Source organism: Oligoflexus sp. (assembly GCF_035638955.1).
Classification (GTDB): Bacteria; Bdellovibrionota_B; Oligoflexia; order Oligoflexales; family Oligoflexaceae; genus Oligoflexus.
Window position 1 is genome coordinate 1 of sequence record NZ_DASQYZ010000497.1, and the last position, 57,671, is coordinate 57,671.

Annotated in this window: 39 protein-coding genes (1 of these 39 running past the window's edge); 15 read left to right on the top strand and 24 right to left on the bottom strand. The window is 52.9% G+C overall.

Features of this window, described 5'->3' with window-relative positions:
* Positions 1 to 608: 608 nt before the first annotated feature.
* The 9 genes from VE954_RS40270 to VE954_RS40310 all read right to left on the bottom strand — a co-directional run bounded on the left by VE954_RS40270 (position 609) and on the right by VE954_RS40310 (position 11,913).
* On the bottom strand, positions 609 to 2,987 hold the full coding sequence (locus VE954_RS40270; protein WP_324963865.1) for a hypothetical protein: 2,379 nt from the start codon (positions 2,985 to 2,987) through the stop codon (positions 609 to 611).
* A 35-nt stretch (positions 2,988 to 3,022) separates the two neighbouring features.
* On the bottom strand, positions 3,023 to 3,454 hold the full coding sequence (locus tag VE954_RS40275) for a hypothetical protein (RefSeq protein WP_324963867.1): 432 nt from the start codon (positions 3,452 to 3,454) through the stop codon (positions 3,023 to 3,025).
* Complete coding sequence (locus VE954_RS40280; RefSeq protein ID WP_324963869.1) at positions 3,447 to 4,025, bottom strand: hypothetical protein; 579 nt, start codon at positions 4,023 to 4,025, stop codon at positions 3,447 to 3,449. The genes VE954_RS40275 and VE954_RS40280 overlap by 8 nt, the downstream gene beginning before the upstream one ends.
* A gap of 299 nt (positions 4,026 to 4,324) precedes the next feature.
* On the bottom strand, positions 4,325 to 5,584 hold the full coding sequence (locus VE954_RS40285; RefSeq protein ID WP_324963872.1) for a hypothetical protein: 1,260 nt from the start codon (positions 5,582 to 5,584) through the stop codon (positions 4,325 to 4,327).
* A gap of 14 nt (positions 5,585 to 5,598) precedes the next feature.
* On the bottom strand, positions 5,599 to 6,135 hold the full coding sequence (locus tag VE954_RS40290) for a cytochrome c (protein WP_324963874.1): 537 nt from the start codon (positions 6,133 to 6,135) through the stop codon (positions 5,599 to 5,601).
* Between the two features lie 13 nt (positions 6,136 to 6,148).
* A complete protein-coding gene (locus tag VE954_RS40295) occupies positions 6,149 to 6,670 on the bottom strand; it encodes a DUF3341 domain-containing protein (RefSeq protein WP_324963876.1) in 522 nt (173 codons plus the stop codon).
* Between the two features lie 15 nt (positions 6,671 to 6,685).
* Positions 6,686 to 8,023, bottom strand: a complete 1,338-nt coding sequence (gene nrfD, locus VE954_RS40300) for an NrfD/PsrC family molybdoenzyme membrane anchor subunit (RefSeq protein ID WP_324963878.1) — start codon at positions 8,021 to 8,023, stop codon at positions 6,686 to 6,688.
* Positions 8,024 to 8,054: 31 nt separating this feature from the next.
* Positions 8,055 to 11,303 carry a 4Fe-4S dicluster domain-containing protein gene (locus tag VE954_RS40305; protein WP_324963880.1) on the bottom strand — a complete coding sequence of 1,083 codons (3,249 nt, stop codon included), beginning with the start codon at positions 11,301 to 11,303 and terminating at the stop codon, positions 8,055 to 8,057.
* A 61-nt stretch (positions 11,304 to 11,364) separates the two neighbouring features.
* Entirely contained in the window at positions 11,365 to 11,913 is a 549-nt protein-coding gene (locus tag VE954_RS40310; protein WP_324963945.1) for a cytochrome c3 family protein, read from the bottom strand.
* A gap of 451 nt (positions 11,914 to 12,364) precedes the next feature.
* Here VE954_RS40310 and uvrB point away from each other — a divergent pair, with 451 nt between their 5' ends.
* Both uvrB and uvrC read left to right on the top strand, forming a co-directional pair.
* The gene (uvrB, locus tag VE954_RS40315; RefSeq protein WP_324963882.1) at positions 12,365 to 14,395 is read left to right on the top strand and encodes an excinuclease ABC subunit UvrB; all 2,031 of its coding nucleotides are present in this window, start codon (positions 12,365 to 12,367) and stop codon (positions 14,393 to 14,395) included.
* On the top strand, positions 14,392 to 16,263 hold the full coding sequence (gene uvrC, locus VE954_RS40320; protein WP_324963884.1) for an excinuclease ABC subunit UvrC: 1,872 nt from the start codon (positions 14,392 to 14,394) through the stop codon (positions 16,261 to 16,263). Before uvrB ends, uvrC begins: the two co-directional genes overlap by 4 nt.
* Here the strand turns inward: uvrC and VE954_RS40325 are convergent.
* From VE954_RS40325 to VE954_RS40340, 4 genes are all read right to left on the bottom strand, one after another.
* Positions 16,246 to 19,062, bottom strand: coding sequence for a 7TM diverse intracellular signaling domain-containing protein (locus VE954_RS40325; RefSeq protein ID WP_324963886.1), 2,817 nt, complete (start codon positions 19,060 to 19,062; stop codon positions 16,246 to 16,248). The two genes, uvrC and VE954_RS40325, sit on opposite strands and share 18 nt — an antisense overlap.
* Before the next feature lie 149 nt (positions 19,063 to 19,211).
* Positions 19,212 to 21,125 (bottom strand): hypothetical protein, encoded by a 1,914-nt coding sequence (locus tag VE954_RS40330; RefSeq protein ID WP_324963888.1) that lies wholly within the window; start codon positions 21,123 to 21,125, stop codon positions 19,212 to 19,214.
* A gap of 126 nt (positions 21,126 to 21,251) precedes the next feature.
* The gene (locus tag VE954_RS40335; RefSeq protein ID WP_324963890.1) at positions 21,252 to 22,736 is read right to left on the bottom strand and encodes an aminotransferase class III-fold pyridoxal phosphate-dependent enzyme; all 1,485 of its coding nucleotides are present in this window, start codon (positions 22,734 to 22,736) and stop codon (positions 21,252 to 21,254) included.
* Positions 22,737 to 22,847: 111 nt separating this feature from the next.
* Positions 22,848 to 24,065: a coproporphyrinogen-III oxidase family protein gene (locus tag VE954_RS40340; RefSeq protein ID WP_324963892.1), complete on the bottom strand. Its 1,218-nt coding sequence runs from the start codon at positions 24,063 to 24,065 to the stop codon at positions 22,848 to 22,850.
* Positions 24,066 to 24,266: 201 nt separating this feature from the next.
* Here VE954_RS40340 and VE954_RS40345 point away from each other — a divergent pair, with 201 nt between their 5' ends.
* Complete coding sequence (locus VE954_RS40345; protein WP_324963894.1) at positions 24,267 to 24,794, top strand: DUF962 domain-containing protein; 528 nt, start codon at positions 24,267 to 24,269, stop codon at positions 24,792 to 24,794.
* On the opposite strand, the gene VE954_RS40350 is transcribed toward VE954_RS40345, so the two are convergent.
* Positions 24,791 to 25,504 carry a DNA/RNA non-specific endonuclease gene (locus VE954_RS40350; protein ID WP_349263871.1) on the bottom strand — a complete coding sequence of 238 codons (714 nt, stop codon included), beginning with the start codon at positions 25,502 to 25,504 and terminating at the stop codon, positions 24,791 to 24,793. The genes VE954_RS40345 and VE954_RS40350 overlap by 4 nt on opposite strands.
* Positions 25,505 to 25,816: 312 nt before the next feature.
* On the opposite strand from VE954_RS40350, the gene VE954_RS40355 reads away from it, so the two are divergent.
* Together VE954_RS40355 and VE954_RS40360 are read left to right on the top strand one after the other, a co-directional pair.
* Positions 25,817 to 26,533 carry a hypothetical protein gene (locus tag VE954_RS40355; RefSeq protein WP_324963898.1) on the top strand — a complete coding sequence of 239 codons (717 nt, stop codon included), beginning with the start codon at positions 25,817 to 25,819 and terminating at the stop codon, positions 26,531 to 26,533.
* 1 nt (position 26,534) lies between these two features.
* Positions 26,535 to 26,861 (top strand): hypothetical protein, encoded by a 327-nt coding sequence (locus tag VE954_RS40360; protein WP_324963900.1) that lies wholly within the window; start codon positions 26,535 to 26,537, stop codon positions 26,859 to 26,861.
* Here VE954_RS40360 and VE954_RS40365 read toward each other — a convergent pair whose 3' ends face one another.
* The 6 genes from VE954_RS40365 to purD form a co-directional block, all read right to left on the bottom strand.
* A complete protein-coding gene (locus VE954_RS40365) occupies positions 26,862 to 28,937 on the bottom strand; it encodes a hypothetical protein (protein WP_324963902.1) in 2,076 nt (691 codons plus the stop codon).
* Positions 28,938 to 28,952: 15 nt separating this feature from the next.
* The gene (locus VE954_RS40370) at positions 28,953 to 30,320 is read right to left on the bottom strand and encodes an MATE family efflux transporter (RefSeq protein ID WP_324963904.1); all 1,368 of its coding nucleotides are present in this window, start codon (positions 30,318 to 30,320) and stop codon (positions 28,953 to 28,955) included.
* A 167-nt stretch (positions 30,321 to 30,487) separates the two neighbouring features.
* Positions 30,488 to 31,303 (bottom strand): hypothetical protein, encoded by an 816-nt coding sequence (locus VE954_RS40375; protein WP_324963906.1) that lies wholly within the window; start codon positions 31,301 to 31,303, stop codon positions 30,488 to 30,490.
* Between the two features lie 140 nt (positions 31,304 to 31,443).
* Entirely contained in the window at positions 31,444 to 32,094 is a 651-nt protein-coding gene (locus VE954_RS40380; protein WP_324963908.1) for a Maf family protein, read from the bottom strand.
* Positions 32,087 to 32,566 carry an AIR carboxylase family protein gene (locus VE954_RS40385; protein ID WP_324963910.1) on the bottom strand — a complete coding sequence of 160 codons (480 nt, stop codon included), beginning with the start codon at positions 32,564 to 32,566 and terminating at the stop codon, positions 32,087 to 32,089. Before VE954_RS40385 ends, VE954_RS40380 begins: the two co-directional genes overlap by 8 nt.
* Positions 32,567 to 32,570: 4 nt before the next feature.
* Entirely contained in the window at positions 32,571 to 33,875 is a 1,305-nt protein-coding gene (purD, locus tag VE954_RS40390) for a phosphoribosylamine--glycine ligase (protein WP_324963912.1), read from the bottom strand.
* Between the two features lie 146 nt (positions 33,876 to 34,021).
* On the opposite strand from purD, the gene VE954_RS40395 reads away from it, so the two are divergent.
* The 4 genes from VE954_RS40395 to VE954_RS40410 all read left to right on the top strand — a co-directional run bounded on the left by VE954_RS40395 (position 34,022) and on the right by VE954_RS40410 (position 43,295).
* Positions 34,022 to 34,969: a hypothetical protein gene (locus VE954_RS40395; RefSeq protein ID WP_324963913.1), complete on the top strand. Its 948-nt coding sequence runs from the start codon at positions 34,022 to 34,024 to the stop codon at positions 34,967 to 34,969.
* A gap of 9 nt (positions 34,970 to 34,978) precedes the next feature.
* Positions 34,979 to 35,962 carry an ATP-binding protein gene (locus VE954_RS40400; protein ID WP_324963915.1) on the top strand — a complete coding sequence of 328 codons (984 nt, stop codon included), beginning with the start codon at positions 34,979 to 34,981 and terminating at the stop codon, positions 35,960 to 35,962.
* A gap of 72 nt (positions 35,963 to 36,034) precedes the next feature.
* Positions 36,035 to 40,348, top strand: a complete 4,314-nt coding sequence (locus VE954_RS40405) for a translocation/assembly module TamB domain-containing protein (protein ID WP_324963917.1) — start codon at positions 36,035 to 36,037, stop codon at positions 40,346 to 40,348.
* 10 nt (positions 40,349 to 40,358) lie between these two features.
* Entirely contained in the window at positions 40,359 to 43,295 is a 2,937-nt protein-coding gene (locus VE954_RS40410; protein WP_324963918.1) for a BamA/OMP85 family outer membrane protein, read from the top strand.
* Positions 43,296 to 43,605: 310 nt separating this feature from the next.
* Here VE954_RS40410 and VE954_RS40415 read toward each other — a convergent pair whose 3' ends face one another.
* A complete protein-coding gene (locus VE954_RS40415; RefSeq protein WP_324963921.1) occupies positions 43,606 to 44,631 on the bottom strand; it encodes a hypothetical protein in 1,026 nt (341 codons plus the stop codon).
* Positions 44,632 to 44,723: 92 nt separating this feature from the next.
* Between VE954_RS40415 and VE954_RS40420 the strand changes: the two genes are divergently transcribed.
* The 6 genes from VE954_RS40420 (at position 44,724) to VE954_RS40445 (ending at position 52,753) form a co-directional block, all read left to right on the top strand.
* Positions 44,724 to 47,225 carry a hypothetical protein gene (locus VE954_RS40420; RefSeq protein WP_324963923.1) on the top strand — a complete coding sequence of 834 codons (2,502 nt, stop codon included), beginning with the start codon at positions 44,724 to 44,726 and terminating at the stop codon, positions 47,223 to 47,225.
* A gap of 36 nt (positions 47,226 to 47,261) precedes the next feature.
* Entirely contained in the window at positions 47,262 to 48,242 is a 981-nt protein-coding gene (locus VE954_RS40425; RefSeq protein WP_324963925.1) for a diguanylate cyclase, read from the top strand.
* A 162-nt stretch (positions 48,243 to 48,404) separates the two neighbouring features.
* Positions 48,405 to 49,133, top strand: a complete 729-nt coding sequence (fabG, locus tag VE954_RS40430; protein ID WP_324963926.1) for a 3-oxoacyl-[acyl-carrier-protein] reductase — start codon at positions 48,405 to 48,407, stop codon at positions 49,131 to 49,133.
* Positions 49,134 to 49,150: 17 nt separating this feature from the next.
* Entirely contained in the window at positions 49,151 to 50,164 is a 1,014-nt protein-coding gene (locus VE954_RS40435; protein ID WP_324963928.1) for a ketoacyl-ACP synthase III, read from the top strand.
* 19 nt (positions 50,165 to 50,183) lie between these two features.
* Positions 50,184 to 50,981, top strand: coding sequence for a M48 family metallopeptidase (locus VE954_RS40440; RefSeq protein WP_324963930.1), 798 nt, complete (start codon positions 50,184 to 50,186; stop codon positions 50,979 to 50,981).
* 281 nt (positions 50,982 to 51,262) lie between these two features.
* A complete protein-coding gene (locus VE954_RS40445) occupies positions 51,263 to 52,753 on the top strand; it encodes an ATP-binding protein (protein WP_324963932.1) in 1,491 nt (496 codons plus the stop codon).
* 71 nt (positions 52,754 to 52,824) lie between these two features.
* Here the strand turns inward: VE954_RS40445 and VE954_RS40450 are convergent, their stop codons facing one another.
* The 3 genes in view from VE954_RS40450 to VE954_RS40460 are tightly spaced (at most 32 nt apart) and all read right to left on the bottom strand, a layout consistent with a single transcriptional unit that may run on beyond the window.
* Complete coding sequence (locus VE954_RS40450) at positions 52,825 to 55,302, bottom strand: endonuclease/exonuclease/phosphatase family protein (protein WP_324963934.1); 2,478 nt, start codon at positions 55,300 to 55,302, stop codon at positions 52,825 to 52,827.
* 13 nt (positions 55,303 to 55,315) lie between these two features.
* Entirely contained in the window at positions 55,316 to 57,418 is a 2,103-nt protein-coding gene (locus VE954_RS40455; RefSeq protein WP_324963936.1) for a choice-of-anchor J domain-containing protein, read from the bottom strand.
* 32 nt (positions 57,419 to 57,450) lie between these two features.
* Positions 57,451 to 57,671, bottom strand: the 3' end of a protein-coding gene (locus VE954_RS40460) for a hypothetical protein (protein ID WP_324963938.1). 1,123 nt of this gene lie beyond the right edge of the window; the window shows 221 of its 1,344 coding nt (coding positions 1,124-1,344); its start codon lies beyond the right edge, outside the window; the stop codon is at positions 57,451 to 57,453.

Below are 57,671 nucleotides of genomic sequence, written 5' to 3' on the forward strand. Positions count from 1 at the left end.
TTGATTGCCGAACGGGTCGCAACTTCAAAGGCTCCGGCCATGGACCTGCCCCTCCACACTGGTTTCCACTCATTATCTCATGAATATTACGGCAAAAATTTCCTCACGAAAAAGTCATAAATCGTTTGGCTCGAATTTAAAAAAATTTTGCCGAAAACCCTGAAGATCTTTGGTGGCAATCCATGAAAGGCAGGGAGGGCTGGGATATGCGATGGTTATACAATTTCAGCGTGATGTTCTGTTGCTATTTCTGGCTGCACGGGACATTCATAGGCTGACGGCAGGGCGGCGCCAGGCTTAGGCATCCCAATTTAGGATGTGTATCCTGGGGATCTGCACGGGGAGCCTCCAGCGAGCCGTGGGGCATCTTCCAGAACTTCGGCTCGTACCGACCCACCAATCCCTTCCATGGCCGATCGCATGGCATCCATGCCTACGCCGCGGCCTGAGATATGCGATAACTCCACGGCCGTGGAAAACCCGCGCCCACGGCCATCGTCCCCGATGGCAAGGACAAGGTGGGCTGCAGACAGGAGAGACTTGTGCTTTCTTTTGCTTGCCGTCATTCCTCGATCGGCGGCGTCAGCCCCAACCTTCGAGTCGGGATATTAGAACGCCTCCCCTGTTATGGCATGAAGCGAACTTTTGCGCAGCTGGCGATCCATCCAGTCAGGGTCAATGCGAACGCTGCTTTGCTTTTTGCTTCTGATATGGCCCGTACTGAAACCAGCGACGAACTCATCAGGGGTGGCAAATAGCGAACGGGCATCCTGGTAATCCATCAGAAAGGTTTGTCCCCATTTGTCCCGAAACTCTTCCTCCTGATTGTCCCAGTGACCACCCAGGATACCGATATTGAAGAGAAGCTTGTGGTAGGCGTCTGAATTTAGTTTGAGGATATGACCGGTGCGGATGTTCATCACGCTATTATACCGTTGCGATGCGTCCTCCAAATCTTCAACGGCTAGCCAATCCTCCCATAAAAAGGACGAAGCACGGTAACGGGATGGAATGGACATAGGCGGTGGCATCTCCAAACCCCGATAGATATCATATTGAGTGAGCACGCCGCGGCAGCTTGAGTAAAGATAGGGTTCGTGACCAAGAACCTGAACGTGTTTAAGCGCATACTCTAATATTGCTTTAAGGTGCCCGGGATTGCTGGCAGCAAAGCTTTCATTCAAAACCGTGGAAAATTCAGCAAAAGATAGGCCACGGTAATTGTGCAGTATTTGGCCCGAAGCATTGACCGCAGCGAACTCCAGAGCTTCGTCGTTCAATGTTGCGAACAGCACAAGAGGGAGTGTACTGATGGGCAGGGGCAGACCGGGAAAGGACTTGTTGGTTATAGACCAGCTTCCGCCCCTTTTGATGAGCATGACAGTTTTCGGCATGGCTGCCGTGGTCAATAAACCCCAAGTGTCAACCTGCGGCGTGGAAATCGTCACAATCCCGGCCAAGGGATAAGACTGGACGGTCACATCACCTTCCAGATCTACAGGTCCAATCGCTTGCAAGACATCGCTATCCGGTGTCCAGACATAAATATCCTTTGTCGCGGACACCAGGATCACTGTTCCATCATTGAGGGCTTCAGACTGCAGCAGCGCAAAATCAAATTCCCGCTTCATTTGTCGTTGATTCACATGGTCAACCCACTGCAGATGACGCTCATCATCCTGATGTATGGCATAGCGCCTGTCGGGGGAACTTCGGCATCCTTTGTCGCTGCATGACAATCCGATTTCCAGCAAATTGTCACCTGCGGTCAAAAAGGTTTTGAAATGAAGAGCGTTTTCATAAAGGAGCAGGATTTTGCTGAAATCCCTGGCCGACGCCTTGAGAAAACGGGTTTGCCATTGACTTGGATGCGGGATTGTCGATTCCGTGGATATGAGCGCCGAAGGCACGAACCAGGGAGCCTGCTGCTTCAGGACGACTTGCGAAATGGATTGAAGGGACAAAACGTAGAATCTATCGTTTTGATAGGGATGTTTTTGAAGGACCGCCGTTCCCAGATTCTTGTCCAGCCATAGAGATGTCTGGGTCGCCAGTTCCCGGTCCATGTCCCAGGCTTCCAGCATGTCTTTCCGGCTGGAAATAAGGAATTCCTTGTCGTTGACTCTGGCCAATAGAAATGAAGTTATGCTGTCTTCATCGACTCCAAGTTGCAAATCCTGCACCACAGGTCCGGACTCAGGCCACTCAATTCTATGGAGACGGCTGCATTTCTTTCCACTGAGCGATGGGTTTTGGTAATCCAGGAATATCGTGTGACCATTGGCTGTGACGTCCATTCGGGTGATCCAGCATTGACTGGGGTTCGAGAAGACTGAAACGGCACCATCGGGATAGCTGACCTTCAAGATGAATTCGTTTACGGACAACAGAAATTCATTGGAATTTGGAACGCGAAAGAGCTCCAGGTTTCTATAGGGCTTATCGCCAAGGACATTGGGCAAGGGAATGGTTTTCTGCTTGTCAAGGTCAGCACTGTCAAGTGTCATGAGATCCTTGGCACCCACGAGGATGATGCGCTGCAATTGCCATTCGATGACAATATCTTCGTAATCGTGCTCGAACTTATAGGACTTCACTTCCTGGCCATGCTCCAGGACGTCCAAGGCGGTGCCTGCATTATCGGACCGAATGCCCAGCAAACGTTTCTCATCCAAATAAGCAAACTGCTTGTATGCCTTGGGTATCCGGTGAATGCGCATGCCTTCTGCAACATACGATTCAACACTGGTCGCGGATATCGCCCAGTCATCAGTATAGGGTGAAAGGGCTGCAGATGTATCCAGCAACGGTCTTTGAAATTTCATTTCCCACAGCAAATTGCTTCTGGTCGCGAACCAATGGAAATTGCCGAGGAGCTGCCAGAAAATTTCGCGAAGCTCAGCTTTCAGTGTGAGTTGTTTGGCCGAACTGAGGAGTTTTTGAAAGGCTTTAAAGGCTTCAAACTCTTCCGCCCCCTGAACGAGCAACTGGACTTGCTTGCTTGTGCTGAGGATTTCAGCAATTACGGCCTCATGGAAGACAAAAATGGTTTGAGAATCGTAGGCGAGCGATTGCCCGATCGATCCTTGCCAAAGGCATAGAGATCCCAGGCTCCTTGGTCAGGGACATTAAAGCTGGATCCCATTTTAATGAATTCGCTCTCCAAACAGCCATCGCCAGCCACAGTTTCGTCTCGGCGCTGTTTCAGGCAAGTGAAAATATCGACAGAATTCCTGTCATCGACAACGAAATTTAAATTGGCACCAGGACCAACTTTCAGAGTGTCGGACGTTTGATCGACAAGCGTGAAATTTGCGATATCGAGCCGTATAGTCGGATGACTTTGGTCCACAGACAGGGCACATGTTTCAAGGGGTGTTTCTGCCTTGACGGGTGACGCAACATCAAAGGCGTCATAACTCCTGATAGAGATGTTATAAAGGCCATCAGGCAAATCGATAGGAACCCTGGGAACGACCTGGATAGTTTCGAAATCCTTTTCCTTGATGATCCCGTTGGGCCTGATCGTAAACAGTGATCCGTGCCATGGAATAAGATACCTGTTGAGACTCCTGATATTTCACGCTGGGAATGAACTCATCAATCACAGGAATTTCCGCTGATGGGCACCTCGCAATTGCGTGCTGCTGACGATTTAAACTGCTGTCGGGTTTGAGAGAAAAATGGCTGAGACCCGGCGGCAGGCTGGTCAAGTCCAATGCGAAACCTTGCCGCTTGGTCGCTGAATCGCGCACCATAAGCCTGAAACCCCGATCGTCGGCTTGAACCACGATGCAGGATTTAGCGGTGACTCGAACGGGTTTGATTTCGGTATTTCTAATGAGGAAGGCTTCGAAGGGTATGTCATCTTCAATCTGAATCAAAGCGTAGTGTTCTTGATCCGAATTGTCGCCGCAGGTCAATATCTCGGAATCGTAGCGGTTCGTAACCTTGGAGCAGGAAACCATCACAGTCATCAGCCACAAGACCGCTAAACAGAGAATTGTTTTCAACGAGTTAGTCAAAAAATGCCTCCACAGGTAGTTGTGCCTCGGCGGGATGCATCCCTCTTTTTCAAAAGAACGAGGGAGAGTTGGAAACCCAGCAGCTTGGTAGCTATTAGCCAAATGCTTTTCGTTCTCCAGCGGTTACAGAACCGTTGTGACGTAAGCTGAAACGTTTATAGAATGCCATTGGCTTTTTCCCAAGTGCTTATTTTGTAGCTCGGATGATTTCCTCAACACCGTCCGCAATGCAGGGCACGCAATAAAAAAAGCCGGCTTGAGTGCCGGCTTTTTTAGCTTTTAGTTTACGTCTCGGACGCTCAATGCCCGCCGTGCACAGCCTCTTCCAGCAAAGGATCAGCCACAGGCAACATCGGAAAGCGTCTAGCAAACCAGAGGAATGTGGTCACAAACAGACCCGCCATACCTATGAACATGCCGATTTCCACGAGCGGACCGAAGTTTTTCAGATAATCCTCGGCCTTGACAACTTCAGGCTGAACGATCAGCTGATACGTCATCCACTGAGCAAAGAGGATGATGGAAGCGATAGTGATGGTCCAGGGCTTGGTCCACTTCGCCCATTTTGGAATCATACTGTACAAAGGCAACACAAAGCCAAGCAAAGGAATCGCGAACACAAAACCCAACCAGGGGCCGTGCAAACGATGGATGTAGTACTCGGTTTCTTCAGGAACGTTACCGTACCAGTAAGTCAGGATATGAGCATAGGTCAAATACGCGAAGAAGATCGTGAAACCGTGCATCAGCTTGCCGACATCATGGAACTGCTGTCTTTGAATGAAGTCGCCGATGAAGGTCGTTTTGAGCGAGAACATGGTGATCAGCAGCGAGGCCATCAGGGTCTGCATCATCACAGCAAACTGCCAGCCGCCCCACAGGGTTGAATACCAGGTCGGTGCCAAAGACATAATGACGTCAAAGCAAAGGAAGGTAAAACCTACGCCGTAGCAAACCAGAATCGGTGCGCTCCAGTATTTGGTCTTCACGCGGACTTCTTCACCCAGATCTTCCGCTTCTTCATGACGGCCTTCCATCCAGGCCTTGTCACGATTGATGCCCAACCGAAGTTGCCACATCACGAGGTAGGTGAGGAGAGCGATGATAAAGAAGACGCGTGCGTACATCAGCTCCGGCTTCAGCCAGCTGCGTTTGCCCCAGAAGTGATCCAGCATGTGGGGATCGGCAATCCAGCGGTAAACTTTGCCAGCACCGCCGATGTCAAACATCACCGCAATGATGTAGACGGCAAAGAGAACAGCCGCGACCGGAACGAAAGCGCCGAACGCTTCCTGAATCCGGCGGATAGGACGGGCCCAGGTGGCACCGATCACATCCTGCATGGCCGAGAAAGCCATGGCACCAAAGCCAAGACAGAAAAAGAAGTAAAGGTTAAACAGCAATGAACCCCAGACCCGAGGTCCCTGATGCGTAAAAAAGCCGAAAGCGGCGGCGATCAAGCCGATACCGATACCAATCAGCGCCGCAAGGCGAAGAGTGGGTGAGCCCTTCAGAAAAAGTGACTCTTTGTCCTTGTATAATTCCTTGGCGATACTCATCGGGGTTCCTCTTCCTATTTCGGCTGCGGCGATTGCAGGGTTCTCAGATAGGTAATCAGCTGCCAGCGCTCATGCGGGGAAATCGCGTGGGCGTAAGACGGCATCATGTTGCCACCGTTGGAGATCTGCAGGAAAAAGTACCCGTCTTTTCTCGCGACCAGTTCAGGACGGGTGATATCGGGAATAGGCACCGGATAAGCATCGCCCAAAAGCGATTTACCCTTGCCATCCAGACCGTGACACACCGCGCAGTAGGTGTCGAACATCAGCTTACCGTTAGTCCTCACATCCTGGCTGACCTGAGGTCCCTCACCAAAGGGATTGCGCAGTTCCTGTTCCGCCTGAGCGGGACTTTCCGGATAAAGAATCGCATTGATGGTGACGCTGCCATCGGGTGGATTCAGGTAGGATTCCTGAGTCTTCACCGTGGGGTTGTCCGCCATGTCGGGCATGTACTGGAGTTTGGTCGTGTTTCGACCATGGGGGTTGCAGGCACTGACGCCGGTGAGGGTCAGAGCTGTCAACGCGAGCTTGGTCGCCAGATGCTTCATGGTTTGCCTTTCCTCACTTCGACTCAATGATACGAATTTCTTCAGCGCCGAATTCTCTTAGAACCCGGGCTTGCTCGCTATCGAGTGACGCGTTCGGCACGAAAATACCGAAGCGATCATCCGTAAAGCGAGGATCCAGAATACGCTGCTTGGGGTTCGGCAAACGCCCCATGACCAGCATGCCAAGAATGGTCATCAAACCGCCGAAGAGAATCGTCAGCTCGAAACCGATCACAACATACGCAGGTATTGAATAGAGACCAGCGAGTTTACCGCCGACCACCAGAGGCCAGTCATAGTCGAGCCACAGAGCCAGACCAAAACCGGTCACGGTTCCTGTCAGCGCACCCGAAAGAGTGAACCAACGCACGGGGCTTGGACCTGCATCCAAAGCCTCTTCGATCTCATGATATGAGGTGGGGCTGAACACCTCATGTCCTGCGCAATCCGAGCGAAGTTGAACAGCCTTCATCGCATCGACGACGTTATCCAGATATTGATAGACTGCTAAGATTCCACCTGGTCTTTTACTCATGGGTAGCCACCTTAATCAATGATGCTTTTTGCTTAACGGTTTGGGCATGATCAGTTTCAACTCTGACATCGACACGATTGGGAAGAATCGGCAGAAGATCAGGAACCAGAACATGAACCAACCAAAGCTACCAATGGACAGACAGATATCTCCGAGCGAGGGCTGGAAATGACCCCAGGAACCAGGCAGAAAATCTTCAGCCAAAGATGAAACGATAATGTTATAGCGTTCGAACCACATACCGACGTTGACCAGGATCGCCACAAACATGGACACAGCAATGTTGTTGCGCATGCGCTTGGACCACCAGATCATGGGGAAGATACAGTTACAGAACACCATGACCCAGAAATAGAAAGCGTAAGGACCGATCGCACGTTTCTCGAAAATGCCCCACTCGTAAACGTTGCCCGAGTACCAGGCGACGAAGAATTCAATGCCGTAGGCATAGAATACGATAGTCGAAGTCAAAAGGGTCAGTTTGATACAAGCTTCCAGATGCTCGGGCCGAATGAACTCTTCCATGCGGAACATCTTACGAACGGGAACCAAAAGGGTATACACCATCGCGCAACCGGAGAGGATCGCACCTGCAACGAAGTAGGGTGGGAAGATGGTCGTGTGCCAGCCGGGTTGGATGGACATTGCAAAGTCCCACGAAACGATGGAGTGAACCGAGAGGACGAGGGGCGTGGCGAGAGCCGCCAGGAAACCATAACCGGCTTCATAGTGATGCCACTGTTTGGCCGTTCCGCGCCAGCCGAAGCACATGATGCCGTAAATAAAGCGACGAACGCCTTTCACACGGTCACGAATCGAAGCCAAATCGGGAACCAGACCCATGTACCAGAAGAGCAGTGAGATGGTCAAATAGGTCGAGATCGCGAACAAGTCCCAAGCCAAGGGTGAACGCAGGTTCGACCAGACGTTGTTGGTGTTCGGCAAAGGTGGGATCCAGTACATGGCAACCCACAGACGACCGACGTGAATCAGCGGGAAAAGACCCGCGGTAATTACGGCGAAGACAGTCATGGCCTCGGCACTTCGGTTCACTGTGTTACGCCACTTGGCACGGAACAGGAACAAAATAGCTGAGATCAAGGTTCCGGCGTGACCGATACCGACCCAGAAAACGAAGTCGGTGATCAACACACCCCAATAAACAGGGCTGGTCTTTCCGGTAATACCCATACCGTAGGTAATTTCCAGACCCCAGGTGATCGCACCGATCAAAAGAAAGATGATCGCACCAGCCCACGCCAAATAATAGGTCGGGTGGGGCTTTCCCAGATTGGCAAGAATGCCGTCATTGACGTCTGAGATCGTCCTGTTCCACTTTACTGCCTCGCTCATCCAATTGCTCTCCGCTTAGATGTCGTTTCTTTTAAGGATGTCCATGCCCTGGTTCACCGGCTCCGCCGCCATGGTCATGACCATCGCCGGCTGCAAAGCCTTCTGTTCCGTCGTGTTTCACTTTTGCCAGGTAGTTGAGGTTCGGCAGAGTTTTCAAGCCGTACTCTTTCAACTCGGGTTTTCCGCCGAGCAGAAGGAAGGCACGGTTGTCTTTGCGAGCTCGCGTCACTCGGGCATTAGGATCCAGGAGGTTGCCGAAGACGATCGCATCGGTAGGACACGAAGTCTGGCAAGCTGGACGAATTTCACCGTCAAACACCATGCGGTTCTGCTGCTTGGCATTGTGCTTCGCATCGCGGATGCGCTGCACACAGAACGTACATTTTTCCATGATACCGCGGGTCCGCACCGTCACATCCGGGTTCAGAGCACGGGGGTTGCGATCCATGGGGCTCTCGCCCATGATGTTCCACTTGTAGGTGTACCAGTTGAATCGACGAACTTTGTAAGGACAAGCGTTCGCGCAGTAACGAGTCCCGACGCAGCGGTTATAAGTTTGAGCGTTCAAACCTTCCGGCTCATGCGTGGTGGCATACACAGGACACACAGCCTCGCAAGGCGCGTGATTACAGTGCTGACACGTCACAGGCTGGAAGCTCACAGTTGGATTGTCGACAGCGCCGCTGAAGTAGCGGTCAATGCGCATCCAGTGCATACGGCGGCCCATGCGGACCTGCTCACGACCGACTTGAGGCACGTTGTTTTCAAGGTCACAGGCCACGGTACAGTTGCCGCAACCGGTACAACGCTCCAGGTCAATCGCCATACCCCAGCGGTAGGTGCTGCTGGCTTTCCATTCCGGGAAGAGCCAGCTGGTGCCACGCAGATCGCCATCGCGGGGTGTAAGCGATGGATAAAGATCGGGAACAGCGTCCAGGTCTTTTTCCTTACGAACATTCGCTACAGCCTGGGCCAGTGGAATGATCGGCATAATGTCGTGACGGTTGGCAATATCGTTGTGCTTCTGCTGCGAGCAGAGCTGATAGAAACGACCGGTCTTGCCGATTTCCACCGTTTGACCTGCGGTGACGATATCACCGGTCAATTCATCGGTTTCAAAGGCCAGGGCCACCAAAGGATCGACGCCTACGCGTTCACTGGCCCGGCTGGTCGCCAGTTTGTGACCATTACCGCGCGGCACAGCGATGGTATCGTAGTGCAGACCAGGCATCGGATACACGGCGGCTTCGAATGACCCACCTGGGCCTTTCACGGTCACGACATCATTATATTTGACACCGATTTCGCGAGCCTTGTGCGGGTTGATCGCGACCCAGGTATCCCAGGCCACGGTCGTCATGGAGTCACCGGCTTCCTGCAGAATAGGCCGGTCGGCACCATAACCATCACCCAACTTGCCGTCCAGATACGCGACCAGTTTAAAGCCCTGGTTCACCGGAACAGGTTTAATGGAGGCACTCACATCCTTCAGCGCCGGCATTTCGCGTTTGCTGAGTTGAGTGACAAAGAAACCTTTGCGTTGGATGGCTTTAAAGAATGTATCGAAATCTTTATTGATTCCCGATTCTTTATAAATGCGGGTCCACTTGTCACGCAGATACGAACGATAGTCCGCATAGGCGCCGACGGGCTTGCCGAATTTGCTCGCGGTCCAGAGCAGAACATCTTCCGCCTGACGACTGTTCGCTACCGGACGCACCGCAGGCTGCTGAATCGACCAGAAGCCGGCGACCAGCTCCTCATCACCCCAGGCTTCCAAAGGATTATGGGTATTGAGCACATATTCTGCGTACTGACAGGTTTCGGTCGGCATCGGCTGCATGGAAACGATGGATTTCACGCTTTTCAGAGCGGCATCAATCCCGGTCGAACCAGGCAGGGTGAACGCAGGGTTCACATCGACGACAAAGAGAAGGTCATAAGTCGGCGCGTCTTTGATAAAACGGGCCACATCACCAGGACGACCTGGGTTTTTGAACCAACCTTGATCAAAATAAAGCAGACGATCAGCATAAGCCCCAAGGAGAACGTTAGCCATGATCGCAGCCAACTGCACCTGGGTACCATTTTTACTGAAGGCACCCGATTCACCGGCGATCAGCACAGCTTTTTTGCTCAAAGCTTCGCCGGCCAGTTTGTTAAGATGGGCGTCCAGGTTCAGACGAGTCCGGGCTTCATCGATCACAGCTTTGTGAGCTGTGATGACCGCACGAATGCTGCCTTTCTCGCCTGCCGAGCCTTTGGCATCCGGACGGGCCAACAAAGCTTCGACGAGGGCCAGCGTAACCGCGAGCTCATCACCCGCTCCAATCACATGACGCTCGTCCGATTTGCCACCGGTTACCGTCATGCGGGATTCAAACTGAACAAAACGTCCTTTGGAACCGGAACGGAATGTGTGACCGATCGACCAGCTTTTGCTTTCGAAGATCGGTGCGACACCGCCGCTGGCTTCCAGGAAGTTGGTTCCAACGCCGATCAGAAGCTTCGAACGGCGCAGGTCCGAACGAGGCATGCCGTCCAAACCAAAGGCCAGACGGTGCGCTTCCGAAACGCTGTTATAAAGAGCGTTGGTCTCGTAGACATAAACGTTGTCTTCGGATTGACCGACGGTTCTCAGGAAGTCTTTATAGAATTGAAGACTATGCCCGGTGCCGCCCTTAACAAGGAGACCGACTTTTTTCGAGGCTTTAACTTTGGCCGCCAGGGATTCGTAAACTTCTTCCCAAGTCACAGCGGTCATCGTATCACCGATACGAACCCGGGGAGCATTGGGACGGTCGGGGTGAAACAAAGCCTGGAGTTCAGAAAGAGCGAGGGCTGATGTCGCGCCTTGGCTCAGCGGATGCTCAGGATTGCCTTCGATAAAGACGGGACGGCCTTCGCGGGTCTTGACCACAACGCCGACGCGATCGATGGTCGTCGCGTAGTAGTTCGCGATACCGGGGATGAAATCCTTGGGCTGCTCAACGTAGGGAACTGCTTTTTCAACAGGACGGTACACGCAACCAGCAGTCGCCAGCATCGCTCCTGCGCTGAAGAGGCGCATAAAATCGCGGCGGTCGACGGGCAATTTACGGCCCTCGTCCTCAGCGGCACGATCTTGAGTTTCGCCGAGCTCGGGAATGACCTCTTCGATGTTCATATAGAACGGTCCCGGCACAAACTCTTTGGCGGGTTTTTCGAATGGCAGATCTTCCGTCGCAAAGACTTCTGGCTTGTCTTCCAGTCCACGGAGATCCCTATCGATACTCCTCATCTAACAACTCCCTTTCGAAACGAGGACGCGGGCCTCGGTAAAAGTCTTTATTTGTTCTTTTTTAGTAATGGCAGGTCGAACATGCGATAGGGGCTTGGTTTTTCTGGTGACATTCCACACACCAGCCCATTTGCATCGACTTGGCCTGCTGCACAGTCACCATGCTCTTCACATCACCGTGGCATTCAGCACAGTCGATGCCTTTCTGCACGTGGGGGCGGTGGCTGAATCGCACAAAGTCAGGCATATCGTGAACCTTGGTCCAGACCACAGGCTCTTTCGCGTCCCACTTCGCCTTCAGATACTTGATAGCATCCTTATCGGTGCGAACATATTGGTGGCAGCCCATGCAGGTATTCAAAGAGGGGATTCCAGCTGTTGCCGAGCGGCGTGCCGCGGAGTGGCAGTACTGACAAGGGATCTGACGGGTCCCAGCATGCAGATTGTGCGGAAACTCAATCGGCTGGTCCGGATGATAGCCGACATTGTCAACCGTATCACCGGGCGTCCAGTAGTTGGTCCAGAACTTGTTGCCGCGCCCGCATGCACTGGGAATCAGCAATGCAAGCAACAGACAAAGCCTTGCTAAGGGTGAGAAAGTCTTAATCACGGTAGCCAACGACAGCCTCCTTAACGGGATAGATCAATATCGACGGATGCAAACTCAAACGATGATGAAGATAGCTTCAGTCACAAACTGCTGAGTCTCCTGCTACGAAAAACCAGCAGCGAATGCCACGTCTCGCGCGCAAGTGGCGATCGTCATATGACCGCCTTAGTTATCATAAATTCCATGTAGCGCCAATCCTTTTATGGACGCAAGTAGGTTAGCACTGCTCGGAAATTCGCTGAAATTGGCGACCGAAGAACCCGTTCCAAACCTGCCACAAACCGGCCGTCGCGACGTGCTAGTCTAAAAGAAGACCTGATTTTAAATCAGATCCGTGTTTGCTACCAACAAGAAACAGTTTTATTTGCGGAGAAGTTTTGCGAGAATCGGCCCAATGCCAAAACCGCACGCAACCCTGCGTGAGACAGGTCTGGCAAGAGAAGGGATGTGCATGGACTTCCATTTGACCGAGGGCCTCGTCCCCAAGGGCGATCAGCCGACCGCCATCGCTTCCATTACGGAAGACCTCCGCCAAGGTCATAAGCATAATGTCCTGCTCGGTGTTACCGGGTCAGGCAAGACCTTTACGATGGCCAATATTATCAAAAAGCTTGGGTTGCCCACGCTGGTGATGGCTCCCAACAAAACTCTGGCCGCTCAGCTCTTTACTGAGTTCCGCGAGCTCTTTCCCAACAACGCCGTTGGCTTTTTCATCAGCTACTATGACTACTATCAACCCGAAGCCTATATCCCCGGGAGCGATACTTATATAGCTAAGGATGCTCTGATCAACGATGACATTGACAAAATGCGCCACGCCGCGACCCAATCGTTGTTTGAACGCAAGGATGTCATTATTGTGGCGAGTGTCAGCTGTATCTATGGTCTCGGGTCGCCGACCAGTTACGCCAATCTCGTGGTGAACGTCAAGAAAGGCGACGAGCTGGCTCGCAATACCTTTCTGCGAAGCCTCATCGATATTCAGTACTCACGCAATGACACGGCTCTGCAGCGGGGGACCTTTCGCGTGCGAGGCGATGTGGTCGACATCCTTCCGTCCCATCAAAAGGACCAGGGGATTCGCGTCGAGTTCTTCGGCGATGAGGTCGAGGCCATTTCCATCTTCGATGTCCTAACGGGAAAAAAACTTAGATCGCATGACTCTCTCTCGATCTATCCTAATTCGCATTACGTCACCGAACGGGATGATATGCGGACCATCGTTCGGGAAATCCTTCACGATCTGGGTATCCGCCTGCGGGAACTGAAAGAGGAAAATAAGCTCGTCGAATACCAGAGGCTCGAACAGCGGACCATGCATGATGTGGAGCTGCTCGAGGAACTGGGATTCTGCCCGGGCATTGAAAACTACTCCCGATATCTGACAGGAGCCGCACCAGGCGCCCCGCCACCGACCTTGCTCGATTACTTTCCGAAAGAGTTTCTGACCATCATCGACGAAAGTCATATCACCGTGCCCCAGGTCGGAGCCATGTATCGGGGTGATCGTGCGCGCAAGGAAAACCTCGTCAATTACGGCTTCCGTTTGCCGTCGGCCATGGATAACCGGCCGCTCAAGTTCGACGAATTTCTGGAACGGACCGATAAGATCATCCATGTCTCGGCCACGCCGGGTAAGTTTGAGCTCGAGCAAACCGGAGGCCGCCACGCGGAACAGATCATCCGTCCCACTGGACTGATCGATCCGCAGATTGAAATCCGTCCGATCACCAATCAAGTGGATGATCTGCTCTCAGAAATTAAGAAAGTCACGGCAGCCGGGGCCCGGATTCTCATCACGACCCTCACCAAGCGCATGGCCGAAGACTTAACGTCCTATTACCGTGATCTTGGTATTAAGGTGAAGTACCTGCATTCCGACATCGACAGTCTGGAACGCAGTGAAATCCTGCGGGATCTGCGCAAGGGAACCATCGATGTGCTGATCGGCATCAACCTGCTGCGCGAGGGCCTTGACCTCCCCGAGGTCCAGCTCGTGGCCATCATGGATGCGGATAAAGAGGGCTTTCTGCGCTCACGCTCTTCGCTCATTCAGACTGTGGGCCGGGCGGCGCGGAATGCCCAAGGACGGGTGATCTTTTTCGCCGATCACATCACCCAGGCCATGCGTGAATGCATCGATGAAACCGATCGCCGCCGTCGGATCCAGGTGCAGTACAACCTGGATCATGGCATCACGCCGACGACCATCCAGAAGGAAATGCAGCAGAGTCTGCGTGAAATCTATGGTCTCAGCAGCGATGACCACAAAAGACCGAAGGATTCAGCCGACAAGTTGCTCAGCGAGCACAATGTGAAGTCGGTGCGCGAGTTGGAAAAATTGATTCAACGCAAACAAAAAGAGATGCAAAAAGCAGCCGCGGAATTGGAATTCGAAAAGGCTGCGGAAATCCGCGACACCGTTGCGGCACTGAAAGATACGCTTCTCGTTTACATGGATGAAACGGGTTCGAATCAATGACTCTTCTGGCTGACAAGCTCAAGCAGTTGCCCCAGGATTCTGGCGTTTACCTGATGAAGGACCAAAAAGGGACCATCATCTACGTAGGTAAAGCCAAAAATCTGCGGAACCGTGTTTCGAGTTACTTTCAAAGCGGCGGGCAGCATACCCACAAAACCCGGGCTCTGGTTCATGAGATCACGGATTTTGATATGATGCTGACCAAGACCGAGATCGAGGCGCTCCTCCTGGAGCGGACTCTGATCCGGCATCATGCGCCGCGTTACAATATTCTTTTGCGCGATGACAAGGAGTACCCTTACCTGCGCGTGCAGTTTTCTGATCCCTGGCCACGTCTGGAAAAGGTCCGCCGCCGCAGGGAGGATGGCGCGCATTATGTCGGTCCCTTCGGGAGTTCATCGCGGCTTTCGATGCTGCTCAAGCAGGTCTATCGCATCTTTCCTTTGATCCGGTGTTCGCCTCATGAATTCAAGGCCGCAACGAGACCCTGCAATTACTACCATATGAAGATGTGCCTTGGGCCCTGTACGAAGCCTGTGGAACGCGATCTTTATATCAGTATTATGCGTGGCGCAGTTTCTCTGCTCGAAGGCAATGTGCGCAGCTTGAAAAAGCACCTGGAAGAAAAAATGAAGGAGGCAGCTGCCGCCGAAAAATATGAGCAGGCCGCTCAGTTTCGCGATCAGATCGAGGCCATTGAAAAGATCACCCAGACGCAGGTCGCCATCCTCGACCAGACCGTGGATGCCGATATCGTCGGCGTCATGGAAGCTCCCGGTTTTCTATCGTTCCAGGTCAGCACGGTTCGCCATCGGGCGCTGCTGGGCGGAGATTCTTTTATCACCAAGGATTCTGCCAGCACGCTGCAGGAGTCCCTGGAATCCTTTATTCTGCAGTACTATGGCAACCGCCAGGTGCCGCCTTTAATTCTGGTCCGCGATGTGGAAGGCTTCAGCGAGGAGCTGGCCCAGGTGATCGGCCAGAATCAGGAAACGCCTGTGGTCATTCGTAAGGTCCGAGGCAAGGAGGAGCGTGACATCCTGGAGCTGACGGAAAAAAACGCCCGGCATCAGTGGGAGCAGAACAGTCGGCTCAACGATCAAAGCCAGGTGGCGTTGGAAGCTTTGCAGGAAACGCTGGAACTCAAAAATCTACCGAGGCGTATCGAGTGCATCGATATTTCCAACCTTCAGGGCACAGCGATCGTGGCCTCGGATGTTTGTTTTATTGATGGCAAAGCCGCCAAGAATTTTTATCGACGCTATGAAATCAAAACTGTAACCGGGGCGCCGGATGACTTCGCCAGTATTCGCGAGGTGGTCGAGCGCCGCCTCGAACGCGGGATTCGGGACGATGATCTGCCCGATCTTTTGATCATCGACGGGGGGCGACCGCAGGTTCGTGCCGCCATGGACGTCCTGGTACGCTACCCACAATTGGGTCTGCCCTTGGTCGGCCTGGCCAAGGCCCGGATCGATAAAGGTCTGCGGGATGATTCAGCGGCTGTGCGTTATTCCAAGGAACGACTGGTTCTGCCGGATCGCGAGGATCCTATCGAACTTGATGAGGGCACACCTGTCTTTCGTCTCGTGACGCGCGTCCGTGACGAGGCGCACCGGTTTGCCATCACCTACCATCGCAAGAAACGGCAGAAGATTTCCCATGCCTCAGTCCTGGATGATATTGCCGGTGTGGGCCCCACGCTGAAACTGCGTCTTTTGCAGGAATTTGGCAGCCTGGAAGCGTTGAAATCCAGCAGCCTTGAGCGTCTGCAGCATGTGAAAGGCGTCAGTGAAAAGGTGGCCATGAATATTTACACGGCCCTGAACGGGGAAGACTCCGAAGCAGAATCAAGCAGCGGAACCTGATTTTGCCGGCTGTGGGGCTGGATTCAATTCAGCCCAATGCTCATGCGGCAGAAACATCCGAAAGGCAAAGGCCACTGGTTTCAGATCGTGCGGGTGCTCTTTCAGCTGAATAAAGATCCGGCCTCCCACATCGGCCAGGACCTTGCGCACCGCATCCATGCCCACACCACGTCCTGATATGTCCGACACGTTCGCGGCCGTGGAAAACCCCGGGATAAAAATAAAGTCGGCGATTTCCTCGACCGTCGGTTTGCGATCATCCGGGAAAAGCCGCATGGTTTTGGCTTTTTCATGGATCCGATCCAAACGCAGGCCGGCGCCGTCGTCGCTTAAGTCAATTTCCAGAAACCCATCCGGATGTTCGCGCAGATCGATGAAGATGGTCCCTGAAGCTCCCTTGCCTTGGCTCCGGCGCACATCTGCTGTTTCCAGGCCGTGATCGACGGCATTGCGCAAAAGGTGAACAAAGGTCTTGCGCAGGACCTCGGCACCGTCAACCGTAAAACCCACCTTGGCCCCACGAATGACAACCTGCGGTGGCTCCTTGCCCAGATCACGAGCCAGAGACGGGAGCTTCGAGGTCATGTCCCCAAAAAACTGCCGCGCATCGGAATAATAGATATTAAAGAGGGTATCCTTGACCCGGGTCACAAAAGGCATCAGATCCGCGTCCAGATCCATGCGCTTGAGCTTTTGCAATTCCAGGATATGATCGCGCACCAGTTTCAAATCGATGCGGGCCATGTTCTCTTCCGGTTCCCGCTTCAACTTGTAGCGGTTGATGGCAAAGTACTCATCCACCGGTGCCTCGACGTCAGACAGCAAAGCCAAAGCCCGCTGTCGATCCCAGACCATGATTCCCTTCTGCACATCCGCGTAATACTGTTCGCACTCGTGCGCCGCGTGCGTGATTTCCGAGAAGTGATAGGTCCGGGCCGCGCCTTTGATCGTATGCATGTTCACAAAGAGCAGACGCAGTGTTTCCTCGTTGTGTCCGCTGGTCTGTCCAGCCAGGCGCCGACTTTCGTCGAGAAATTCACGCGATGACTTATAAAACAGCATAAAACGTTCGGTCGAGATTTCCAGAAGGCGGGTGATGATATCGATTTCGCGCTGCGTCTTTTGGTTCTTGGCTTCAAGGACTTTGAGGGCTGTGACATCCTTGATGGCCAAAAGAATTTTTTCCACCAGGTCCGTCTTCTCATTCACCACCGGCTGCCAATCCAGCTCAAGAATCCGGCCGCCTTCAAAACGCAAGCTCTTGGGCAGGTTGCCGGCGTTGGTTTCGAAGTTCATCGCATCCTCACCCACACTTGTTTCAAGGATGGTCATGGTCATGTCCTTGGCCTCGCGGCTCAGGTCACTCCGGTCCAAAAAGATCTTGCGAATATTCTGCCTCTCAGGGGTTTTATCATTCAAGATCTGCGTGACAAAACGGGAATAATCATCGTTAATCGTCCCATCCGCATTCATCGTCATCAGACCCTGCTGCACACTCAAAAGGATGGTCTTGGCATCACGGGTCTGGCGTTCGACTTCCACGCGCAGGTCGCGACTCAATCGTTCGGCAGTTCGGAAAGCATGCGCGAAATTTTTACCAACCACCTGCGATTGGGTCAGGATAAAGGCCAGCATTCCATACTGCCCGAGAAAGGGCGCATCATACGCATTGGAAACAGCCACCAGGATGTCATTGAGCATGGCCAGAATCATGAGGCCAAGGCCAAGGGCTGACAGTCCCGCACCGCGCTGACCTTTCCAGGCCGCACGAATGGTTTGCACCATAAGCAGGGGAGGGATCAGCAAAAAGATGCCATTCACAGCCAGCATCAGGACCTGCGGGACACTGGGAAATGAGACCACCAGGAGCAGGAGACAGCCTCCAACAAAAACCTGATTGCTGCGGACCATCCAGCGCGTCACGTACTGAGGAAAGCTGTGATGCAGAAACAGCATGATGCAGAGCAGCCCGAGCGGCAGATCCATCAGGATATTGACCATACCAAACAGAGCAAGAGCGACATTCGGGGTTGTGAAAGCCTCGCCCCACAGTCCTTCGGTGGAAATGTAGCGAAGGCCCATGACCAGGGCGAAAGCTGCGATATGGAGACTGCCACGGTCATCCGTTCGCTGCAGAAAAAGAGCAAGATTGGCCATCAGCAGCATGAAGAATGCGCCCAGGACAAAGAAGGCTTCCCAGCGCGCGTGGGTAATTTCTCCGCGAACCATGGGAGCATATCGACCCAGGGTCGGCACGGATCGATACGTGGCATCAATCGTATATTCACTGACATGGATCAGCAGCCAGCCCTCTCGAACTTCCGGCAGAGAGCCCACTTTTTTGCGACTTTGCGGAATACTGGTCTCGCGGTCGGTTCCCACTTTCCCCACATTCATAATGGGCTGCACGCGCCAGCCGCTGGCGATGGGAACGGCGAAAAAGCTGCGATAGTTATTAAAGAACTGATCGATGAGAAGACCCAGGCGCCCTGCAGGCAGTTGGCTTAAACGAATGGCGAGCGTCCCATGTCCCTGGTTGCGATAACCAGCTTCTTCCCAACTGGGTCCAGGCATTTTCAGCAGAATAAACGGCAAGGAGTCGATGGTCGCCATATCTTCAGCGGTCAGGAAGCGATCCGTATAAAACCGCCATTCACCCTGTAACTTCAGCCGGGGTTGCAACAAAGGATCCCAATCCGCGGCGTCCAATATTCCTTTTTCGAGGGTAGCTGCAGGCACGGGCGCCGCCCAGGCCAACGAAAAATGCAAAAGGAGCAGCACGATAAGCCGATGAATCATGGCCAAACCTCGGGTCGCTTGCGGTGATGAACCAGTGATATTTGATGATAGCGCCTGGATATGGGTTTGCCCAAGCCCTGAATCCCCACCAGAGGGGCAATCCATGGAATTCACGGCCGTCTTGTGCAGGATTGTGGATAGCACCAGGCTCATAGGAATTGGAAGACTTCGATGATTTCGAGGCCACGGTTTTCAACGGTCATATAAACAAAACCGCCGTTCACATGCAGGTAGAGAGTTCCGTTATTGGCCGAATACGAGCGGGCAAGAGTAGGTGCTGTCTTGTTGCTGACATCAATCGCATACATTTTACTAAATGTATAGTCGGTGACGAAGGCATGGTTATCCACAACGCTCACACCCAGAACCACACCATTGCCCGTCGTGGCGATAGTGGACCGACTGATGGGGTTGCCCGGTGTGCTCACGTCAAAAATTTCCAAACCAGCTGACCCGACTGTTATGTAAGCGTGATTATCCCGGACATCAATATCCTCCATCGAGGGACGCGAGATGGTGCGCACGAGAGAAGGTGAAACCGGAGTGGTCACGTCGTAAATCTTAAGGCCTTTGAACGTTCCTGTATCGCGATGCGTGAGGTAAACAAAGTTGCCTATTTTGTAGATGCCGGCCCCGTGGCCGCTACTAGGCGTAAAACTGCTTTGAGTGATGTCATCAGGGTTACTGATGTTAATGATAGCGAGGCCGCCACCGCGGGCATTATCTTCGACGGCAACATAGGCGAAGTTGCCTTCGACATAAACCACAGAGGCGTTGGTTAAGGGAAACGAGTCCTTCATCACAGGCGCTGCGGGATTGGTGACATCAACAACGATAAGGCCTTTATCCCAGTTGGCCACATACGCATAATTGCCGACGATTTTAACATCTGAGCACCAGCCCGATGTAGAAGTATTTCCCATACTAATAAAGCCCGTCTGAGTAGGATTAGCCGGACTGCTGACATTCACAATGGAAAGGCCCGCCACCCCTCGACACACGTAGCTGTAATTGCCAGATGTCCGAACTCCAAGAACTTCCGAGTAGGCGAGAAGACCATTACGGGTGAAGCTGCTCTTCAAAACCTTATTGGCAATAGGCGTGGCGGTCACCGCAACGCCAGCTGCATAACGACCTGTGGTCGATGCCGCAAACACTTTGTAATAACGAGTCGTATTCCCAGGAAGACTGGTATCGACCAAAGTTGTGGCATTGCTGACAGCCTTGACCGTCGCACCACCCAGCAGCGATCCCACGCTGTAAAACATCCCATTCAACGGTGTGGCCGTGATGGGTGACGAAGACGCGAGCACAAGATAGGACTGGGCACCGCCGCCATCGGCCCAACTCAAACTCACAGAGTTCACAGCAGGCGTGGCCGCCAACGAAACGACATCCGCAGGTGCTGGACCCAGGGCTGCCGCTCCAACCGCAACATTCAAGGTTAAGCTAAAAATACTGCTATTGTTCGCGAGATCTTCACAAATCAAAGTCGCGGGATAAGTGCCAGAAGCTTCAATGGTAAAGGTACTCAGGAGAGTGCCCGGCTGCACAATCTTGAGTCGATCATCATTGGTGGTCCAACGGCATTGGGTTTCCGTACGATCCTGAATCGCAAGCGCGGGCTGACCTCCCGAGGTCAAATTTTGCTCCAAGGCTCCATCAAGTGCGGGTCCTTGACGATCCACGACCAGCAGCTGACTTTTGCTGCCAACCGGCAAGCCTTGCGATGATTTCAGGCACAGATACCAGACGCCCTCTTCCAGATCGATGAGATGGACAGAGAGACCGGTAACAGACAGGGTCTTTTTGGGAAGAAGGCAGGCCTCATCTTCAGCCAGATCCAGGGTGTATTCGGTGATCCCAGGAATTTCATCCCAGCTCACCAGAATATCATGCGAATGAGTATAGGTTTGTTCCAGCTGCAGAGTCGACGATTGGTCACTGTTGCTGAAAGGTTCCAGACAAGTCTCACCACTGCATTCATCGGGCGCACTGGGGCCACTGCGGTTTTCACTGCAGGCCGCGAGACCAATGAACAATCCTAGTAGTATGGATCGCAAGGCAACTTCCCCCTGGGCATGAATTCTTATCGGTTGGGTGGGAAGTGTTCTGATGAAGGGTCGAAAAAAGGAATGCGGTCAGGAGCTTAAAGGCCTCTCTTACTCTTGGTAAGAAAGGCCTTATTCTTAGCTGTAGATGGGGCCGCGCTTGAGCGCTTCACGGATCTTGGCAATCACCAGATCAATCTCGGCCGATGTGATCAGAAAATGCGGAGTGAAACGGAGGGCGTTCTTGCCGCCGTGAATCACACCAATACCCTGCTCACGCAGCCAGGTTTCGACACCTTTTTTCCCGACCACTTTATAGCCTTCGGGATTCAGGTGCAGAGCACAAAGAAGGCCGGTGCCCGTGGCATCAGTCACGACATTGGGAAACTCTTCACGCAGCTGACGGAAGCGATCCAAAAATTCCTTGCCGCGCTCGCGGATATTTTTTCGCAGCTCGGGTGTGACGGAGTCCAGAACCGCACAGGCTACATCCAGGGCGCGTGGGTTGGTGGTCATCGTATTGCCATAGATGCCGCGCTGATAAAGTTCGGCCGCATGGCTGTTCAAGGCGAGAATCGACAGGGGGTACTGCCCGGCATTCACGGCTTTCGAATACGTTTCCATGTCCGGCGCTTCGCAGTTTTCAAAGCCAGGATAATCACAGATGCTGAGCGAGCCTTGCGCGCGCAAGCCAGCCTGGATGGAATCGACCATAAAGAGCGAACCGTGTTCCTTGGTCAGGCGTCGCGCCTCGTCATAAAACGCGCGCGTAATGCCCACACCGGGGTTGCCTTCGCCCATCACGGGTTCAATCAGCGTCATTTCAATGAAGATGCCTTTTTTCTCGGCTTCCGCAAAAGCTTCGCGCAGCTGGTCGATGTTATTGGGCTCCACCGTCATCAGCTTTTGCTCGCGGAAGGTCGCGAGCTTTTGATAATTCTTGGCCGAGGAATCCGAGGCCTGGGCCGGGCGTTCGGTACGACCGTGGAAACTGCCCTTCATCGACAGCATATAGATCTTGCGACCCGCATAACGGGCGCCGGGATCGGTCAAATTCTTGGCCTTAAGGTCGGCCAGGCGAGCGGCAACAGTCACCGCTTCGGAACCACTGTTCAAACAGAGATAGCGGGAAAATACCGGCTTCTTATCCGAACGGTTGTGACCGATTTCGCGGTTCAAACGATCGGTCAAGCGCTTCTGGCTGAAGTTGGCGGTCATGATGTTGGCCATCACATGGTGCCGGCTCATGGCTTCGAGAATTTTGGGAGGTGACTGCCCAAAACCCAGCATGCCGTAGCCACCGGAATCATGCAGCACCGCACCGTGCGAGGTAATCACCCAGGGACCGGCTGCATAGAGCGCCACATAGGGATTGACCGCGTCGGCTTCATAGAAGTTCACAAAATCACTTTGAAGGTAGTCAATCAGCTCGGTTTCTTTCATCTGCAGTTTGTTGCCGAACTCGACTTTCAGCTTCACAAATTCAGCATAAGCACCCTCGACCGCTTCTGCGAGTTGCTTATCCGTTCGCAAGAAGGCTTCGATGATTTTATCATCCAGACCTGTGGTCTGTTTTTCGCCCGTCTCGCGGCGCATCTCCTGCAGTTTTTTCATTGGCTCCATGACTACTCCTTCACTTATCTGATGGCCGCGATCGCCGGGCGGCCCTGTTCAATATCGACAGTCGGGAAACCCGTCCGCATAGGCTTCGGTTTCTGTACCTTTATTATAGGCTTAGGGAGCAACAAAGGAGAGAGAGGCCTCCAGTGCCCATCCGGTTTCCCGATACCATTCCTCTTCCCTGAGAGTCAGGGACCCATCAGGGCCAAGACACATGAGTCCTTGTCGGAGGGCCTGTTCGATGGAGGGTCTCGGCCGGAAATTATATCCAGTTTTCACGCATATTGCATTAACATTGATTCCCTGAATGGTGCGTATACCAGAGGAAACCACTTCCAAAAGCCACTCGGGCGCGGCTCGCGCGGTCTCCCTATGCACTCCCGGCATATTAAAGATAGCATCCAGAGACGAGGCATCGTTCAGGATTTTTTGACCTTCCTGAAGCCAGCGCAGATTCGGATCCTGAGACCATCGTGTTCCCCAGGGTCCTCCATACCCGTCCAAAAAGCTATGAGAACCATTACCCAAGCCCAAATAGCTTCCCGAGTGCCAATAGATACTGTTATGAACACTCGCAAAGCCTGGCTTATGCCAGTTGGAAACTTCCTCATGGGCCCAACCCTGATCCCGCAGCGTCTGACAAGCCATAAGATACATGGACTCCAGCCGATCATCGGGCAGCGCTTCCAGAACTCCGCGCCGATGCATGCGGGCCATGGGTGTACGCCCTTCGTAGGTGAGGGTATAAAGGCTCAAGTGCTGAATGTCCAGCGCTGTGGCCTCGGCCAAATCCCGCTCCCAGTCACTCAGGTCCTGATCCTGCCAACCATAAATCAAATCAATATTCACATTGGGAATGATCGCCGTTGCCATCCGGACCGCATCCCGTGCCTTCTCGGGGCTGTGTTCCCGCGTAAGAAACTTCAAACCGCGCGCTTGAAATGATTGCGCACCGAGCGAAAGACGGTTGATACCAAGGCCGGCCCAGATCGCGAGTCGTTCCTGGGTCACATGCTCAGGGTTCGCTTCCAGCGAGATTTCAGCGTCTTTGCGCAACCAGGGACGCAGACTTTCCATCAAAGGTTGATAGGCCGCATCCAGCAGCGAAGGTGTGCCGCCGCCGAAGAATAAGGTTCGAACCTCAAGTCCTCCCGGCGATTCCTGCGCGATGAGGGGAAGCCACGTCTCTGCATATTGCTGGAGAATTTGCAAATACGACGTCGGATCGTTCGCCGTAAAACGCGCTGTCTTCACAAAGTCGCAGTAATGGCAGATTCGCGTGCAAAACGGGATATGAAGATAAAGCCCGATCGAGGCTGGAAGTTGGTTCAAGCTCAATTCCTTTCTTTGGCCGCGCCTAAATTGCTTGGTTAAGAGCGGAAATGCAACAGGTATTTTCACGAAATTTTAAATGGGCAGTCTGGAAAGGGAATGTTAAGAGCGTAACAGCAACACTGGATCGACAGCACCACGAGATTCCTCTTCAAGGCGCCCTGCGCTTCAGAAGGCACAACCACATGGGGGTTTAAAATTATGAGAAACCTGACGGATCAACTCGCCACCTATGCCTCTTATCATCGTGATCGCCGCAACATTGGAACGCATTTTATCGGAATTCCCATGATTCTGTTCGGGGTCGTCCTGCTTCTTTCACGTCCTCTTTGGATGACGGATACAGTGATTGCTGTCACTCCAGCCCTTTTTGCCTCGATTGTAGTGGGTCTTTATTATCTGTCGCTCGACATTCCCCTCGGGCTTTTCATGTGCATCATTCTGGTGAGCATGCTGAAACTGGCGGCACCTCTGGCCATGGATTCCACCAGCACCTGGCTGACATGGGGCATTGGGTTTTTTGTTGTGGGTTGGATTTTTCAAACGGTTGGACATATTTGGGAAGGCAAAAAACCTGCATTTGTGGATGATCTGATGGGACTGATTATCGGCCCACTGTTTGTGGCTGCAGAACTTGTATTTGCCCTGGGTGGTCGCGCTGCGCTTCATAAGGAAATTGAAGCCCGGGCTGGTAAAACCCGGGTCGGCAAAAACGTTGAGACGCGTTAACTCGGATTGCAATTCCCCGGCAGACTCCAGGTGCGGGTTGGTTTCATCGCTTTAACGGCAGCGCTGACGCTGATATCCACCTGCGAGACTCCCACCCGATCTTCCAACTCTTCGATACTCAGAATGTACTCATCCAATTCCCCCACGTCATCCGTATTGGGAATCAGCCATGCAATCGCCTTCTGGGCACCGGTCTTGGGTTCAGAGGTCAGAATCACTTTCCAGAAATATTCCGGCGTGGCGATCCCATGCGACTCCAGAAAAAAATCATTCGACGGGTCGTCATAAACCAATCCGCCCACCACGCGGACCGGCGCGACATCGCGATAACATTCCGCAACATTTTCCGCATCGACCCAGATGCCCTGATTGAAGCCTGACGCCTGAGGTGCGATGTTACTCATGTAATTGGCCTGCTTCATGGAGTTGGCGCTGCGGTCCATATGATTGGACGTCACCAGATGACCACGATCCCAGCCTGCGACAACGCTGGCATAAGCACGCCCGCTGAACTGTCCCTCACAGCCGACAGGAAGATCGGGATCAGGATAGTAGGAATTGGGCCGCGATGCGGAGCCTGTGTCTTTGTTAAGTGTGTAGTCATAGCGCAAGGCACTGCGCTGATCGCAGTCATAGGTGAGGGTGAACGCTTCCTTTTTTAATGTGACAACGTTTGCGGCCAGGATCGATCCGGTCAAAAGCCAGGCCATAGCCATCATACTGAGTTTGAGAACCACGCTCTACCCCCTCGGTTAATCACAATTAACTACGTATGGAAGTATATATGACGGCGAGCCTGGAAGAAAAAAGATTTGTAAAATCTCCGAATAATCTTTTTTGAAGAGAACCATTCTTGGAAATGCAATTGGTGTCGAATAAGAAGACTTCAACTTCCCTTCGTTTTATCAATCAGGTAAGTTCTCTGAATACCAAATGAGATGAATTTTTGCTCCGGCCTTCTCCATGGCGTTGACCCAATGCACACGGCAGGCAGCTTCGCAAAAATAATGGTGGTGGGAATCATGTCTAAAGCGGATCTTTTGGTCGATTACATCGAACGATGGCTTTCCAGCAGTTCGCGCCGGACAATTCAACTCCTCACGCGTCTTTCTGGAGTGCCGTATCCAACTCTGCGACGCATCCTGCAGAGAGAGTCGATACCGTCAGTTGAAAATGCCATGGCCATCCTCAATCTGGTTTCGACCCTGGATGAGACGGTCGCCTACTTTGAAGAAAATGAATCCATCAAAGCCTTCTATAAAAGGGTGACCGATAAATCCTCGCTGGCGGGCCAGGATATCATGGCTCGGCTCATTGGCCGGGAAAGCTTCTGGATCATGGCTTTGGGGCTCACGATCGGCGCGACCAAATCACGTGTGGAGTCGCTGCTGGGTGCATTTGGACTTTCCGAATTTGAGATGATGATCGAGGAAGGCGTGCTGGTGGAAAAAACCCCAGGCGTTTACCGCGTGAATATTAATCAAAGCGTGCTCTATGTGGAGAGCAAACGAATTGGCAGCGAGGCTGCGAAATATATCGCCGAACTGCCGCCAAATGACCAGACAATCAAACGGTATATGGTCTATAATGTAAACAATGACAGCTTTGAGCGTATCAAAAACAAAATCCTTGATTGCTATATGGAATGTGATCACATCGCCCGAACCAACGAAGGTGATGTCATGATCGCAGCCAGCTATGTGGCAACCAGGGTCATGTCCCGGAATGATGAGGTATAGAATGCGATATCTGTGGGCGATTGTCTGCGCGTTTATGATCTCAACTCCGGCTGTCTCCGGCGGCATGTCGGGAGGCACAGGAATTGGCGGTTTGATCGAGGAAATTACGGAAGAGATTCAAGCCATACTCAAGCATCCCATTCAGATTGATCCGGAGGTGGTTCGCCGTATTTTGATGCGCCTCTGGGTTTACGGCGAAGCCGAAATCAAGATCGGTGATAAGACGATCGTCATCAAATGGAAATATAAAAATCTCGATGACAACCCCGACGACAACATCGATATTGCGGTGCTGACCATCGATGCCGCCCTGAAGACCGAGCCATAATCAGGGCGTGGAATTTTCTTCCACACTCTTCGCGGTCGGCACGAAAAAGCTGAGCGGCTGCGTGCGGAACAGATGGAAAAACTGCTTCAAAACGGCTCTTTTCACCGTCTTTCGAACCCTCTGCGCGCGTGTGGCCACAGACAGCGCCAGCCAGAAGCTAACCCCAAAATTCAGCAGTCCGGTACAAATTATTCCCAACGCCGCCCAGGCAATGGCTGATCGTGAAAGATGATCCACCCCCGAATAAACTGAAATCGCCAGCTGCGCCGACGACAGCGTCACATGTCGCACGTCCATCGGCAAACCCATAATGCGGCCGACAAAAGGCAGCATGGCCAGTAAAAATCCCAATGTGATATTGCCTGCGATTCCAGAAATATTCCGGGTTAAAAAATCAGCGCAATACCCCCCGGAATGAGCGCCAAAAGCCACCTTGAGCCGACGATTATCCCGCAACCGATCGGGTATCTTTTGGAAGGCCACCCAGTTTTCCACCCAACCCGCGATCAGGCTGGACACCCAGAGCAAAACGCCAGTCATGGCGGCATAAAGCAGAGTCAGACTTTTGAAAGGATGCAGGGACTCCACGGAATAGGTGGCAAAATCCATGGTAAAAAGCGGCTTTCCATTCAACTTCATGACGATCCACGCGACCAAAAACGCTGTGGGGATGGCCAATCCAATATTTCCCACCGCGGCGGCCAGCTGCGAACGCACGATCATTCGTATTTCTGAGGCCAGCGCCAAACCCTTGTCCGAACCCTTGCCCATGGACAGTTTCTTAGCGAGAGCGGACGCTGTCATCGAGGGCTGTTTGGTGGCCAGGGTAAAATGCAAGGCTTGCATCAAAAGAAAACTGCTGGAGAAATTGAGCCAATGGGCTAACGCTTCAATAAAAGCTGGAGCTTTCGAGCGTGCAACCGCGTATTTGAGCCAGCTCGTTCCCACCGTAAGGATGCCACCACCTGCCGCCGAGCGCAGCATGTGCCAGTATTCCTTGCGGGTGCGGGTAATATAATGTTCCCCTGAAGTTCCTGCATGCTCCACCACACGCAAGGCCAGCAGCTGAATGTTGCCTTGAAAAAGCGAGGACACATTGCGATGACTGGCCGCCGCGTGAATCAATTCAGAAAGGAGCAGCTTCAGGCCTGCCATCTCCGGACCGGAATACCTCGACTGCAGGCAATCGATCAGCACCTGCAGCCTTTGTAAAAGCAAAGTCTGGTGCTGCAACCGAAAGATCAGCCCCATGTTCACGCCGGTTTTCTGCAGGCATTCAATGACCTGATTCAACGAAGAATAGGACTGGGTAATATCTTGTTGCACCTGCTCGAAAAACGGCAACACTTCGGCTGCGATCACTCGGTCAGATCGCAGATAATCAGCCAGAGTCCGTACAGCATCCTGCAGGCGAACAAAAGCGAGGGCGGACGGTGAATGGGTTCCGAGTCGGATCCAAAGGGACTGCGACGTGCCCATGGCTGCAATTTGAATGGCCAGAATATGCAGGGCATCGATCAGATCACCAAACAGCGGCTTCCAAAGCCCGGGCCCCAGGGGCGAGGCACCTTCGATGAGCGCGCGCACCTCCATCAAGGTCGATTCGGGTAAAGCGTTCACCCAATCCGCATCGGTTTCATGCTCAAAGACCCGCGTGATCAGCCCAGTCAGGTCATCGTCCTCTTTGGATAGGGGCAGGAGGCGCTCCACCATCAGGTCCGTTACCTGATCGACAAAGCCTTTGCCTTCCAAAAGTCCGACATAAGCGAAAAGATTAAATCCATGCGTCTTGTTAAAAAAACTGGCCCATACCTGGGCCACCGGCGTTTTCCACTCCGGGTGACGTTCGAGGAGCTGCAGCAGGAATTTCATGCGGACCACAGGTGCGTAACCCGGTGGCTGTTCGGCTTCACCCGGCTTGATTGGGGATCGCAGCCAGGTCATCAGCATTTCCATCCAATCCAGCCTTTGTTCAAGGCTGGATTGGGGTCGCGCCTGGGCCAGGATGTAGGACAAATCCTGCTTGGCCGAGGATTGATAAAAAAGTTCAAAGACCTTGTTTAAAATATTTGCCATTAGCCCATCATTCCTTCAGCCGTGAATCACGCTCATGCTCTTCCATTTTCCACCTTTGAACCTTGCTAAAAAGATAAAGGATTGGAAAATGATATAAAAACTGGCAGCACCCCAGGCCCAGTAGACCGCACCATCCCAGTCCTTTATGAACCAGGTGGGAGCTACCATCAAAGGCCAGGGAACGGTCAAGGCTACCAGAGTCACAAACCGCGTGTCACCTGCGCCTTTAAGGGCGAAGGAAAAAATCAGGTTCATACTGTCGAAGCAGGTAAAAAGGGCGACATACATCAGGAGATAGGGCACAATGATGCTGACTTGATTCCAAAGATCCTGCTGAGTGGGATTGTGAAACCAATTCAGGTAGAAGTGCGGGAACAAAAGAAATGTCAACCCGACTGTGAAAATATACATCAGGGACAGCTGCAGGCCGCTCCAGGTACAGGCTTCGGCAAGATCGGCTTTTTTATCGCCCAGGTATTGCCCTAATTGAATGGACACAGCCTGCGCCACACCCATGGGTGGGAGTACGGCCAGCATCATCACCGTGACGACGATGCCACTGCTGGCCAGGGCCGCATCGCCATTGGTCATCCGCCCGACAAAGATCAGAAACACGGTAAAAGCCAGCCCTTCCAAAGCCCATTGTAGCCCACTCGGCAATCCGAAGCGGAGATAACGCTTCATTAAACTCCAGTTCACCTGCCAACCGGATCGTACCGCAAAATCCTGTTCGTGCTTTTTCTGGAACACGAGATAAAGGGCATAGATCGCCGAACACCAGGTCGCCAAAGCCGTTGCATATCCAGCTCCTGCCACACCCCAGGCGGGAAAACCGAATTTTCCGAAGATCATAACGTAATCGAGGATCACATTCGCAATCAGACCCACGCAGTTGATCCACATCACCGTCCGTGTGTTACCCAGCCCCGAAAAAAAGCTGCTGCATGCGGCGACCAGCGCCGTGGGCAAGGCCGAATAACAGATGGCTTGAAAGTATTCAACTTCGAGCGGTCGCACCTGACTCGAGTGGCCAATCATGGTGAAAAGAGTGTCGGCCATGGGAATCAATCCAAGGAAAAGCAGGCCGCCGGCCACACTTAAATACAGAGCCTGCCAAACGGCAGGACCAATCATCCGGGTTTCCTTGGCTCCGAAATATTGGGCCACAAAAGTCATTAAATAAGCGGCTGTTTGCTGCAGAAGTGCCATGGGAGTCCAGAAGACGCCCATCACAGCCATGGCGGCAGCCAGCGCTTCGGTGGAATACTGCCCGAGAAAAACTCGATCAATCGTCAGCTGCAGGTTCCAAAAGCTATTGGCGATGATAAGCGGCCACGCCAGCCTCAGGAGAGTTTTCCAGCGGTCCGTGCGTTTGGTTTGCATTTCCAATGGAGCCTCCTTGAGATCCAGCCTACAGCTGATTCCGATTCAGTGTCAGGGCATCGAGTGCCATGATTATACATGAGGAGACTTCAGGAAAGTGGGAGAAATGTCAGGCGAGGACGAAATTGAGAGGAAATGGGGCCACAAGGTGACCCCTGGAGGCTGGCTTACTTACGAACCACTTTAGTCTTGGACTTGGCTTTGGTCTTCACCTGTTTGGCTTTGCCAGCCTTGCTTTTCTTGACAGCTTTTGCCGCTTTGGGTGCCTTGGGTTCGGCAATCACTTTGGAAGCCGTTCCAGCAGCTGGGACAGCAGCGGGAGCAAGGGCGCCTTCAGGCGCAGGAGTCGCCGTAGGTTCTGTTGGAATAACATCACTGGCTGGGGCCGCGTTGGCGACAGGCGCTTCATCCGCGACCGGCACTACGGTTTCTTCCATCATACGCGGCGGCATAAGCGTGCCTTCCTTCGTATCACCTTCTGGAACGCCATTGGTTTGGGTCAACATGCCATCAACCCAGGTTTTCTCACTCGAAACATTCGTCACAGCATCACCAAGGCTTTTAAAACCATCCACGACGCGATCGGAATAGTAGTAACCGCTGATGCCACCGATCACCACCACGGTAAGGAAGGCGATTTTGAAGCGGTTAAAAGGCTTGGAAAAGAACGATTCGCTCGATGTCGGGTGGACCGACGATGAATAGCTCAGACCGAGACGGGCACTGGGAGTCTTGTTGATTCTTTCCACTTTGCTCAGTTCGGTCATGGCAGTTCTTACCTTGTTTTGAAGTGTAAACGCAGTGGTCCGCATGAAACTGCTGGCAGCTTCCAACTTAATAGACCGGGGCGCGCTGAGAATGGTTTTCTTCATTTGACTATCAGCCGAGGCTTTGGCTTTGGGCTTCCGGGCAGCAGCTTTTTTAGGAGCCGACGGCACAGGGGGCTTGGCTACTATAGGATTGGTATTTTTTTTCTTTGTCATAACAGGGGTCCTTCCGTTCCAGAATAAGAGCAACAGTTCCACAAGCCCCTTCTTGCAAGGGGCTTGCCATAACGGCGCATATTGAACATGTTGATTTTATTGGAAAAGAGGGACGGGGCGGTGATCAAATGTTAGACACTTCAGAAGGGCGACGGTAAACAGCGTAGAATTTCTGTCAGTTCCACGAGCGGCAAACCCACCACATTGGAATAGGATCCGCTGATCTTTTCCACCAGAAATCCACCAATACCTTGAATTCCATAGGAACCGGCCTTATCCAAAGGCTCACCGGTTCCCACATAGTACGAGATTTCCTGGGCGGTGAGTTTTTTGAAGAACACATCCGTTTCAATTACCCGCTGTTCGACGCCTGCCGATGGGCCAGGCCCATGGGCACTCGCCCATGGGCCTTGTCCAAATACGACAGCTAGACCCGTTAAAACCTTGTGCGAGCGTCCTGACATGCGTTCGAGCATACGCTTCGCATCAGCGGCGTCCAAAGGTTTTTCCAACACCTCGTCATCAAGCACACCAATCGTATCCGAACCAATGACAGCCCAGGGTTTATCGTGCGCTAACGTCTGATAAACGATCTGCGCTTTTTCGCGCGAGTTCCTCTGCACATAATCGAGCGGCGATTCGTGAAGACGCCGCTTTTCTTCAATGGCAGGCACAGCAATGGTAAAAGGCAGACCCAAATAGCGTAAAAGCTCCTGACGCCGCGGCGAAGAACTGGCCAGAACCAGGTGCCACGGAAAATTTTCGAATATGGCTTGAGTTTTTTTAGACATCAAAGGTCACCCGATGCTTTTGATCCGCAGCGATCATACGCGCGGCGAGGCTGTGCCGATGCCGCAGCCCATTCTGATAAAGCTCAGAATCCTGCAGCGCAAGAATTTGAAGAATGAAGAGGGACGCTTGCGCAAAGCCTGACGAACCGATTCCCAGCGTTGCGATCGGCAGGGGACCAGGCAGCTGTTCGAGGGAAACGGGAGACTCACTCGCGGCGACATGAAGAACAGGCCGTTGACAGAGGGATGATACCAGCGAAGCCAACCGATCCTGAGGTGACGCCAGACACACGATCACCTGACCACCTTCGCTTTGAAATGAAGTCACAATGTCCTTGACGTAATCCGGAGCCACCTGCGCCGAGGCCACACGAATTTGATAGCTGACGCGAAAATCCCGCAGAATGTGCTGGCCCTGTTCCGTCAGACTCAGATCATCCGCAGCGCCCAGCAGAATGAGAACCTTTTGCAAAAGCTTAACCCTCCACCAGAACGGACCCAATATCATGACGATACTGGACTCCGCTCCAGTGTGCCGCAATTTTTTTGATGGTGGCATAGGCATGGCGCCGGGCTTCCACAAAATCCTTGCCATGCGAGACAACTGTAAGAATACGACCGCGTCCCGTTAAAAGACGGCCCTGCTCTTCGCGAACCGCTGCAGCAAAGACCTGAGCCACGTCGCCCTTATTTTGAAAGACTTCCCGCGGCACTTCAAATTTTTGCGGCACGCCTTCACCATACGGATAGCAAGGCGAGGCCAGCACCACGCAAACCGAGGCGCCTGCATTCTGCGCAGCGGCGGATTCAAATTCGCGATTGTCATCCAAAAGGCCGACCTTGGCCGCAATCAATTGCGCCCAATCCCGTTGATCATGAACGGCCAGCACCTCGGCTTCGGGATCCCCAAGGCGAACATTGAATTCCACAACGGAAGGACCTTTATCACTCCACATGAGTCCTACATAAAGACAGCCGTTATAGGTCATGCCTCGTTTTTTCAATTCAACCAGCAAAGGCTGCACGACTTTTTTCATCACGGTGTCGCCGGCGTCCGCTGGCAGCCAGGGAACAGGCGTATAGCATCCCATCCCACCGGTATTCGGTCCCTGATCACCGTCCTTCAAACGTTTATGATCCACCGCAAAACCGAGGGGCGTTGGTTGCCCTTCTCCAAGGAAAACAAAGAATGAGCATTCGCGTCCGACCAGAACCTCTTCGATCACGACGGTTTCAGCCGACTTGGCCATCCCTGATCGATACAGGCGTTCTATTCCTTCATCAATGTCGGCCTGTTTTTGGCAGACAAAAACACCCTTCCCGGAGGCCAAACCACTGGCCTTGATGACCGCGCCACCCGAGTTGGCTAAAAATTGTTCGGCCTTCTGCCGGCAGGCGGTCTCACCCTGGACCACAGCAAACGCCGCGGTTGGGATGCCCGCAGCCTGCATCACATCCTTGGCAAAGGCTTTTGAGGATTCCAGTTGAGCCGCAGCGGCGACCGGTCCAAAGCATGGCAGTTTAAGTTCGGCACAGGCATCCGCGAAACCATCCGCCAGGGGCTGCTCGGGTCCCACCACAACAAAATCAACACCCTGATTCCGCGCCAGGCGAGCTACATCAGCCATTCCAGCATCCAAACCCATCGGCAATCGGGATCCGAGCGCGTCCATCGCCGCGGAGCCTGGCCAGATGAGGAGGTCATCAACCAGCTTGGATTGACGTAATTTCCAAGCCAGAGCGTGCTCGCGAGCGCCTGAGCCAACTAGCAGTACTTTCATGATATGTTTTCCTCAAATGGGTTTTTTGCGGATGCGTCCACACTTTTAGCGGCCACACTCTCCTCTGTCAACACTCACAAGCTGGGCCCGGCCAATGGTATAATAGGACAAAGCGCGCGCTCTCTCATAAATAGACAGGGTTCACCATGGTGCAGATGCAGCAGGCATCTTGGGACAATCAAAAAATTGCTTTGCTTTCGGCAAATCCTGCCTCATTTTCCGAGGAGGTCACGTCGCGCCTCGAAAGGCGTAACTGGGCATTTCCGGTCAAAACCGCCAAAATCGTCGAAGCCTTCAAAGCGATTTCCAGTGGTCGTTGTTCGGTGCTGATCATTCACGATACACCCGAACTTCCCGCGAGTTTCGTTTTGCGTGCTCAGATCGTCGAACCCATCGCCATCATCACACCGACGATCGTGGTCGCGCATCCGGATCACCGACTGGAAACGGCTCTGATCAAAGACATTGGGGCTCCTGAACTCGTGGAAGCTCCGCTGAATCCTGCCGCGTTTATCGGCAGCTTCGAGTGGTTGATCCGGCGTTGGAGTCAGGGCAGCTTGCGCAAACTCTACCAAGCGCGCCGCCTCTTTTTGGAAAAGCAGTATCTGCTCTTTTCCAAATTGATCGGTAATCTTAAGGATGATCCGGATCTGCAGCCACTCGTCACGCCCTGCATGGCGCAGATTCTCATGAAACAATCCGATTTCAAAACGGTGGAAAAACTTCTTCTGACATCTTTGAAGGAACATCCACGCAATATCGGCATTATCGTCAACCTCGTCGAATTCTATCTGCGAGCCGCCATGCCGGAAACCGCGCTGAAAATCATTGCGGCGACCCGGAAAAATCATGGCAATCCTCGCATGCTCTTTTCCGATCAGATTCAGGCTCATCTCATGTTGAATCAGATAAAAGATTGTATTCCGCTGCTGGAAGCTCTGGTCCGCGAGGACTATGGGCGTAAGCAGGCTTCGGCATTCCTGGCCCGCTGTCTTTATGCAGAAGGTCACAAGGAAAAGTTTCAAAAAGCCGTGTCGCATCAGGTGCCGTTGATCGAAGAATTTCAAAACAAATGGAATAAAGCTGCGAGCTGAGGGGCGGATATGGATAGCAAAAAATTTCTCGCTTTCTGGGGCTGGAAGAACCTGCCATGGAACGAGCCCATCGCCCTGGACCGCCTTTATTGGCAGGAACCCACTCAAATCATTTGCTCGCGCCTCTTGCTGTCGTTGCAACGAGCAGCCTCACTCTTTGTCCTCACAACGCCACCGGGTCACGGCAAAAGCACCTTTGGCCGTTGGCTCTATCACAATATCGATCAGGACCGGCACGATGTGGCCTTCTTTTCGCTGCTGCAAACCGAACAGAGCAGTGGCTGGCTCCTGCCGAAACTCGCCCAATATCTAGGCCTGGATCCTGCGACCAGCACCAATCGCAATGTATTGGCCCGTTTGCAGCAATCCCGTCTGCATGGAAAAATTCTGACCGTCATTATTGATGATGCGCATAAACTCAAGGAACCCGAAGCTCTTGATGAGATTCTGGCTCTGATCCAAGTGCAGTCGATCGCAGCGAATCACGTGAACTTTGTGCTGATCGGCAATCCACGTCTGAGCCAGGTGATCCAGATGACCGAAGGCTGCCAGCATCGATTGGCGCTGCTCGCCGACATGCCGGGTCTTGCGCGCAATGACATCATTCCCTACTTGAACTGGCGGCTGGATCAGATAGGATTGCCAGCCAAAGTCGTCGGGGCCGACGCGCATAATTATCTGATGGCCCAGGCGCCGATGAGTTTTGCGTGGCTTGAGAGCCTGCTTGAAGGCGCTCTTATGGAAGCTTTTCTGCGCGATCAGCGGGTCATTACCGCTGAAACCGTGCAATCGGCCGTTCAATATTTCGGGTGGTCGAAAGGTCTGATGGAGGATGCAGGTACGGAGATGCCGAAACCGGCCAAACCCATACCAGGCCGTCGCAAGCAGGCACCTGCCCAGGCTGGGAAATCTGGCGGAGGACAGCCTCCAACCTTGGATTTGAATTCTCTTTACTATAAGTCAAGCGGAGGTCATGATCCGGAGGAATCCTGATCCATGGCCAGGATCTAACAACACCAACAGCTCCGGACCCATTCCCGAGCTGCTTTCATAATCGAAGCAACTGTGTTTCAAGCTTTCAAAAAGCTGATTATCGCCGTCGGTGTGCTCTTGGCACTGGCCTACATTGGCAATTTGTTGATCGATAATCCCTATGTGCATGGCCTGATTCGCAACGCCATCAACGAAAAACTTGAGCAGTACACGCATCTCTCCGTTAAATTCGAAGCGATTAATGCCAAGTTTGTCCCACCCGGTTTTGATATCTATGGCGTTGAAGTTCGCTATCAAAAACCGGATGGCACGGATGAAACCCTGGCTCAGCTGGCTCATCTGCAGCTGCGTGTCTCGCTGCTGGCCTTGGTGCTCAGCAAGCCTGAGGTTTTTGATCTGGAAATCAATGAACCGCGTATCAGTCTTCCGTTGCCGCCGATTGAGCAACTGGTCAAGACCGATCAATTTCCGGATTGGAATAAACCCTCGGAACCGCCCAAGTGGCCCCTCGAATTTCCCATGCCTTTGAAACATGTGCGCATCGGCAATGCCACGATCAATGTGAAAATTCCTGATAGCAAACCCAACGCACCTGATCTTCTCTCGCTGCAGCTGGAGGGATTGAATGTTGATTTCACCTTCAGCACCTGGCAAAAATTTGATCTGGCCGTGCAGCTGAAACGCGGCAATCTCGGCATTGAAGGCGCTGATATCTTGCGGGATCTGAGTCTTGATCTCAACCTCAAGCAGGACAAGGATCAGATGCTGTCGCAGAAATTCATGATCGAATCGGATGATCTGCAGTCCTCGGGTCAGGTTCGACTCGTTTATGAAACGGAACTGATCAAACGCACCGGCGCCCTTCAGGATAAAAAAGCCAGGCAGTTGAAAGGTCTGCTCGTCCGTATTGATAATCAGGTGACGCGGGCCAACATCGGCATCCTCGGTCGCTACCTGGCCATTGATGAGACGGAAGGACGGGTCTTCGGCAACACCGAACTCCAGCTGCATATCCCTCTCGATGCCCGCGAACTGTCCTGGCGACTCGATGGCAAAGGCCAATCCGATTCCGCCCGCATCTTTGGTTTCAAACTGCTCGATTCTCAGTTGGATTTCAATATCACGGGCGAAGGCATGGCTTTTGAAGAAGCGCATGTGAGAAAAGGCACGCAGGAATTGGCCGCGGGCTCAGGCTTCATTGGCTTTACCAAGTCTGTCCCTTACCGCTTCAACATTCAGCCTAAGAATTTGGCTTTTACCGACCTGATGTCGGTGCTGGGCATCGATGACTTTGAAGCCTTCGGCGCCACCCTGGATTCACCGGAAGTCAAATTGGAAGGGGAAGCGCTGCCGTTTGCGATGAAGATCAGTGGACCAGCCCGTTTCTCGCAAATTTCGCTGCCCTTCGTTGCCGACCTGCCCAAGCGTTTTATGGAACCTCCGACCTGCCTCTTCCAAACGGCTCTGCATATTAACGCCAGCGCCCTCACCATCAGCAAAGGCGACGGTCAATGCTGGAAGTCGGTGCCCACGGATCGCGACCTGCCGAACGAAGGCGGTTCTCCCGTTCGATTGGGTGGTAAATTTTTCTTTTCAACCCAGAAAGGCATGGATTTCACCATCGATTCCCCGGGCCTCGACACGCCGATCCTGGAACACTTCCTCAAGCTGCCCACCAAGGGTATCGCCCAGGTCGAGACTCGTATCCGTGGTCCTTATGATCATCTCGGCATCGGCGGCAAGGTCAGCGGTCAGAACGTTGTGGTCGGTGGTTTTGATCTCAAGCAGATGGCCGCGACCTATCAACTCGATATCAACAGCAGCCTTCTGCATGTGGACGATCTGCACGTGAGTCTCGCCGAACAGGGCAAGGTCGCCGTCGATGGATTCGAAATGAAAATCGGGGCGCCGTTCGCCTTCAAGGCCAGCGTGGACGCCCAAAAGATTCCTGCTGAGTTCCTTGCGCAAGGCCTGAAGGAAAGCTTTCAAGTCGATAACCTCAGCCTTGGTTTTCCCTCGCTGCGGGGGACGATCAGTGGTCCGCTCCTGCAACCTTTTGCCTGGCGGGGTCATCTTGATTTTAGTATGAGCAAGCTCGTTCTGAGCGAAGAGGAGCTCCTCAGTGAAGCGGCAGGGACCATCAGCAGCGATGAAAAAACCTGGTCGCTTGATAAGGCGTATGCACGCCTGGATCAACTGGAAGCACGGGCCACGCTGGATATCGTCAGACGCAGTGGCTCGGGGCCGAATAGCCATATTCTGCACGAATTGGGCATCCGACCGGCTGATAAGGTTCGCCTGACCGTCAAAACCATCAATCAAAATCTCAACACCTATCGCACGAATGAAGTGGCTCAGGAAGTGAATCACCTCACCAGTCTCCCTTACATCGGCAAATTTTTTACCGAACAAAAATTCGGCGGCCAGATCCAGTTGGAAGCCGATCTCGAAGGTCCGATTGACCATTTGCAGGGCAAAGTGGAAGGCGCTCTGGAACAGCCCTATGTCTGGGGCATTCCCATCTCGTCCTTTAGCCTGGCTGGTTTTGTCGATGGCTGGCAGCTCCACATTCCCGAACTCAGACACTCCGGTAATGCCCTGGTGGGACGCCTGAACATTGATTTCGGCAAGGCCTCGCTGCCCTACGATTGGTATTTCTACTTCAACCAGATGGATATCCGGGCTCTGCTCGGCGAATTTTTTGCCGAAGATCCTCGCAACTTTGCTTATCTGACCGCGGAATGGACCATGCGCGGTGAGTTGACTGATTTCTGGGGCTCCAAAGGGGAGCTCGTCTTGAGCCGCGTTCGATCCAAACTCTTCCGCAACCTCGGCAGTCGCACATCGTCGGTGGAGCTTAACAGCGATGAACCTATCAAGCTGAAAATAAGTCCCCAGGGTTGGACCCTGCCGGATAAAAGGCCGCTTAAACTTCAAGGTGAATACTTTGACCTGAGCTTTGAAGCTGGCAATAATCGTTTGCCGGATCAGCTTGATCTGTCCGTGCATGGCTCCGTCAAACTTGATCTGCTCAAAAACTTCAGTAACGTGGTGGAGACCGCGCGCGGTGAAGTCCTTATCGATGGCTATCTGCGCGGTTCGATCAGCAAACCGGATCTGTCCATCAAGCTCAAGGAAAAACGACTCGATCCCTTCAACGTTAAAGATTGGCAACCGGTCTCTGTCGGCCTCATCGACTATGGCCCTGCGCTGACAGGGATTTCCTTGGACGTTGAAATCAAAGACGATCGCGTCGTGGTCAATAAGTTCCGAGCCACCAAAGGTCGTGAAGGCAGCATGACCATGTCGGGTCAATTGAACTTCAATGATACCGGCGCTGACACGTCGCGCCTGAACATCGATCTCGATCGCATGGAATTCAATCGCCTGAACATTCCCGTGCTGAAGTCCGCGGATCTGACCTTAAGTGGCAACCTGGCTGTGACGGGTCACAAACTGCCTTTGAACCTGTCCGGCAGCCTTGAAATTGACCGCCTGCAATCGATTGGAAACTTTGACCTCAGAAAGCAGATCGTCACTTCGCTTTATGAAACCAAACTCAATTCCTCGGCTGTGGCCGCGTCTGAGCAAACACCCTTCGTCAACCTCGATGTTGGCATTGTGGCTGACAAATCCATCACCATAAAAAACAAGAGTCTGGAAGCCGTGCTTTCCGCCGATATGCGGGTCCGCGGCACCGACATGCAGCCCTTGCTCCTGGGTCAGATCATTGCCGATCGCGGGACGTTCAACTACCGACGAACCTTTAAGATCAATCAGGCTGTGATTTCCTTTGATGAACTTGTTTCACCGCCGAATCCGCGGCTCGATATTATCGGTGAAACCACAGTCAGCCCTTATAAAGTCGAAGTGCTGGTCAGTGGCAATTTGCAGGCGCCGCGCGTGCAGCTGACCGTCGATCCGCCGAACCGCGATGATGGTTCGCCGATCAGCAATCTTGATATTCTGATTTTGATCAGTACGGGGCGGATTCCTGATCAGGCCAATAAAACCACAGCGGAACGGGCCTCGATCAACGAGCTGGTGAGTTTCTTTGCAGCCTTTGCCGAGGAACCGATCGAAAAACTCTTTGACATGTCGGGGCAGACTGTCATCCGTGAAGTGTATTTTGACTCCTATCTGCCGGAGTCCGGCCAAAGACCGGTTACCCGTATTAACTTTCCCATCCGTCTGGGCGAAAATCTCAGCGCCGTCCTTCAGGTCGACGACGCTGCCAATACCAAGATATCGCTGGAATACATTCTCCACGAAGGCATTACGGTATCCGGAAGTTTGGACCAAACCAGCAACAAGCAAACAAATGAGCAGAAGAACCTTCCTGCCGACTCGGGTTTTGATCTAAAATTCCGTTTTGGCTTTGATTAAGGAGAGGTCTTTGCGTTTTCTTATCCTCATGAGCCTCAGCCTTATATGCAGCCTTGTCACCCTTCCTGGCATGGCCAAGCCCTGGGAATTCGTCCCGAGCAGTCGACCCTTGCGTCTGAATGCTGAGGAGTTGCGAAAAAACTTTCCCGACATTCAATCACCCGAGGATCTCAGCAATCTGCTCAAAGCTATCAGTCTGGCTGAACCGATGGCAGAAGTTACGGCAGAGGATGGTACGGACCGTATCCTCATCAAAGTCGTGACGACAGATACCATCAACGATATCCGCATCTATAGCTTGACCCGCAGTATTCGTCTTGAAGTGGAAAACAAACTCAACAAATATATCGGCCTGAGCGACTCGCAGGAGCTGCGCAAACAGCTGAGCGACGAGATTTTCAAAGTGCTCAAGGAGCAGGGTTATTATCTGGCCAAAGTGCAGATTGCCAAGCGACCTCATCGTGGCGGCGTTCTTTATGAGGCCGCCATCGATGAAGACTTTCCCTGTACCATCGCTCATATTGACTTTAGCTTTCGTCTGCCCAATGGCGTCCAAAACCCCTATAAAATAGGCATGTATTGCGATGCTGAAGAAATTCGCGGCCTGCTGACGCAACTGGAAGAATCTCTGGTGGATGCCGGTTACAATCAGCAGCGTATCCAAAGCCCGGATATCGTCTTCAACTCCCAAAACAATACAGCGACCCTTAAAATCCTCGGCAGCCTCGGCAAAAAAATTCTGGTCAAGATTAATAGCCCTATCAAATCGGCTGGACTCGTTTCAGCTGTTTTCGGGGATGATTTGAATTCCATTGATCCTTCGATCACCGATCCCGATGCCATGGCTTCTGAGATCACCCGTCAGTATAAGGCGCAGGGTTATGACGATGTGGAGATTCGGCAGCAACCGCAGCGCAATCCGGATCCTGAAACCATTGAATATCAATTTGATGTGAAGCCAGGCCCCGAGTATATGGTCACCGAGGTGCAGTTCGAAGGGCTCAATGCCCTGGCCCAGGAGGAAGCCACGGAAGCGATGGGCCTGAGTGCAGGACTCAGCAACCAGCCGATCTTCAGCCAGGATCTGACTCAAAAAGCCCGGGAAACACTCCAAGGCGTTTATAAGGAGCGGGGCTTTTGGGATGCCAAGGTCTTCGATCCACGCGTGATCAAAAACCCCAGTACGGGTGAAGTCAAACTCGTTTATGTCGTGAAAGAAGGCAAGCGTCGCCTGTTCGATGGCCTGGTGGTCACCGGCAATCAGGCGCTTCGGAACACTGATATTGAAGACATGCTGCTCGTTGATGAAAAAGATCCTCTGGCTTGGCAGCAGCTCATCGACTTTGAAAAAACCCTGCGAACGGCTTATCGAAATCAGGGTTATCTGCAGGTGCAGATGAATATTGAGCTGATTCAAAATCGTCAGTTTCGTGATATTGAAACCAAGGTTCTGCTCAATATTCAGGAAGGTCCTCGCGCCAAATTTGGGGAAATTTCCGTTAAGGGTCTCGTCAAAACGGATTCTGATATCGTGACGAGGGAGCTGCGCTTTAAAAATGGTGATTGGTTTGATCCGGCTCAGATCGAGGAAAGCCGTCAGGCCCTGGTTGATTTAGGTCTTTTTAGTTCCGTCAGTATCACGCCCAGCGAAAGCAACGCCACGGACAAGACCAACACCGTGGCCTATACCGTTATTATCCGGGAAGCACGATCCGGCACGGTCAGCTTCGGTCCGGGATGGAGCTTGAACGACGGTATGCGGTTTTCCATAGAAAGCGCTTACAACAACATCGGGGGCCGGGGTCGAAAAATCTTCAGCAAAGGTTCCTTGAATGAGGAAAAGACCCAGACGCCGTTGGCCGACAAAACCCTGCTCGGTCGTTATGTTGGAGTCGGTTATATTGAGCCCTGGCTTCTCGATTATCCCGTGGATGGAACCTTGACCTTCAACCATAAGGGACTGGCGCGCGACACCTCGTGGGAGGTGAGTCGCGCTGCGGAAGCCATAGCGAGTCACCGCATCCGAGGTTTCACCCCGCGTACCGATGTATCCTTGTTTACGCTTTATAAAGAGGTGCATGTTGAAGCGGAAGAAGGCGTTAAACGGGCCACGCTGATTGAATCAGGCAGCCTGCAGGTTCGGGAAATCGGCCTCCGTCATATCACAGACGGTCGGAATAATCTCGGCTGGCCCACCAAAGGCTTTCGCCTGGCCACCGAGTTCAGCGTCGCGGATTTTGTCTTTGGCGGTGATATCAAATATAATAAGTGGTCGATCGGCTATAACGTCTATCAGCAGATCTTCGAAAACTTTGTGGTCGCGGTGGGCACGAGCTATACCAGCTATAACAATATCAGAAGACGTGATGCTCCCAACGTTTTGCCCAACACCGAGCGTCTTTTGAGTGGCGGGCCGGATACCAACCGTGGCTTTCGGGAAAACAGCCTTGGTCCTGTTCTGATTGCCACCAGTCGTAACGATAAAACCGGCGCGATTGAACAAACCGATATCTTCGACGGCGGCTCACGTCGTGCCACGCAGCGTCTGGAATTTCGCTATCAATTGATTCAGGATGCTTTCGCGTTGACGACTTTTCTGGATGCGAACAATAGCTTCTTTTCGCCGACGGAAGAACGTTTGATTCGGGAGAATTTTGCCCAAACGCCACCGGATACGGAAATCAAGCCGCCCGAGCTGTATGACAATGAACCCTATCAGCTTGACGATCTGATACGTCACCCACAGTACCTCTGGACCAAAAACTACCTGTCCTATGGTCTCGCTGGTAACATTCTCACGCCACTTGGTTCCGCCAATATCTCCGTGGGCTGGCCCTGGAGACGTTGCCTGAATAATGCAGAGAACTGCCCTTACCCGCGAGGCAACAGCAACTACCGGCAGCTGCGCGGCGCGGTGATCGGCATCAACGTGGGCGCCACTTTTTAGTGCAGCGCGGCACGCAAGGCCCTGCTCACCTGCAGGCCGTGCCCTTTCTCTCCTCGAGAAAGAGCTCGACCTGAAGTCCCCCCATCCTTCGCCCCCACACCACAAGACCGCAAAGGTCTACACTCGTCTCGCAGCTTACCTGGCTGGATTCACTTTTGCTTTGAATTATGGTCTCAGTAGAGCAGATCTCATTGATCAATGCAAGGTTAAATTCATGTGCAAATCATTCATTCGCTTGAGAAATTTCAAATGGACCTGCGGTTAAACGCAGATCATTATCGTCTCCTGATTTCTTCAGCAGACCTTCAAATTAAGGTCCCGCCTTTGTTTCCGCTGCCCAAACCGAGGCATCATAACGGAACAGGGACCCGCTCTTGTAAAGGTCGGGGCGAAGCGTTGTCAGCCAAAGATTGCGCTCACTGTCGATGAACATATTGCTCAGATCCTTCAGCTGCTCCGGCAAACCAATATCGTCATCGTCTTTTAAATGAGCAATATGATAGCAGCTGGGCGCTTTGAAGCGCATAATCCTTTGTTCGCCTGGGCTGCCGATGAGCAATTCCTTGCGCACAGGATCCACAGCCAATCCGTAAAGTTCCTCAACCAGATGCCCCGGTAAACCATGCACAAAGCAGGCTCGCATGGCCTGGCAGCTGTTCATATTACGACCACGACAGCGAACTGTCATGAGCGGTGTCTCTGGAACGCGCAGCAGCAACAGAAACTGACTGCCGTCACCATCCTTCCAAAAGGTGGGAATGGCCGTAAGTCCCCCAAACAGTTCATTATTATCCTGTTGAACTTTGCCAAAGGCGCGTGTGAAGCCACGCCGCAGATCGGCAACTTCGCTGCGTGTCGGTTCCCCTCGCGGATCGCGGGGCGGACGGACCAGATCCAGAATCACATCCGCCGGACGGAGCCAGATTTTTTCTTCCTGATGCCAGAGTGCGAACTGCCGGAAGCCCGCATCCAGAAAAAACCAATGAGGGCCGAACGGCACGATCCCGCGGATCCGCTTTTCCTTTTCTTTCTCAGGAAAGGGCATTCGTTCGCTTTTATCGGTCGGATTATGCAAACTGCCAAAGCCCAAATCCTGTTCCTTGGCTTTTTCATCATAGTGGGACAGCAGAAAAAACTTCGTGGCTCGCGCACTGGTTAAAACCAGATCCTTATCGCGATGGACCGCGTAAAGGCCGTGTTCCAGGGCAACCTGAAAATGTCTAAGTTGGTCAAATGGCAGAACCCTGTTGGGCTTTTTTGCTGCGGCCAAAGCCGGCAGAGCCAGGCAGCTCATGAGCAGGCCAATCCACAGTCGCTTGCGATGCGGGAATTCCATATGCCACCCTTAATGGAGCTGTATTTTCATGATAAGATGGATGCAGCCACACTGTATAGTATTCGGTGACGTCACGGACAGGGAGTTCTCCGATGGAAGAAGCCCAATTGGTCGACAGCTATCTTCATAGCGCTCACGCTGCGGATCGCTTGCGCATTCTGCAGACGATGCGTGAAAAAAATATGTGGATGCCGATCTCGCTCAGCGCAGACCTGCTCAAACTCAAGCTCAATCCCGATGAACATATTGCCATTCTTCGCACCACCAGCGCCAAGCAGCGTCTGGCTTTTGAAGACTATCTGACAAGCCAACTGATGCGTTGGGATCAGAACGTGGCCTCTGCCGCGCTTTGGGAGTGGGCGTTACGCACCGACTGCATCATGTGGCATCGTACGCTGCCCCTCAGCCTTTCGTCGCTGACGCCGCAGCGCATGCGCTATACGCTTTTGGACCTCGCCTGGTTCGGCGGCGGTTTTCCTCTGATTCAAAAGCTTGTGGATATGGACGGCTTGGAGGATATGTCCGCCGCGTTCATTTCCTTGCTGTGCTTCCGCGCCTTGCAGTTCGGCGTGCATTCCGAGCGCGTGCTCAAGCTGGCAAAACAGGGTATTGAAGGCAGCTATCATGCCTCGTCCGTCGCGGAAAAAACGCTGCCTTATTTTCTGGCCTATGTTTTCCGCTATGACCCGCACTGGGCCAAAACCCAGAAGGTCAATCAATCTTTTAGCGGGATCTGGTCGCAATTCATGAATGCGAATCAGGAAGGCAAGCGCTGGGAAAAGGAACTCGCCATTCTGAATGAATTGGTGAAACGCAAGCCGGCGCCAACCGATGAAAAAACGATCGTTGAAAACTGGCCCAGTATCTGGGACCGCCATCATATCGAAGCGCCGATTCTGGGCTGGCTCTTTGAACAACTCGCAGACAAGAACTTCCCCGGGATCGCGGAGCAGAGCTGGGAATTCTTCGCCGGTGTGCAACCCAAAATTCTGCAGGATATGCTCCTGGCCAATACCAAGGTCAACGTGGTAATCCTGGCCTTGAATGTGGTCGGCCCTTTCCTGGATTACACGGCTCAGCTGAAAGTTCTGGAGCACCTGAAAAAACTGCTGCAATCCGTGCCCAACGCCGTCGAAAATCTGGCCAGCCTCCTGCCTCGCTACTCGGCCTTGCTCAATGCCGAAGTCGGTGACGCCAGTGTGTTTGGGAAAGTGTTCGAGGAACGTCAGCAGATGCTCGCGGCTTTCAACAAGGACAAGTCGGGCGACGTCAAAGGCCTGGGGCTTTGGGAAAAGGAATTTCCACCTCAGGACGCCAGCCGTCATACCTTTTTTGCCATTGCCTATCACGATAAAAAACTGCCCGATCCCAAGGGCGACGACATCTGGACCGCGCTGATCGCTGCGTGGAAAAATCCTGGGCCAGAACGGATCGAATCGCTTTCGACCAAAGCCCGTCAGGCTCCCGATTTATTTCAGATCTGCTTCATCGATACGCTCGGCCGCTTTCACGGTTCGGATGCTGCCGCGTTGAAACTCCTGGATTTCATCCGCAGTTCCGAAGAACCCGTTTTACGCTCGGTGATTTATGCGTTGCAAGGCATTGGGACCGTGCGCGCGTCCCAGGAATTGGTCGCCTTCCTGACCCGTCCTAACGTCAGTGCCAACCTTCAACTCGAGATCACGCAGCTGCTGCATGAGCTGGATGTCAGCCATCTGCAGGCGGAACTTCGCTCCGCCCTGAACGATCTGAACTACCGGACCATGCGTGACAGCATGCTGATCGAACTCCGTGATGCCATCTCAGGCCTCCTCGTGGTCGAGGACCATATCAAGCCGACGACGGCCAATCCCAATCTTCCGCAGCAGCCCACCACGATCGATCTCGATAAGATGCTGGCGCAGAAAATCGATCGTTACGAGCAGCTGTCCAGTGAAGTCAAACGCGCCTTGCGGACGGCTCAGTTCTTTCATCTGCAGGTGGAGCAGGCCGGCAATAACCTTGGCACCATCGACCTGAGCCCCGCCATCGATATGCAGTACAAAGCTTTGGAACTCAGCTTTCGGGAAAAGTTCGAGCAGCATTGCAGCGACCTGATCAGACAGGGCATCCTGCAGCGCAAACTCGATGTCATCGGCTATGCCCGTCCGATTCCATCAGCGATGGATGATTTCGAAGGCTATATCGAGCATCTGCCCATCATTAATACCATTCCCTTCTTTAGCCGCTTCAAATTGCGCAAAATGCTGCGGGCGATCTGCCAGTTCAGACCCGGCAAGCGTTTCACCCTGGACGGCCTCAAGGCCTTTGCCATCTTTTTCATCTGCTTCTCGCGCCAGGACTGTCGCTACGGGCTGGGCAAATTGTTCCCAGTCTCCAGCATGACCCCGGATGAGTTGCTGCATTTTTGCAAAGAGCTGCACGTATTCCAGGATTTCCGTAACCGCGCGGCTCATGAGGGTTTTCACCCGGACGCCAGCAACAATCTGGACAGTATCTGGAAAAGCACGGCCGCCATCATTCAAGGGATGTTCATCATTTCCGATGGATTGGAAGGGCAGCCAGCCAAGGGTACGATTCGTAAAATTGGCTAAAGTTGAAATAGCGCTTGGTGGAGAACCCAGACTCCTATGAACAGCAAAGAAAAACCAGTGGTTCTGATCGTCGAGGACAATCCCGCCGACGTGCTGACCTATAAGAAGTGCCTGGGACGAAGCTTTCAACTCGAAACCCTGCTCTCCGGCGAAGAGGCTTTGGGCATCATCGAACAGCTGAAGCCTGATGTGGTGATTCTGGATATCAACCTGCCCGGCATCTCGGGCTATGATATCTGCAAGGTGCTTCGAACACGGCCACTCAAGGACTATATCGGGATCGTCATGATCACCGCCAGCCAGGATCCGGAATCGATCGAAAAAAGCCTTTTCTATGGCGCCGATGCCTTTGGCAGCAAAGCCCAGGTGATCTTTCAGATCAAAGCTTTGGTCAAATCCGCTCTGCGCATTCGAGCGACCATGAAAGAACTGAGTGATGTGAATGCCAAGCTGCAAAGGGCCAACGAACGCTTGAAAAAGCTGTCGCTGACCGATGAACTGACCGGACTCTACAACATGCGTTTCATGGCTCGGCAGATTCGCAATGAATTCAAGCGTGCCGAACGCTATCAAAAATCCCTGTCCATGATCATGCTCGACATCGACAATTTCAAACGTGTGAATGATGCCTATGATCATCTCACGGGGTCGTATGTCATCGCCCAGATCGGCCAGGAGATCAGCGATTCCATTCGCCTGGATATCGACTATGCGGCCCGGTACGGCGGCGATGAATTTATCATCGTGCTGCCCGAAACGGATCTGCAGGGTGCCTGGATCGTAGCGGATCGCCTCCGGGCCAAGGTCGCCGAACGTACCTTCGATAACGGCCATCACAGTGTTCAGGTCACGCTTTCCCTTGGCATCGCCACCTTTGAAGGGACTGCCAAGAACATGCAAAATGTTGAAGAGCTGACGCGAACCGCAGACACGAGCCTTTTGCGTGCCAAGGAGGATGGCAAGAACATGGTCGTCGCCCTCCAGCCGCCCTCCAGCCGCCAGAAATCCGCTTCCTGAGAGCGGCTTTTCCTAATTTCATTGCGCACAATCCAACCAACTGAAAAGCCTGTGAGTCGCGGGCTTTATGTATCCCTGTTGTCCAACAGTGAGAAAAATGGTACCTAATCCTTGCAAAAAATGGGGATTTTTTGACTTTTGACTCATCTGAAGGATGTCATTATGGAACAAAAGGTAGCTCTTGTGACTGGAGCATCTCGTGGTATCGGCCGCGCTTGCGCCGAAGCTCTATCGAAACAGGGCTTTTTGGTTGCCATCCATTACCGTTCGCAGGAACATCTCGCGAAAGAAGCTGCGGATCAAATGCCTGGCTCGAAAATATTTCAGGCCGATCTCAGTAGCGAAGAACAATGCAAAGAACTCGCGAAAAAAGTGAAGGAAGCCTTTGGTCGCATCGATGTTTTGGTGAACAACGCCGGTATGAGTATCGATCAGCTGATCACATTCGCCAAGCCCAGCGACTTTGATCAGATCCTCGATGTGAATCTTAAATCAGTTTTCAACCTGGTCAAATCTGTGTCCAAGCACATGATGAAGCAAAAGTCCGGTCGCATTATCAACTTGACCTCAGTGGTGGGGCATACAGGTAACGCGGGACAGAGCATGTACGCCGCTTCCAAAGGTGCAATCACGGCGTTTACCAAGAGTATCGCCGCTGACCTCGCGAGCTTTGGCATTCTGGCCAACTGCGTGGCCCCTGGTTTCATCAAAACGGACATGACCGATGCCTTGCCGGAGCAAGCCAAGGAATCGATTCTGGGCAAGGTGCCGCTGAAACGTCTCGGCAATCCTGATGAAGTTGCCGCTTGCGTCTGCTTTCTCGCATCGGATGGCGCCTCGTATATTACAGGCTCGACTCTGCATGTGAACGGCGGGATGTATACCAACTGATAAAAGGACGGTAACCGATGACAGATTCAGCCGTATATATCCACGCCCTGGGACATTATCATCCAGATACTGTGGTCGATAACTCGTTTTTTGAAGAGCTCGACATCGGTTCGGAATCCTCCTGGGTTGTGGAACGAACCGGTATTGAAGCGAGGCGCAGCGTCCTGCAGCTGGACGATATAAGGGCCTTGCGTCGCGGTGAGAAAACGTTGAACCAGCTCCGGGACGAAGGTCGGGTGATGAGCATCGCCACGATGTCGGAACCCGCCTGGGCCTTGCTGCGGAGCCGTTATCCCGAACTGAAACCGGCAGCGATTGATGCCTTGATCTGCGGCACGTCGATTCCGGATTTTGATATCCCTGCGAACGCCAGTACGATTGCCAATCGCCTCGGCTTGAGTTGTCTGACCTTTGATGCCAACTCAGCCTGCAGTTCCTTTGTGCTGAATCTGCATCTGGCTCGCAGTCTGATCCTGTCAGGTGCTCATAATAAGATCGCTGTATTCAATCCGGAACGCTATTCGCTCCGGATGAATTTCACGGATCGCAATTCCTGCATTCTATTTGGTGATGGCTGCTCAGCGGCCATTATTTCAGGAGTAGCCAAGCCAGGCGCGCTCAAGCTGATCGATACGATCATTGTATCGGATCCGAGCGGGTACGATCTTGTGAAGATTCCCGACGGCGAATGCTTCTCGCAAAACGGCAAAGCGGTGCAGAAGTTTGCCATTTCCAAGACGCTGGAAACGACGCACAGTCTATTGGAACGCAATCGCTTGACGCCGAAAGATATCACTTATTTCACGGGTCACCAGGCGAACCTCCGCATGGTAACATCGGCTGCAGAACGACTTGGTTTCAGCGAAGACAAGCATCTGCACAACGTTGCAGCCTTGGGCAACCAGGGTGCAGCGGGCGCGCCCTCGGTGCTGTCGATGCATTGGGATCGCTTTAAACCCGGTGATCTGATGGTTCTGGCCGTAGTCGGCAGCGGTTTGACCTGGGGATCTGCGCTGTTGCAAAAAATTTGATCGAGCAAGGAAACACACTATGCGCAAACACCTCGTTTTTGGTTTCGTGACGGCCGCGTTCCTGGGGACAGCGATCGCGTGCGTCACGTCCCCTGAAACTGGCCGCACCCAACTGAGTCTGGTTCCCGAGAGCCAGATGACACAGCTCGGGGCTCAGGCTTATCAGGAGACGCTCAGTAAGTCCAAAGTCTCAAAAAATGCCGCACTCAATAAAGAAGTGGCCGAAATCGGTCGTCGCATCGCCCAGGCCAGTGGCGTGGATTATGATTGGGAATTCACAGTCATTGATGAGCCGCAGACTGTGAATGCCTTCTGTCTGCCCGGGGGCAAGGTTGCTGTTTATACCGGCATCATTCCAGTAGCGAAAAACAACGCCGCTCTCGCTGCTGTGATGGGCCATGAAGTCGCTCACGCCGTGCTTCGTCATTCCGGTGAACGCATGAGCCAGCAAATGGTCATGCAGATGGGCCTTGCGGCAACGACTCTGACTTTTTCCGATTCCAAATATAAAAATACGATAGCCGGTCTGCTCGGTGTTGGAGCCCAATTCGGCATCGCCTTGCCGTTCAGCCGCTATCACGAATCCGAAGCCGATCGTGTGGGGCTTGAGTACATGGCTAAAGCCGGCTACGATCCGCGGGAAGCTGTGGGTCTTTGGGAACGTATGGGAGCCATGGGAGGCGGCAGCCGCCCTCCCGAAATCCTCTCCACCCACCCCGATCCCGCGCGCCGCGCCAAGGAATTGGGCCAGCACATGCCCAAGGCCTTGAGCCTTTATCAGAGCTCACCGCTCCGCTCGGCGACCAAAAGCCTTTAATCACAAGTCTCAATCGGAACCCATGCCGCAGCACGGCTTGGGTTCCCATACACCGCGAATTCATCAAACAGCCGTTGGCAACCAGGTCCGATCGAATTCTCCAGACAGCCTTTTGAAAGCCTTGGTTTTTTCGAAAAACCGCTTAAATTTTCTTTACTATCTTCGTATTGCAACGCCACCTAGAATCCCCCCTCTACTGATTTCCGCCAGCTTGCTCAAAATTCCATAACTTACACCGAACAGTAGGTGTGGAGTTTTATCAGATTTGAATTGGAACCGGCATGCGTGCAAAGATTTTGAAGAGCCTGGGCAACCGAACCGCTGTCTACATTTTTGTGGTCAGTGGCCTCATCGCGGTTTTTGCCAGCGTGATTCAAATCTATATCGAGTACAGTAAGGACGTGGATCGTGTGAAATCCCGTTTTGAATTGATAGAAAGCAGCTACATTCCGGCTGTCGCTGCTTCGCTCTGGCAAATTGATGAAGATCAGGCTCGATTGATCCTGGCCGGCATCAAAAGCCTTCCCGACGTAGCTTATGTTGAAATTAAATCCAAAGACTCCGATTTCTTTGCGTCTCTGGGTGAAAAATCGGGCTCGCGTTACATGACCCGCCAGGTGGAAGTCACCTACAATAATCACGAGCAGCGGCCTGTAACCATCGGCACGTTGACGATCAGTCTCACTCTCAAAGCCGTCATCTCCAGGACCTACGGCCTGTCCTTGAACATTCTGATCACCAACATTCTTAAAACACTGCTTCTGGCCGTCTATGTCGTGTTCCTGCTCCGCAAACGCATCACCCGGCATCTCATCCACATCGCCAAATATCTGGAATCCAATGATCAGTCGCAGCCGCTGAAATTGGCCCGCAGCCAGTCCACCGAAGACGAGCTCGATGTGATGGTCCAAAGCATCAATACCAAAAACAATGAGATTCAGGACAAAATCCAAACCATTGAAAACCACAAGCTGGAGCTCCAGAACTCTGTGGATGAAAAGACTCAGGCACTGACCAAAACCGCGGAAACCAAGGCCACCTTGCTCCGCGTCCTATGCCATGATTTATCCAACCCTCTTGTGCTGATCACAGGCCTTCTCGAATTGTTCGCCAACAACCGCATTCCCGATGAAAAAAAGCAGGCCAAATACAAAACACTCTCGCGCGCGGCTCAACTCATGGCCGACATTCTGTGCAACGTGCGTGAGATGGAAGCGGTGGACTCGGGCAAGCGCAGCATTACGATAACTCCGGTCAACCTGGATCGTATGTTCGACGACCTGAACCTGATCTTCCGCGATCGCCTGAGTGAAAAGCAGATTTGCCTCGAAATCGAAAACGAACTGCCTGGCGGCATTGGCGTCCTGGCTGATCCTGTTTCCTTGAGCAATCACGTCTTCAATAACCTCGTCTCCAACGCCTTGAAATTCTCGTTTCCAGGCTCCACCGTACACGTCCTGGCCCGCGTGGAAGAGGATCTGGTGCACGTTTCCATCACAGATACTGGCGTGGGCATGTCCGAGGAAATTGCGGGAGCCATCTTTGATCCCACACGCCAGACCACCCGCCCCGGGACAGCTGGGGAAAAAGGCACAGGCTTTGGCATGCCGATCGTTAAATCATTCGTGGAAAAATATGGCGGTCGGATTCAGGTGGAAAGCGTCTCAGCCGAGATCAATCCGTCAGCGCACGGGACCACCTTTCATCTCTATCTGAAGAAAGCCCGCCTCATACCGGATATCGACGCGATTTCAACCCAGGCAGTCGGTTAAGCTCGAAGCAAAAAAACAGGGCTGGACATTCCATCGAATGGGAACGCCAGCCCGTTGTAGAGACCTTTGGATTAGAAGCGGAACCGTGCGACCAGAGCATCATGGTCCGAAATCTTGTCCATGTAGTCTGAGTTCAAGTGCACGATATCCAATTCCGGTTCAAAATTCAGCAAGGCCTTGCTCGCCATAACATGGTCGATCGCCGAAGCGTTGCCATCATAATTAGCCGTGTACCATTGATTCTTAGGTACCAGGTCGCCGTAAGTCATCAGGTTCTGCATGAAGTCACCGGCCAGAATCTTCATCGAAGGTTCATGCCAGTAGGCATTGAAGTCACCGAGCACCATGACTTTGGCATCACGATCCTGAGCCATCAGATCCGCGATAAAGCGGTTGATGCGGCCCGTGAGCTTGGCACGATCGAAATCGGAGCGGAAGATCACCGGCTGTTCAATCGACCAGGGACTGGAATCACCGAGCTTGGAGTTCAAGTGAACGCCAATGACGTAAAACCTTTGACCCTTGAATGAAAATTCCGCTACCAAAGGCTTTCTTGTGCGGGTGAAAGCGGGATCGTTCGGGAAGAGACGACCTGGATTCTGGTTCAGGCGACCGCCTGGCAGAACAAAGGTCTCATCCATGGGACCGGCATTACCGATTTGCTCAAACTGCACGCGCGCGGCGTTGTAGATCATCGACACACGAATGTTGCCACCTGGCTCGCCGCCATCCGAGTTGGGCACGGGATCAATGTTTAAAGGCCGATAGTCCGAACCAGGGCAGTTTATACTTTTGATGATGGAACTCAGTGTAATATCCGCCGCGGATCCTTCACCGAAGTCGACACCGTTGTTATCCTGAATCTCAGGCAGGTTGAGCACATCCGGGCAACGCAGATTGGTGCTGATCGCCTGGCCGAGTCGCTTGATGCGTTCGTCCAGAATACCAGCAAGGTTCTCAACGTTAAACGTGCCTATGGTCACATGATCCTGATCGCCGACAAAACGAGCCTTGGGTTTCTCGGCCAGCGATTTCACGCTCGAGGTCGACGAAAACTGACCCGTCACAAACATGGCAAATTCACCGTCACCGAAGGTATTCGTTTGGAAACTCAGAATACCCTGGAGGTTGTAGGAGAACTTATCGCCAATATTAAAGACATAGTCAGGGCTCACGCGCGGAGCCAGTTCGCTGCTTGAAATACGAATCACTTCGGGGTTGTAGTCATTCACCAGCGGGTTCAGAAGGAGTCCATTGGCACCCGACAGCTGCTCAGCCGGACTGGAACCTTCAGGACGAACATAAAGGGTAAGATAACGCTTGCTGTCATCATACTTTTCCTTGCCGCCGCGGAAACCCACGACTTCAGGACGAATGATTTCAATCAGCATGCCTTCCAGGCTTTCCCAGAAGTCCAAACCATCGGCAAGATTGAGCGTAGGCTTTTGGTTGATGTTGCCGCGATAGCTCGACACCACCGCATTCGGCACCTGAAGCTGATCGGGACCGATTTTCACCGTTTCCGGTAAAGTCACACCTCGGTCGAGAATCGTGAGATTGGAAACTTCACGAATGGCGGTCCGGGTCAACCCCTGTGCTGTCATGACTTCATAAACCGTACCTGTGACCTGAATCTTGACCCGAGCTTCCAGATCGGATCGCGAACCCGGCAGGTACACGTTGATGGCATTCGACGTCAGAGGCTTGCTATCATCGTTCAGCGTTTGAATGTAGAGCTCGGTCCCACCCTCTTCAATCTCGGCCACAGCGGTAATCACACCCTCGGTCGTGACTGTTTTGCCACGATAGGGGGAGAGATGCGCTTCACCTTGAAGTTCGGGAATGGACAGAACGCCTTCAACGCCGCCCTTGTTGTTCATGCGGATCGTTGCACGTTCTTCATTCAGAAGGGGCAGACTCTTCATTTTCTGCAGATACTTTTTCAAAGTATCCTTGGCTGAATAATCACCGGGTTCAAACTGGAAATTGTTTTCAAAGCTGTTGCCATAGCGATAGCCTGGAAACGGACTGAAGAAAGCTTCATTGCTGATGGCCACGCGGTAGTTGGCCCGCTCTTCCAGGGGCAGACCATGGGGTCTGGTCACCTGATAGATGGTCGGCAGACCGCCTTCGTACTGAATATCGTATTCCACACCCGCGACCTGAACGTCGACGCGATAGTATTTGTTACTACGATTCAGAATAAAGTCGCGAATTTCCGAGCCGCGCAGGGTGCCCACGCGGAACGTGTCCTTGTCACCCGATGGATAGATCGGCAGCAGCTGCTGATCGATCTCTTCTTCCGTCAGATTTTTGCCAAGAATCGCATAGCCGTTCGAAGGCAGAAAGTCGCTGGGATAGAAGACGATGTCCACGTCCAGCTCTTTTTGCATCGCCGTGGTGATCAGATTTCCCGCCAGGTTGGACCGAAGAAAACGATCACTGGTATCGATCAATATGGGCGCGTCTTCACGCGGATCCGCGTCGTCCACACAGGACAGGGATCCGAACATCAGAACGAGCGCCGTCAGATGTTTGTTCAGTTTCATGGTTGACCCTTTTTCAGCCGGCCGGTGGAGTCAAAACCACCGGCTCCATTTTCAAGGTGCCGTTGCCTTCGAGCTGCAATGAGTCCACTTGCCACGATGGGTAGTCCGTCGCGACAGGCATCTGGTACCGGAAACCAATCACAATCTTCTTGCCCGCGTATTTGCTCAGGTCAAAGACCTCAGAATTTTCAAACACGAACTTGGGACTGTAAGTCGGAACCTTGGTCACAGGAACCTGCTCCCACTGAGCGGTCGCCAGGCTGCTGATGGTGTCATCGGTCGTCACCCAGATGGTGATGATGTCAGCCGTGGCCGGGGCCTTGTTGATTGTATGACGGAACCAGAACTGAGGCTTCTGCACGTCGGTCAAATCAAATCGGGGACTGGCGAGCCAGCTGGTGGTTTCACTGCCCGCCACTTTCAGGCAGCAAGGCGTGGTGCGACCGGGAATCGTAAACACGTTCCAACCGTTGGCGGCAGTGCCAACCGTTTCGACGTTAAATTCCGTCAGACCCGTGTCCTTGAACACTTTCTTATAGAGGCTGGGAACAGTCGGCTCAGGATTCGGCGTTGGAGTGGGAGTCGGGGTCGGCGTTGCGCTGCCAAGCGTATCCACCGTAACGGGATCAAAGCTCAACGTTCCGTTGCCCAGAATCTGCAGCGAATCGATTTCCCAGGTTGGCCAGCTGGTGGTCTCACCCTGCTGATATTTGAAGGCGATGACAATCTTTTTGCCTGCATAACGGCTCAGATCAACCTTCTCAGTATCTTCGAACACGTACTTGGGATTGTAGTTCGGTGCCTTGGTAAAGGTAACCTGCTCCCAATTCACTTTCGAAAGATCCGCAACCGATTCGTCGGTCGTGATCAGCACACTGATGACAGAAGCGTTCTCGGGAGCCTTGTTGATAGCCTGGCGGAAGAAGAACTGTGGGTTCTGCACCTTGCTCAGGTCATAGCGAGGGCTGAGGAGCCAGCTTGTTGTGTTACTGCCGCCGACTTTGGAACAGCAGGAATCGCCGGACGCATACTTGAAGATGGTCCAGCCGGTTGGCTGCTGAGCAGGGGCAATCGTAAAGTTCGTGAATGCAGAATTGCGGAAGCTCTTGACGTAAGGCAAAGGCAAATCACGGGCTGGGCCGCTGGGCTCACCCGAGTCACCGTTGCCATTACCGGCGCCGCCGCCAGCCAAGCTCAAGGGCTCATAGGTCACCTTACCGGTTCCGAGCAGACTGAAACTGGCGATCTGCCAGGCGGATTTAGCATTGGCGGGCATAAACTTCAGCTTCTCACCATCCAATTTGAAAGCCACGACAATCTTCTTGCCTTCATAAGCTTTCAAACTCACAGCTTCACTCTTACGATAGTTATAGCTGCTGCCATCGGGCATCGACGAAATCTTGATCGATTCCCAGGTCGCTTTCTCGGGATCACCTGACACATAGTCCTGCGACACGAGATACATGACACCATCAAGGAACGGCAAACCGCGATCGTTGATCGCCTGATCCACCATAAACGCGGGACTGCCAACCTGTGTCAGATCCAGGCGTGGTGACATCAGCCAGGCCGAGGTCTTGCCATCACCAATCGCATATTTCTTGTCACGTGTGCCGTCGATGCGCCAGATTTTGGTCGCCGTGAAGGGGGCGATTTCATAATTGAAGACTTTAACGAAGAGAGCGCGCTCAATACCATCGAGAGTCTTGCCCTGCAAGGTGGCAATCGAATCCAGAGTGGTACGCAGCTGCTGATCCAGACCGCCGAGACGGGCGCGGTCATCTTCCAAAAGGTTCAGCTTATCGTAGACAAGGAAGGCTTGATAAAGCTGGGACAGAGCGTCCGCATCGTACGGATTGCTCTTCAGGCGATAGGTTGAAATCTTAAGGTCAAAGAGGTTCTGCTTCAACTCCGACCGATCACGCTCGGTCGCACTTTTCAGCAGAAAGCCCTGGGCCATATCCTGCTCAACGGTTTGCACAGCGGCAAGCAGGTCTTCGATGGACTTAACCTGCTCGGTCTGTCCTGAACGATTCTTACTGTCATCGGAACAGCTGGTCAGAATCGGGGAGCAGACGAGAGCAAGAGCTAAACTCATAACTCGAATCGTTTTCATAGGGAGCCCCTTATTCGGCTATTCGCAATGTCTCAGTAAAAGTAGGATGCCGTCAGTTTTACCACAGTATCTTCTTTGTTCAGTTCACTCAAAATGCGGTCTTCGCGAACATCGGTCCGGTTGCCGAAGACTGCATTTTTCGCCTGCATGAACTCAACTTCGGGACGGAAGTTGAACTTGCCAGCGCGGTAGTCAGCTCCGACCACCAACATTTTCAGACCACCGTGCGATGCGGTTTCATCTGCTGTTCTGA

What these genes read in the sequence shown, in the direction of transcription:
- VE954_RS40285 (WP_324963872.1), bottom strand. Translation starts at nt 5,584, where the DNA reads ATGAGTATCGCCAAGGAATTATACAAGGACAAAGAGTCACTTTTTCTG.
- VE954_RS40290 (WP_324963874.1), bottom strand. Translation starts at nt 6,135, where the DNA reads ATGAAGCATCTGGCGACCAAGCTCGCGTTGACAGCTCTGACCCTCACC.
- VE954_RS40295 (WP_324963876.1), bottom strand. Translation starts at nt 6,670, where the DNA reads ATGAGTAAAAGACCAGGTGGAATCTTAGCAGTCTATCAATATCTGGAT.
- nrfD (WP_324963878.1), bottom strand. Translation starts at nt 8,023, where the DNA reads ATGAGCGAGGCAGTAAAGTGGAACAGGACGATCTCAGACGTCAATGAC.
- VE954_RS40305 (WP_324963880.1), bottom strand. Translation starts at nt 11,303, where the DNA reads ATGAGGAGTATCGATAGGGATCTCCGTGGACTGGAAGACAAGCCAGAA.
- uvrB (WP_324963882.1), top strand. Translation starts at nt 12,365, where the DNA reads ATGGACTTCCATTTGACCGAGGGCCTCGTCCCCAAGGGCGATCAGCCG.
- uvrC (WP_324963884.1), top strand. Translation starts at nt 14,392, where the DNA reads ATGACTCTTCTGGCTGACAAGCTCAAGCAGTTGCCCCAGGATTCTGGC.
- VE954_RS40325 (WP_324963886.1), bottom strand. Translation starts at nt 19,062, where the DNA reads ATGATTCATCGGCTTATCGTGCTGCTCCTTTTGCATTTTTCGTTGGCC.
- VE954_RS40335 (WP_324963890.1), bottom strand. Translation starts at nt 22,736, where the DNA reads ATGGAGCCAATGAAAAAACTGCAGGAGATGCGCCGCGAGACGGGCGAA.
- VE954_RS40345 (WP_324963894.1), top strand. Translation starts at nt 24,267, where the DNA reads ATGAGAAACCTGACGGATCAACTCGCCACCTATGCCTCTTATCATCGT.
- VE954_RS40350 (WP_349263871.1), bottom strand. Translation starts at nt 25,504, where the DNA reads ATGGCCTGGCTTTTGACCGGATCGATCCTGGCCGCAAACGTTGTCACA.
- VE954_RS40355 (WP_324963898.1), top strand. Translation starts at nt 25,817, where the DNA reads ATGTCTAAAGCGGATCTTTTGGTCGATTACATCGAACGATGGCTTTCC.
- VE954_RS40360 (WP_324963900.1), top strand. Translation starts at nt 26,535, where the DNA reads ATGCGATATCTGTGGGCGATTGTCTGCGCGTTTATGATCTCAACTCCG.
- VE954_RS40365 (WP_324963902.1), bottom strand. Translation starts at nt 28,937, where the DNA reads ATGGCAAATATTTTAAACAAGGTCTTTGAACTTTTTTATCAATCCTCG.
- VE954_RS40370 (WP_324963904.1), bottom strand. Translation starts at nt 30,320, where the DNA reads ATGCAAACCAAACGCACGGACCGCTGGAAAACTCTCCTGAGGCTGGCG.
- VE954_RS40375 (WP_324963906.1), bottom strand. Translation starts at nt 31,303, where the DNA reads ATGACAAAGAAAAAAAATACCAATCCTATAGTAGCCAAGCCCCCTGTG.
- VE954_RS40380 (WP_324963908.1), bottom strand. Translation starts at nt 32,094, where the DNA reads ATGTCTAAAAAAACTCAAGCCATATTCGAAAATTTTCCGTGGCACCTG.
- purD (WP_324963912.1), bottom strand. Translation starts at nt 33,875, where the DNA reads ATGAAAGTACTGCTAGTTGGCTCAGGCGCTCGCGAGCACGCTCTGGCT.
- VE954_RS40395 (WP_324963913.1), top strand. Translation starts at nt 34,022, where the DNA reads ATGGTGCAGATGCAGCAGGCATCTTGGGACAATCAAAAAATTGCTTTG.
- VE954_RS40400 (WP_324963915.1), top strand. Translation starts at nt 34,979, where the DNA reads ATGGATAGCAAAAAATTTCTCGCTTTCTGGGGCTGGAAGAACCTGCCA.
- VE954_RS40415 (WP_324963921.1), bottom strand. Translation starts at nt 44,631, where the DNA reads ATGGAATTCCCGCATCGCAAGCGACTGTGGATTGGCCTGCTCATGAGC.
- VE954_RS40420 (WP_324963923.1), top strand. Translation starts at nt 44,724, where the DNA reads ATGGAAGAAGCCCAATTGGTCGACAGCTATCTTCATAGCGCTCACGCT.
- VE954_RS40425 (WP_324963925.1), top strand. Translation starts at nt 47,262, where the DNA reads ATGAACAGCAAAGAAAAACCAGTGGTTCTGATCGTCGAGGACAATCCC.
- fabG (WP_324963926.1), top strand. Translation starts at nt 48,405, where the DNA reads ATGGAACAAAAGGTAGCTCTTGTGACTGGAGCATCTCGTGGTATCGGC.
- VE954_RS40435 (WP_324963928.1), top strand. Translation starts at nt 49,151, where the DNA reads ATGACAGATTCAGCCGTATATATCCACGCCCTGGGACATTATCATCCA.
- VE954_RS40440 (WP_324963930.1), top strand. Translation starts at nt 50,184, where the DNA reads ATGCGCAAACACCTCGTTTTTGGTTTCGTGACGGCCGCGTTCCTGGGG.
- VE954_RS40445 (WP_324963932.1), top strand. Translation starts at nt 51,263, where the DNA reads ATGCGTGCAAAGATTTTGAAGAGCCTGGGCAACCGAACCGCTGTCTAC.
- VE954_RS40450 (WP_324963934.1), bottom strand. Translation starts at nt 55,302, where the DNA reads ATGAAACTGAACAAACATCTGACGGCGCTCGTTCTGATGTTCGGATCC.
- VE954_RS40455 (WP_324963936.1), bottom strand. Translation starts at nt 57,418, where the DNA reads ATGAAAACGATTCGAGTTATGAGTTTAGCTCTTGCTCTCGTCTGCTCC.